47 protein-coding genes (2 of these 47 only partly in view) are annotated in these 57,671 nt (G+C 54.2%); 20 read left to right on the top strand and 27 right to left on the bottom strand.

Translation table 11 applies throughout. From position 1 onward, the window contains the following. Both KK078_RS14215 and KK078_RS14220 read right to left on the bottom strand, forming a co-directional pair. Positions 1-942, bottom strand: partial view of a virulence RhuM family protein gene (locus tag KK078_RS14215; RefSeq protein ID WP_254090948.1) — the 5' portion only. 63 nt of this gene lie to the left of the window's left edge; the window shows 942 of its 1,005 coding nt (coding positions 1-942); the start codon lies at positions 940-942; the stop codon falls past the left edge of the window. Between the two features lie 240 nt (positions 943-1,182). Further along, a complete protein-coding gene (locus tag KK078_RS14220) occupies positions 1,183-2,196 on the bottom strand; it encodes a hypothetical protein (protein ID WP_254090949.1) in 1,014 nt (337 codons plus the stop codon). Between the two features lie 754 nt (positions 2,197-2,950). On the opposite strand from KK078_RS14220, the gene KK078_RS14225 reads away from it, so the two are divergent. Continuing rightward, positions 2,951-4,840, top strand: coding sequence for an isocitrate lyase/PEP mutase family protein (locus KK078_RS14225; RefSeq protein ID WP_254090950.1), 1,890 nt, complete (start codon positions 2,951-2,953; stop codon positions 4,838-4,840). Positions 4,841-4,846: 6 nt separating this feature from the next. Here the strand turns inward: KK078_RS14225 and KK078_RS14230 are convergent, their stop codons facing one another. From KK078_RS14230 to icd, 4 genes are all read right to left on the bottom strand, one after another. Beyond that, positions 4,847-5,368: a hypothetical protein gene (locus KK078_RS14230; protein WP_254090951.1), complete on the bottom strand. Its 522-nt coding sequence runs from the start codon at positions 5,366-5,368 to the stop codon at positions 4,847-4,849. A 21-nt stretch (positions 5,369-5,389) separates the two neighbouring features. Beyond that, positions 5,390-6,205, bottom strand: coding sequence for a hypothetical protein (locus tag KK078_RS14235; RefSeq protein WP_254090952.1), 816 nt, complete (start codon positions 6,203-6,205; stop codon positions 5,390-5,392). Between the two features lie 396 nt (positions 6,206-6,601). Then, on the bottom strand, positions 6,602-7,051 hold the full coding sequence (locus KK078_RS14240; protein WP_254090953.1) for a hypothetical protein: 450 nt from the start codon (positions 7,049-7,051) through the stop codon (positions 6,602-6,604). 105 nt (positions 7,052-7,156) lie between these two features. Further along, entirely contained in the window at positions 7,157-8,383 is a 1,227-nt protein-coding gene (gene icd / locus KK078_RS14245; protein WP_254090954.1) for an NADP-dependent isocitrate dehydrogenase, read from the bottom strand. 160 nt (positions 8,384-8,543) lie between these two features. Between icd and KK078_RS14250 the strand changes: the two genes are divergently transcribed. Beyond that, positions 8,544-9,125: a CAP domain-containing protein gene (locus KK078_RS14250; RefSeq protein ID WP_254090955.1), complete on the top strand. Its 582-nt coding sequence runs from the start codon at positions 8,544-8,546 to the stop codon at positions 9,123-9,125. A 135-nt stretch (positions 9,126-9,260) separates the two neighbouring features. Continuing rightward, positions 9,261-11,873, top strand: coding sequence for an ATP-dependent chaperone ClpB (gene clpB, locus KK078_RS14255; RefSeq protein WP_254090956.1), 2,613 nt, complete (start codon positions 9,261-9,263; stop codon positions 11,871-11,873). Positions 11,874-12,117: 244 nt separating this feature from the next. Here clpB and KK078_RS14260 read toward each other — a convergent pair whose 3' ends face one another. From KK078_RS14260 to murI, 10 genes are all read right to left on the bottom strand, one after another. Beyond that, a complete protein-coding gene (locus tag KK078_RS14260) occupies positions 12,118-14,001 on the bottom strand; it encodes an amidophosphoribosyltransferase (RefSeq protein WP_254090957.1) in 1,884 nt (627 codons plus the stop codon). 104 nt (positions 14,002-14,105) lie between these two features. After that, positions 14,106-15,584: an NADH-quinone oxidoreductase subunit N gene (locus KK078_RS14265; protein WP_254090958.1), complete on the bottom strand. Its 1,479-nt coding sequence runs from the start codon at positions 15,582-15,584 to the stop codon at positions 14,106-14,108. Positions 15,585-15,588: 4 nt separating this feature from the next. Further along, positions 15,589-17,199 carry a complex I subunit 4 family protein gene (locus KK078_RS14270; RefSeq protein WP_254090959.1) on the bottom strand — a complete coding sequence of 537 codons (1,611 nt, stop codon included), beginning with the start codon at positions 17,197-17,199 and terminating at the stop codon, positions 15,589-15,591. Position 17,200: 1 nt separating this feature from the next. Further along, positions 17,201-19,195 carry an NADH-quinone oxidoreductase subunit 5 family protein gene (locus KK078_RS14275; RefSeq protein ID WP_254090960.1) on the bottom strand — a complete coding sequence of 665 codons (1,995 nt, stop codon included), beginning with the start codon at positions 19,193-19,195 and terminating at the stop codon, positions 17,201-17,203. A gap of 9 nt (positions 19,196-19,204) precedes the next feature. After that, on the bottom strand, positions 19,205-19,519 hold the full coding sequence (gene nuoK, locus KK078_RS14280) for an NADH-quinone oxidoreductase subunit NuoK (RefSeq protein WP_317195912.1): 315 nt from the start codon (positions 19,517-19,519) through the stop codon (positions 19,205-19,207). Beyond that, the gene (locus tag KK078_RS14285) at positions 19,516-20,013 is read right to left on the bottom strand and encodes an NADH-quinone oxidoreductase subunit J family protein (protein WP_254090961.1); all 498 of its coding nucleotides are present in this window, start codon (positions 20,011-20,013) and stop codon (positions 19,516-19,518) included. The genes nuoK and KK078_RS14285 overlap by 4 nt, the downstream gene beginning before the upstream one ends. Positions 20,014-20,030: 17 nt before the next feature. Further along, the gene (locus KK078_RS14290; RefSeq protein ID WP_254090962.1) at positions 20,031-20,714 is read right to left on the bottom strand and encodes a 4Fe-4S binding protein; all 684 of its coding nucleotides are present in this window, start codon (positions 20,712-20,714) and stop codon (positions 20,031-20,033) included. Positions 20,715-20,824: 110 nt separating this feature from the next. Further along, entirely contained in the window at positions 20,825-22,864 is a 2,040-nt protein-coding gene (locus KK078_RS14295) for an ATP-binding protein (protein WP_254090963.1), read from the bottom strand. Next, positions 22,861-23,943, bottom strand: a complete 1,083-nt coding sequence (gene nuoH, locus KK078_RS14300; RefSeq protein ID WP_254090964.1) for an NADH-quinone oxidoreductase subunit NuoH — start codon at positions 23,941-23,943, stop codon at positions 22,861-22,863. Before nuoH ends, KK078_RS14295 begins: the two co-directional genes overlap by 4 nt. 92 nt (positions 23,944-24,035) lie before the next feature. After that, complete coding sequence (murI, locus tag KK078_RS14305; RefSeq protein WP_254090965.1) at positions 24,036-24,851, bottom strand: glutamate racemase; 816 nt, start codon at positions 24,849-24,851, stop codon at positions 24,036-24,038. 53 nt (positions 24,852-24,904) lie between these two features. Between murI and KK078_RS14310 the strand changes: the two genes are divergently transcribed. Beyond that, the gene (locus KK078_RS14310; RefSeq protein WP_254090966.1) at positions 24,905-27,070 is read left to right on the top strand and encodes an ATP-binding protein; all 2,166 of its coding nucleotides are present in this window, start codon (positions 24,905-24,907) and stop codon (positions 27,068-27,070) included. Between the two features lie 123 nt (positions 27,071-27,193). Here the strand turns inward: KK078_RS14310 and floA are convergent, their stop codons facing one another. Genes floA through proS form a run of 3 tightly spaced genes read right to left on the bottom strand, consistent with a single transcriptional unit; the run spans position 27,194 to position 30,174 of the window. Then, positions 27,194-28,186 (bottom strand): flotillin-like protein FloA, encoded by a 993-nt coding sequence (gene floA / locus KK078_RS14315; protein ID WP_254090967.1) that lies wholly within the window; start codon positions 28,184-28,186, stop codon positions 27,194-27,196. A gap of 9 nt (positions 28,187-28,195) precedes the next feature. Next, positions 28,196-28,672, bottom strand: a complete 477-nt coding sequence (locus KK078_RS14320; RefSeq protein WP_254090968.1) for an NfeD family protein — start codon at positions 28,670-28,672, stop codon at positions 28,196-28,198. Positions 28,673-28,695: 23 nt separating this feature from the next. Further along, entirely contained in the window at positions 28,696-30,174 is a 1,479-nt protein-coding gene (gene proS, locus KK078_RS14325) for a proline--tRNA ligase (RefSeq protein WP_254090969.1), read from the bottom strand. A 161-nt stretch (positions 30,175-30,335) separates the two neighbouring features. On the opposite strand from proS, the gene KK078_RS14330 reads away from it, so the two are divergent. Continuing rightward, positions 30,336-31,568, top strand: coding sequence for a hypothetical protein (locus tag KK078_RS14330; protein WP_254090970.1), 1,233 nt, complete (start codon positions 30,336-30,338; stop codon positions 31,566-31,568). Between the two features lie 27 nt (positions 31,569-31,595). Further along, positions 31,596-33,209, top strand: coding sequence for an OmpP1/FadL family transporter (locus KK078_RS14335; RefSeq protein WP_254090971.1), 1,614 nt, complete (start codon positions 31,596-31,598; stop codon positions 33,207-33,209). Here KK078_RS14335 and KK078_RS14340 read toward each other — a convergent pair. From KK078_RS14340 to KK078_RS14350, 3 genes are all read right to left on the bottom strand, one after another. Continuing rightward, entirely contained in the window at positions 33,199-33,717 is a 519-nt protein-coding gene (locus KK078_RS14340) for a shikimate kinase (RefSeq protein ID WP_254090972.1), read from the bottom strand. The two genes, KK078_RS14335 and KK078_RS14340, sit on opposite strands and share 11 nt — an antisense overlap. Continuing rightward, on the bottom strand, positions 33,714-34,829 hold the full coding sequence (locus KK078_RS14345; RefSeq protein WP_254090973.1) for a BT_3928 family protein: 1,116 nt from the start codon (positions 34,827-34,829) through the stop codon (positions 33,714-33,716). Before KK078_RS14345 ends, KK078_RS14340 begins: the two co-directional genes overlap by 4 nt. Positions 34,830-34,963: 134 nt before the next feature. Beyond that, entirely contained in the window at positions 34,964-35,509 is a 546-nt protein-coding gene (locus KK078_RS14350; RefSeq protein WP_254090974.1) for a DUF1599 domain-containing protein, read from the bottom strand. A 58-nt stretch (positions 35,510-35,567) separates the two neighbouring features. On the opposite strand from KK078_RS14350, the gene folP reads away from it, so the two are divergent. The 5 genes from folP (at position 35,568) to KK078_RS14375 (ending at position 42,193) form a co-directional block, all read left to right on the top strand. Further along, a complete protein-coding gene (gene folP, locus KK078_RS14355) occupies positions 35,568-36,455 on the top strand; it encodes a dihydropteroate synthase (protein WP_254090975.1) in 888 nt (295 codons plus the stop codon). A gap of 38 nt (positions 36,456-36,493) precedes the next feature. Then, positions 36,494-37,360: a diadenylate cyclase CdaA gene (cdaA, locus tag KK078_RS14360; RefSeq protein WP_254091003.1), complete on the top strand. Its 867-nt coding sequence runs from the start codon at positions 36,494-36,496 to the stop codon at positions 37,358-37,360. Between the two features lie 39 nt (positions 37,361-37,399). Then, on the top strand, positions 37,400-40,630 hold the full coding sequence (locus KK078_RS14365; protein WP_254090976.1) for a caspase family protein: 3,231 nt from the start codon (positions 37,400-37,402) through the stop codon (positions 40,628-40,630). Between the two features lie 84 nt (positions 40,631-40,714). Then, positions 40,715-41,167, top strand: a complete 453-nt coding sequence (locus KK078_RS14370; RefSeq protein ID WP_254090977.1) for a hypothetical protein — start codon at positions 40,715-40,717, stop codon at positions 41,165-41,167. Positions 41,168-41,272: 105 nt separating this feature from the next. Then, a complete protein-coding gene (locus KK078_RS14375; RefSeq protein ID WP_254090978.1) occupies positions 41,273-42,193 on the top strand; it encodes an aldo/keto reductase in 921 nt (306 codons plus the stop codon). Here the strand turns inward: KK078_RS14375 and KK078_RS14380 are convergent. The 4 genes from KK078_RS14380 to KK078_RS14395 form a co-directional block, all read right to left on the bottom strand. Then, positions 42,188-43,102: an NAD(P)/FAD-dependent oxidoreductase gene (locus KK078_RS14380; RefSeq protein ID WP_254090979.1), complete on the bottom strand. Its 915-nt coding sequence runs from the start codon at positions 43,100-43,102 to the stop codon at positions 42,188-42,190. The two genes, KK078_RS14375 and KK078_RS14380, sit on opposite strands and share 6 nt — an antisense overlap. Before the next feature lie 130 nt (positions 43,103-43,232). Further along, a complete protein-coding gene (gene yiaA / locus KK078_RS14385) occupies positions 43,233-43,634 on the bottom strand; it encodes an inner membrane protein YiaA (protein ID WP_254090980.1) in 402 nt (133 codons plus the stop codon). 153 nt (positions 43,635-43,787) lie between these two features. Next, positions 43,788-44,999: a glycine C-acetyltransferase gene (kbl, locus tag KK078_RS14390; protein WP_254090981.1), complete on the bottom strand. Its 1,212-nt coding sequence runs from the start codon at positions 44,997-44,999 to the stop codon at positions 43,788-43,790. A 5-nt stretch (positions 45,000-45,004) separates the two neighbouring features. After that, positions 45,005-45,748, bottom strand: coding sequence for a hypothetical protein (locus KK078_RS14395; RefSeq protein ID WP_254091005.1), 744 nt, complete (start codon positions 45,746-45,748; stop codon positions 45,005-45,007). A gap of 134 nt (positions 45,749-45,882) precedes the next feature. Between KK078_RS14395 and KK078_RS14400 the strand changes: the two genes are divergently transcribed. Beyond that, the gene (locus tag KK078_RS14400; RefSeq protein WP_254090982.1) at positions 45,883-46,848 is read left to right on the top strand and encodes an NAD-dependent epimerase/dehydratase family protein; all 966 of its coding nucleotides are present in this window, start codon (positions 45,883-45,885) and stop codon (positions 46,846-46,848) included. Positions 46,849-46,946: 98 nt separating this feature from the next. On the opposite strand, the gene KK078_RS14405 is transcribed toward KK078_RS14400, so the two are convergent. Beyond that, on the bottom strand, positions 46,947-49,211 hold the full coding sequence (locus KK078_RS14405) for a T9SS type A sorting domain-containing protein (RefSeq protein WP_254090983.1): 2,265 nt from the start codon (positions 49,209-49,211) through the stop codon (positions 46,947-46,949). A gap of 60 nt (positions 49,212-49,271) precedes the next feature. On the opposite strand from KK078_RS14405, the gene KK078_RS14410 reads away from it, so the two are divergent. The 8 genes from KK078_RS14410 to gatA all read left to right on the top strand — a co-directional run. Beyond that, a complete protein-coding gene (locus KK078_RS14410) occupies positions 49,272-50,048 on the top strand; it encodes an enoyl-CoA hydratase-related protein (RefSeq protein WP_254090984.1) in 777 nt (258 codons plus the stop codon). A 50-nt stretch (positions 50,049-50,098) separates the two neighbouring features. Further along, complete coding sequence (locus tag KK078_RS14415) at positions 50,099-51,544, top strand: lipopolysaccharide biosynthesis protein (protein ID WP_254090985.1); 1,446 nt, start codon at positions 50,099-50,101, stop codon at positions 51,542-51,544. A gap of 74 nt (positions 51,545-51,618) precedes the next feature. Continuing rightward, entirely contained in the window at positions 51,619-52,623 is a 1,005-nt protein-coding gene (locus KK078_RS14420) for a sugar nucleotidyltransferase (RefSeq protein ID WP_254090986.1), read from the top strand. 29 nt (positions 52,624-52,652) lie between these two features. Continuing rightward, the gene (locus KK078_RS14425; protein ID WP_254090987.1) at positions 52,653-54,392 is read left to right on the top strand and encodes a tetratricopeptide repeat protein; all 1,740 of its coding nucleotides are present in this window, start codon (positions 52,653-52,655) and stop codon (positions 54,390-54,392) included. Then, positions 54,385-55,140, top strand: coding sequence for a DUF4292 domain-containing protein (locus KK078_RS14430; protein WP_254090988.1), 756 nt, complete (start codon positions 54,385-54,387; stop codon positions 55,138-55,140). Before KK078_RS14425 ends, KK078_RS14430 begins: the two co-directional genes overlap by 8 nt. Next, entirely contained in the window at positions 55,127-56,314 is a 1,188-nt protein-coding gene (locus KK078_RS14435; RefSeq protein WP_254090989.1) for a murein hydrolase activator EnvC family protein, read from the top strand. Before KK078_RS14430 ends, KK078_RS14435 begins: the two co-directional genes overlap by 14 nt. A gap of 116 nt (positions 56,315-56,430) precedes the next feature. Further along, entirely contained in the window at positions 56,431-56,634 is a 204-nt protein-coding gene (locus KK078_RS14440) for a Sec-independent protein translocase subunit TatA/TatB (RefSeq protein ID WP_254090990.1), read from the top strand. Positions 56,635-56,636: 2 nt separating this feature from the next. After that, on the top strand, positions 56,637-57,671 hold the 5' portion of the coding sequence (gene gatA, locus KK078_RS14445; RefSeq protein ID WP_254090991.1) for an Asp-tRNA(Asn)/Glu-tRNA(Gln) amidotransferase subunit GatA. It continues 396 nt past the right edge of the window; 1,035 of the gene's 1,431 nt are visible here — the first part of the coding sequence; its start codon is at positions 56,637-56,639; the stop codon falls past the right edge of the window.

Consider the following 57,671-nt stretch of genomic DNA (forward strand, 5'->3'; position numbering starts at 1 on the left):
CTGGATCACCCGGTACTCATCAAAGGCTTTGACAGCCAGTTCCTGCGCTATCGCATGGGATATACGTCCGCCATCCTTTAACAATTCATATTCATTGAACTGCAGGAAGGCATCCAGTTTAGTGATCCAATCGGTCATCTTCATCGGTATCTGCCGGGCCGCCTGATTTTCCGCATAGTCCAGATACATTGTTACGACACGGTTCAGCTCGCGGATTTCCCGTTCGTCCAGGTAGTTTTTCGCTACGGTAACATCCGTCTTCTGGATCTTACCATCCGGTGCATTTTTCCAGGTGGTCAACCCCATATTCGGTTTGGAAGTATTGGCACGCTGCGCAATCAGCTCCGCTGCCGTTTGCCCGGTAATGGCCCAGTGTAATTTATTCTGTACCGCCTTGTAAAAGCGGCGTGTTGTATCGGCTTTCGCATCGTAGTCAATGCTGCATTGCGCGTAGATGTCGGTTATCTTCTGATAAAAGCGCCGCTCACTGGCCCGGATCTCGCGGATGCGCTCCAGTAATTCGTCAAAGTAATCTTTGCCAAACCGCTGCCCTTGCTTCAGTCGCTCATCGTCCAGTACAAAGCCTTTGATGATATATTCCCGCAGCGTCTTGGTTGCCCAAATACGGAATTGCGTCGCTTGGAGGCTGTTTACCCGGTAACCCACGGCTATTACTGCATCCAGGTTGTAAAAGTCGACTTCCCGCGAAACCTGCCTGTTCCCCTCCGTTTGAACTATTCGAATTTTTCGAATAGTTGGCTCTTCTTCCAGCTCGCCGGTTTTGAAAATTTCCTTGAGATGGTAGTTAATTGTCTGGATTTCAACATCAAACAATTCCGCCAATCGCTTTTGCGACAGCCAAAAAGTCTCGTCTTCGTAATAAACCTCTACCCGCACATGACCTTTCGGGTCGGTATAAAATATGATGTCTGATGCGTTCATAACTAAATCCCAATTTGTTTAAATAGCCTCCATCCAGGAAATAGCCTCCGTCGGGCTCAAATATCCACGACGTCTCCTTCTCAAAAATATTGAAAGTTGTTAATCTACAATATTCAAATCGTAAAAACACATCGCAACAAGGTTCCGTCATCCTTGCCCTCACCATCAGAACGCTGAGCTCTCTAAAACAAAAAAGCCCCGGATCCGGGGCCTTTTTCTATATCCTTATCACGTCATTTTTTACTCCACAAACAATGCCATGGCCATAGAACCGTTGCCGCCGTCTATCTCCATCGGTACGCCGTTCTTCCAGCACCGCGCCACGGGTTTCGAATTCACCACTTCATAGCCGGCCACATATACATCGCCGTCTACCACGACCACCTTCTGCGCAGCCGACGACACGGTACGAGGGGCAAGCTCCGTCGCCACACCGTTTTTCCACAGCGTAGCGGTATACTTTGCCTCCGGCGTGGTATAGCCTACCACATACACGTCGTTGCCCGATACGCAGATACCTTTCGCGCTGGCATCTTTCTTGCCGTCGGTCAGCATCACCGCCGTGCCGTTCTTCCAGTACTTGGCCGCGTCGATCGCCGGGCTGCGCTCCGTACCGGCGACATAAACATCATTTCCGGATACAAATACATCGTATCCCACGGCGTCCGTTTCACCACTCGACACCGAGGTAGGAACACCATTCTTCCAATACGTAATAACGGTAGTGTAATAGTTATACTTGTTTTTCTCCGATGCCTTCTCCGTTCCGATGATATACACATCGCTGCCGGCTACGGTCAGTCCGTAGATCTCACCGGTCTTCTTCTTGTTTAACGTAGACGGCTGGCCGTTCTTCCAATACTGTGCAAAGCGATTGCCCTTTTTATCGTACTCCTTACCGACGATGTATACATCACTGCCCGCCACGGCTACATCTTCCAGAAAGGCACCGTTTGATGTGATCGATGCCGGGATCGCGTTCTTCCAATAACGCACCGTTGGTTCGCTGCCGTTACTTTGAAATCCTACAATGTGCACGTCACCGCCGTTGACACAAATGCCATGCGCTTTGGACTTGGAGAAACCAGCGTCGACCGGAAGTGCCGTCAGGACACCATCCTTCCAATATACCGCGGCATCGTTTTTTTCATTGGTAAATCCCACCAGGTGTACCGTACGCTTCTGCTGTGCCAGAGCATGATTTAAAAACGATACGCATACCCATGCGATCGCGGTTAGTAATCCTTTTTTCATATTTGTAAGGGTTATAATTTGTACGCGGGATCTATATCTTTCGTCACGAGAATGACGTACGGCGCAAGCACAATATTAATATGTAGGTACATCAGCGAATAGCCGCCTACCTTTTAGATATCTTTAAATATAAATAATTGGAAGCTTTCCGGACTATACAAATCATTGAACATTCGGAGAAGATAATTGTATGAATCGGCCCGCTTCGCCCTTTGTAAGACGCACCTCACACTTATTATCGATGATCGTTTACGCAAACAGCCTCGATTTGGCCGAGAAGCTTCCACGCACATATTTCCAAGGGCGAGGAGTTGAAAAAAGTCCCGGTAACTTTTTTAAAGTGTGTCGGTGATTCGGCTTTAAGTTCCTCGGCGTCGGGCCGGCCGATTTCGACCGATCATTCTCTTTCTACCGCCGCCTTACGCGCGAGCGCATGACATTCCCAACGCCCAGTCCGCCACACGATGCCCTAGCCAATGTGTTCCCCTTCCACCCGAACCAGAAAACTCTGGTATAAGCTCTAGTATAAGCCAGAATATTGAATAGATATTCAATAGTTCAGTAAGTTTATATCAATAGATATCCAATACTATATAAGGTATTGAATATCTGCTGGTAATAAATTTTTCCTTAAAATTTAAACTATCCATATTATAGGCTGTTAGCTCCACCTTTGTATATTCGTTTTATACATCCGTTATGACCCGGCGGCTGTTGTAGGTTAAATCATTCGTTTCACACAATTTACATTGTTATGCCCTTTCTCGAAGGAATCACTTTCACCGGTAAACTGGCCGACCTGAGTGCGTATCGCATGCGTGGTTTTGATAAGATCATTGTGCGCCGCAAGGGCGGTCCCCGACCGGAACACATCCACAAAAGCGAAAATTTCGCCAACGTTCGCCGTACGATGTCTGAATTTGGCGGCTGCTCACGCATGGGCCGCCACGTACGCCTGGCGTTGCACCAGCTGCGCAACCTCTCGGACTATAACTTCGGCAGCGACATCAACAGCCTGATGCGCCAGGTACAATTACAAGACGGTACCGGCGAGTGGGGAAAACGCAACATTATACTCTCCGAACATGCGCGCATCCTCGAGGGGTTTCCACTGAATGAAATCAATCCCACATTCGATTCGGTCATACGCAACCCTTTATACTACACGATCGATCGCGCCACACGCACCGCGCAGGTGGATATCCCCGCGCTGCAGCGAAGCATCAACTATTTTCCGCAAAACAGTCATGCCATGTTCCGCGTCGTGGTAACATTGGGCATTGTGCCGGACATGATATTCAATATACAGAAAAAAGAATATTTACCGCCAGCCTGGTACTCTCCGAAATTTTACTCGCGGGAAGTATCCACGGAGTGGTTCCCTTCGCTGGAGGGTATGCCGGCGAGTACGCTGACGATAGCAACAGATGCTTTGCCGCCGGACGAACGATGGACGCTGATGTTATCGGTCGGCATCGAGTACGGCGCCTTTCGGGAGAACGGAAAAATCCAGGAAGTGAAGCGTTACGGCGCCGCCAAGATCCTGGCATTACGCGGGAGGGACGGTTTGACAGAAGATATCTTGCCCGGTAAAGAGACGTCCAACGTGAATGATCTTCCCGGAGCCGAACCCGTAGAACGCAACGCACCGGAAGAACCCACCGCTGCTGCGAACACCCAAACATCTCATCAGACACCGAAGGTCACATATGTTTATACCCCCGCGAAAAGGGATGCGGACAAGGTCGACGTTCAGACCTATACGTATGCGATGGACGACGATAAAAAATCAGTTTGTTCGCATTTTTACAATACAAATGCAACGTTTACTTTTTCCTTTGCGTGTATACTGATTTACGAAACAAAAACAATCCATCCTATGAGCGCTTTTGAATCCTTCCGCCAGCTACACCAAAACGAAAAACCTCTTATACTGGGCAATACCTGGGACGTACACAGCGCCCGGCTATTCGAACAAAGCGGTTATGCGGCGGTGGGTACGTCCAGCCACGCCGTAGCGCAGGTGTTGGGATACGATGATGGCGAGAACGTTTCATTCGATGACCTGCTGCGGCTGGCACGACGCACCGCGGAAGTCGTCAAGATCCCGGTAACGGTCGACCTGGAGGCCGGCTATGCCCGGACGGCAGACGGCATCGTCGAGAATATCAAGAAGCTCCACGACGCCGGCGTGGCCGGCATCAACATCGAGGATACCCTGCCGAACACCGCGACACTCCGACCCGCCGAAGAGTTTCAGAAACAGCTGTCGGCCATCACCAATAAAATGGCGCAGCAAAATATCAAGCTCTTCATCAATACTCGCACAGATGGTTTTATCCTCGGCCTGGAAACAGCATTGGAAGAAACCACGACCCGGGCCAGGCTCTACGAACAGACCGGTGTGCATGGCTTGTTTGTCCCTTGTATGACCGAGGAAAAAGATATTCGCACCGTGACGAGCACGACGAAGTTGCCGGTCAGCGTGATGTGTATGCCCGGGCTGCCGGCTTTTGATGTGCTGGCGTCCTGGGGGTTGAAGCGGGTCAGCATGGGGCCTTTTGCTTACCGCTATGTAAACAAGCAGGCGGAAGCGGCAATGAAGGAGGTATTGAACGTGAATAGCTTCACGCCTTTCTTTTAAGCATGCTTAGGGCGTTGATACTTTCTTCGCCCAGAGCTTTTTTCCCTCCACTATCAGGAACACCAGGAATGTGATCCAGAAGATTATCGTATGGAGTAAATCCAACGTATACCGGGTTTCGCCTGACACCAGGTGCAACATTCTCAGCGGAGTCGATGCAAAAGAGATCACCGTCAGCATTTTCAGATAGTCCAGTACGTTCTTGGGGCGCTTGGCAACGAAGTGGATGGAATACAAAACGATTAACAAGGCGAACGAGGTGATCAGGATCTGGTCTGCTCCTAACAGGTGCATGATTTTAAATACAATGCCCAGCATGTATGCCGCAATAGCTGCCCGGGCTATTGTAGAATAGCGCCGGGTCACAAATGTCCCATTGATCAGCATTATCAGAAGACCTGTATACAGCGCCAGGCTGGGGAACAGGACGTTGTCGAATGTGAATTCAATAGGGGATGATAACAGCCGGTCTATGAGCGCACAGACCAGGAAGATTATAACGATCGTCAGGAGAATTTTATTGGTCATACTTTCCGTGTTAGGTGTTCTTTACTCAACGCGCCGGTACATGCCGTCGGCGAAACGGTAGCGTGTGTATTGGCCGGTGGATACTTCGTCTTCGATGTCGGGCACCTGGATGTCGCGGGGGTTGGCGGCAAAGATAACGTCGGCGATGTCATCGTTGTCATCAAACTTCGACAGATCGTAGCTGAAGCTGTTCTCGCGGTCGTCGAAGGTGGGCAGGGTATCGTCGAGATCCTCACCGACCCGGAACGCCTGCAGGGTGCGCCATGGTAGTAGCGTCGAAGCCTGCCCCACGCCATAGGCGTAATAGGTCGTAACGCTATCGATGTCCGTCAGGGCATAGAGCTTCGTAAAATAAGTCTGTGAACTGGTATGCCCGGATGTTTCCGGATCGACCTCGCCCAGATACCGGATCTTGGTACCGGCGGCCGTCTTATAAATGGCTACGGTCTCAAAGTCGATCATGGTCCCGCCCAGGCGGGTGTCCCACGAAACCAGGCAGAGCCTTTGGTCGTCGGATAGCAGGTACGATATGCCGTCCTTCTCTCCCAACGATGCATGCTGATAGGCGTCATCCTTTGTCAATCCTTCCAGTGCCCGGTAGATATTCTTGTTGACACTGTCGAGCATATCACCTTGTCGATCGAAATAGCCGGCCAGGCTGACGCTGTCCAGCAGGTCTATCTGGCGCTTGAAGTAAGACCGGCTATCGGGGGCGCTGGCGGGCGCAACGGAGTCGGCGGCAGGCGTGGACGGAACCTCCTGGGAAACCGGTGCACGGGTGCAGGCAGTCAGTAGCGCTACAGCGAACAGGACGGACGCAGTTATTTTTAGTCTCATACAGCAAAAATACAAATCATTACAACAACGAAGCCGATGACGTGAATGCTGTAGCGGATTTTATACATATCTACTTTTTGCGTAAAATTGCAATTGCGTTCCAGTTATAATCAAATAAAAGATATGGTACAATGGTATCCCATTATTGTTAATCTCATTATAGGGTCGCTCATGACACTCATCGGATTCAAAATCTACGTTCCACCATTTGCCTCTGATGCTGCCCGTGATCGCTTTTATACCAAGTGGACGACCCTCTTCCAGGTGGGTGGCTTGATTATGACAGCATGGGCGATCTACAGACTAATTTCCATGCTCAGCTAGAATAAAATCCTCGCAATTCCTAGCTTTCCTCCATTCCTTAAAGGCAAGAGGATATACTCTGCACCCGAAATATTATTTGTCTACGTATTCAATCTTATCATACCGGAATACACGCGCGTGTTCTGGCTTTTCCGGTGTCTTTAATTCGTAGGATCGCGAGATGCCGAGGTCGGTATAGAAGCGGCCCGTCAGCCGGATGTATTGGTTAAAGTAGCCTGAGTCGTAGAATGCTTCACGTACTCCTAAGGATGGATCGGAGGGTTCGATAAAGAAGAAGTCGGCATCGGGGATTGTGTCGGCATCTGCCGGGGGTGTTCTGTGAAAGGTGAAGTCGGCGCAGTCGCAGGCCCAGTTAGTGTGGTGGACGTCTATGGTGTCCATCTTGTAGGATAGGAACCATGCCCGGTCGTAGGGCATGATATGAAACTTGCTGTACAAAAATGCACTGCCTCCCAGCAATACGGTGCCCGCCGTGCATCCCAAAACAAGGATCATTTTTTTGATGATTCGACGTTGAAGCATACTATAAAGATGATTGGTACTGTTAAGGCGGCCTGTCGATGCTATATACTATAAAAATAAAAAAGCCGGTCACAAACCGGCTTTTTACTTATCGTGTTTCTATTCCTAGAAGTTCTTCACCACTTCCTGGCCGAACTCCGAGCATTTCAGCAGCGTGGCGCCTTCCATCAGACGGTGGAAGTCGTACGTTACTTTTTTGCTGTTGATCGCGCCTTCGAGACCTTTGATGATCAGGTCGGCAGCTTCCTGCCAGCCCATGTATTCGAGCATCATAACGCCCGACAGGATGACGGAACCGGGGTTCACTTTGTCCTGGCCGGCGTACTTGGGTGCTGTGCCGTGGGTCGCTTCGAAGATGGCGTGGCCGGTTTTGTAGTTTACGTTACCGCCCGGGGCGATACCGATACCGCCTACGATGGCTGCGAGGGCGTCGGAGATATAGTCGCCGTTGAGGTTCAACGTGGCTACTACTGAATATTCGTCGGGACGCAGCAGGATCTGTTGCAGGAAGGCGTCGGCGATGGCGTCTTTGATGACGATCTTGTGGCCGTCTTTTTCAATGACCTGCCAGGGGCCGCCGTCGAGGTCTTTTGCACCGAACTCGCTTTTCGCCAGGGCATATCCCCAGTCGCGGAAACCACCTTCGGTGAATTTCATGATGTTACCTTTGTGCACCAGGGTTACGCTAGGCTTCTTCTGGGCGATGGCATACTCAATGGCCGAACGTACCAAACGCTCTGTGCCTTCTTTCGATACGGGCTTGATGCCGATACCCGATGTTTGCGGGAAGCGGATCTTCTTATACAGCTTCGAATAGTTGTCTTCGAAGAGCTTCAGGAATTTCTTCGCGTCTTCAGAACCTTCCTGGAACTCGATGCCGGCATAGATATCCTCCGTGTTTTCCCGGAAGATCACCATGTCGGTTTTGTGGGGTTCTTTTACCGGTGAGGGTACACCTTTGAACCACCGTACGGGCCGTACGCAGGCGTAGAGGTCGAGCTCCTGGCGCAGGGCCACGTTCAGGGAGCGGATGCCGCCGCCTACGGGCGTTGTCAGGGGGCCTTTGATGCCCACCAGGTATTCGCGGAAAATCGTCAGCGTTTCGTCCGGCAGCCAGTTGCCGGTTTGGTTGAAGGCTTTCTCACCGGCCAGGGTCTCCTTCCAGTTGATTTTACGTTTGCCGTTGTAAGCTTTCTCAACTGCTTTATCGAATACGTACTTGGATGCCGGCCAGATGTCTACCCCGGTACCGTCACCTTCGATAAAAGGAATCGTCGGATTATCGGGCACATTGAGTTTGCCGTTGCTGATGCTGATTTTCTGATCGCTCATTTTACTATATTGTTTATTGGTTACGCGTGTTTGTGATTGAGGTGTGTACGTGTGCACGTCCTCACGTATGACCTGCCTTTGATTTGGGCGCGGAAAATTAAAAAATTAAGTACAGAAATGAAGATATTTTGTGTTCATTCGTTTCTCTAGAAAGTAAACTATGAAAGCCTTTTTTTGCATTCTGCCACTGTTTTTTCTCTTTCAGGCACACACCCCCGCGGAACGTCCGTCCACACCCGAAATCTGCCTTTCGGGCGAGGAAAAAAAGTTGTACGACCTGATCATGGCCTACCGGAAAACGAAGGGCCTTCCCCCGATCCCGCTCTCGGCCAAGCTGACGCGGGTTGCCCAGACCCACGCCCGCGACCTGGCGGACAACTACACCTTCGACCCCACCAATAAATGTAACCCGCACAGCTGGTCGGAAAAGGGCAAGTGGTCGTCGTGCTGCTACACCAGCGACCACGCCCAGGCGCAGTGCATGTGGGACAAGCCCAAGGAGATTGCCGGCTACGAGTCCGAGGGGTACGAGATCGCCTACTACGGCTCCGCCGGCGCCAAAGCCGACGAGGCCCTGGAAGGCTGGAAAAAAAGCCCCGGCCACAACCCGCTGATCATCAACAGCGACACATGGAGCCAGCTGACCTGGAAAGCCATCGGCATCGGTACCTATAAGGAGTACGGCCTGGTGTGGTTCGGTACGCTGGAAGATGCCACACCCATTAAAGTATGTGTGAAATAAAGAATGGCTGCACATCGGTCATTCTGTCCTTTTTATTCCCCTTTACCTCCAATTTTCTGCCATAAGTGCATGAAATCCGTTCAAATTTGAAATGGAGTGTGATTTGATTATCCATGCCCGAGGAAAAACAGTATTATGAACTTTGACAAATTCACGATAAAATCTCAAGAGGCGCTGCAGAAGTCGGCCGAGATTGCGATGGGCAACCAGCAGCAAGCGATCGAGCCGGGGCACGTGCTGAAGGCGATCCTGGAGACGGACGAGAATGTTTCGGGCTATTTGTTTAAGAAGCTCAACATTAACGGTACTATCCTGGAAAACCGGCTGGATGAGATCATCCAGGGTTACCCGCGTGTGTCGGGTCAGCAACCTTACCTGTCGTCGGCCACCAACACGGTGTTGCAGAATGCACAGAAGGAGCTGCGCGAATTTAAAGACGAATATGTAGCCGTCGAGCACTTGCTGCTGGCCTTGCTGGACACCAAAGACAAGGTGGCATCGCTTATGAAAGATACGGGCTTTGACCGGAGCGGCCTGATCAAGGCCATTAAAGAGCTGCGCGGTGGCAATACCGTAACGGATCAAAACGCCGAAGCAAAATATAAATCACTGGAGCGCTACTCCAAGAACCTGAACGACCTGGCCAAGCAAGGGAAGATCGACCCGGTCATCGGCCGCGACGAAGAGATCCGCCGCGTATTGCAGATCCTGTCGCGTCGTACGAAGAACAACCCGATCTTACTGGGCGAGCCCGGTGTCGGTAAAACGGCGATCGTCGAAGGCATGGCGCAACGCATTGTAGACGGTGACGTGCCGGAGAACCTGCGCGACAAGATCCTCGTGTCGTTGGACATGGGCTTGCTCGTGGCGGGTGCAAAGTATAAAGGCGAATTTGAGGAACGCCTCAAGGCCGTCATTAAAGAGGTGACCGATTCAAACGGTCAGATCATTCTCTTTATTGACGAGATCCACACCCTGATCGGTGCGGGCGGTGGTGGCGAAGGCGCCATGGATGCCGCCAACTTGCTGAAGCCTGCATTGGCCCGCGGCGAGCTGCATGCGATCGGTGCGACGACACTGAAAGAGTATCAAAAATATATCGAGAAGGACAAAGCGCTGGAACGTCGCTTCCAGTCTGTGATGGTGGACGAACCTTCGGTAGAAGATTCGATCTCGATCCTGCGCGGTATAAAAGATAAATATGAGCTACATCACGGCGTGCGGATCAAAGACGACGCGGTGATCGCTTCGGTTGAATTGTCGAGCCGCTATATCAGCGACCGCTTTCTGCCCGACAAGGCCATCGACCTGATGGACGAGGCGGCGGCGAAGCTGCGCCTGGAAATGGACTCGCTGCCGGAAGAGCTGGACGAGCTGAACCGTAAGATCATGCAGCTCGAGATCGAGCGCGAGGCGATCCGTCGGGAGAAGGACAAAGACAAGGAAGCGATTCTGAGCAAAGACATCGCTGAGCTTTCAGAGCAACGCAATTCGCTCAAGGCGAAATGGGAAAGTGAGAAGGAAGTCGTGCATGGCATTCAGAAAGCAAAAGAAGATATCGACAAGCTGAAGTTCGAAGCCGAGCAGGCCGAGAAGGCCGGTGATTACGGCAAGGTGGCGGAGATCCGCTACGGTAAAATTACCGAGTCGGAGAAACGCCTGAATGAATACCAGCAGAAGATGAAAGAGATGCAGGGCGAGAAGTCGCTGTTGAAGGAAGAAGTAGACAGCGAAGATATTGCCGAGGTCGTAGCGAAGTGGACGGGTATACCAGTGTCGAAGATGTTGCAGAGCGACCGCGAGAAGCTGCTGCAACTGGAAGAAGAGCTGAGCCGGCGTGTAGCCGGGCAGGAAGAAGCGATCCGCGCCCTGAGCGACGCGGTGCGCAGAAGCCGTGCCGGTCTGCAAGATCCGAAGCGCCCCATCGGTTCGTTCATCTTTATGGGTACGACCGGTGTCGGTAAGACGGAGCTTTCAAAGGCGCTGGCCGACTATCTCTTCAACGACGAGAACGCCATGGTGCGCATCGACATGAGCGAGTACCAGGAGCGTCACAGCGTAAGCCGTCTGATCGGCGCGCCTCCCGGCTATGTAGGATACGATGAGGGCGGCCAGTTAACGGAGGCCGTGCGCAGAAAGCCATACTCGGTCATCCTGCTGGACGAGATCGAGAAGGCACATCCGGATGTATTTAACATTCTGCTGCAGGTGCTGGACGATGGTCGCCTGACGGACAACAAGGGGCGTGTGGCGAACTTTAAGAACACGATCATTATCATGACGACCAACATCGGCTCGCAGATCATCCAGGAGAACTTCGAGAAGATCAACGACACGAACTTCTTCGATGTGCTGGAAGAGACGAAGGAAGAGGTGTTGAGCCTGTTGAAGAAGTCTGTGCGACCGGAGTTTGTGAACCGTATCGACGAGATCATCATGTTCCGTCCGCTGGGACAACAAGACATCCGCAAGATCGTAGATATACAGGTGGACCTGGTGCGCAAGCGCCTGGAAGAAGCCGGTGTTCGCATCGAGATCTCGGATGCCGCGCGCGACCGCCTGGCGCACCTGGGCTTCGACCCGCAGTACGGTGCTCGTCCGCTGAAGCGCGTGTTACAGCGTGAGCTATTGAACGAGCTGTCGAAGCAGATTCTTGCCGGCAAAGTTCACAAGGACTCGGTGATCTTCATCGACCTGAAGAACGGCGTTGAGTTTGTATTCGAGAACGGCGAGCTGATGCCTGTATAAATTCGTACAGGCTGGGAACTAAAAGATGTATCCACATCGTTATATAGACAGGTTTAAGGATTGGTGATCCCGACTACGGTCGGGATGTGAAGTTGGTTAGAGGGGTTTGGTTTAGCCCCCGGGGTGGTTCCCGGGGGCTTTTTATTTTGCGTTATCTGCACACACCGGTATATAATTCTGCCTTGCAAAAGAAAAGCCACACATGCGATGCATGCGTGGCTTTTTGTTATATGCGTGTGTCCGCTTAGTAGGCGCGCACGAGCTTGCCTTCCATGTAGTTTACGTACGAGCGGTTCACCACTTTCATACCGCCGGGGGTTGGATAATCGCCGGTAAAATACCAGTCGCCTTTGTGAAGCGGTATGGCCTTGTGTAAATTATCTACCGTCTGGAAGATGATCTCCAGCTCGGCATTCATATCCGCCGGGCGACAGATCTCTGTCACTTTTGCCGAGATCTCGTCGTCGGTAAATTGTTCGTACAGCTGCTTGACGTAGTTCTGCTGACGTTCGTGCCCGCGGGCACGGGTACATTTTTCATATACTTCGCCGAGCATGTAGTCTTTGCCCTGATCCTGCAGCAAGGCGCGCATGGCGCGGAATGCGACGAACTCGCCCATCTTGCTCATGTCGATGCCGTAGCAGTCGGGGAAACGGATCTGCGGGGCGGATGAGACCACCACGATCTTTTTCGGACCGATGCGGTCGAGCATTTTCAAAATGCTCTTCTCCAGCGTCGTGCCGCGTACGATCGAGTCGTCGATGACCACCACGGTGTCGATGCCTTTGCGGATCACCTCGTAGGTCGTGTCGTATACGTGCGACACCATTTCGTCGCGGTGCTCGTCGTCGGTAATGAACGTGCGCAGCTTTACATCTTTCAGCACAAGCTTTTCGACGCGGGGGCGCAGCGTGAGTATATCTTCCAGTGAATCGACGGAGGGTTTGCCGTCGATCACGACTTCTTTCTGTTTCTTGATGAGGTATTCTTCAATGCCTTCCATCATACCGAAGAACGCCGTCTCGGCGGTGTTGGGTATGTAGGAGAATACGGTGTTGCGCAGGTCGAAGTTGATCGCCTTCAGCACCTGCGGTACGAGCAGGCGGCCGAGCTGCTTGCGCTCGCGATAGATGTCGGGGTCGTTGCCGCGTGAGAAGTAGATGCGTTCGAAGCTGCACGATGTTTTTTCGCCGGGCTGCGTGATCTGATACTGGCCGTACTCGCCACTCTTGTTGATGATGAGGGCGTGTCCCGGTTTTACTTCTTCGATCTGGCTGTAGTCAATGTTGAAGGCCGTTTTGATGGCCGGCTTTTCCGAGGCTACTACCACTACTTCGTCGTCGGCATAGTAGTATGCCGGGCGGATGCCGTTGGGGTCGCGTGTGACGAATGCCGAGCCGGAGCCGGTCATGCCGGCCATGGTATACCCGCCGTCGAAGTCTTTGCAGGCGCGTTTCAGGACGCGGTGCAGGTCGAGCTCGGTCTCGATGATATCGGATACCTCGCGATTGGAGAATTTGTCTTTGTATTTTTCGAAAAGCGCCTGTACCTCTTCGTCCAGGAAGTGGCCGATCTTTTCCATCACCGTAACGGTGTCTACTTTTTCTTTCGGGTGTTGCCCCAGGGCGACCAGCAGATCAAAGAGCTCTTCTACGTTGGTCATGTTGAAGTTGCCTGCCATGACCAGGTTCCGGCTGCGCCAGTTGTTCTGACGCAGGAAGGGGTGCACGTTTTCAATGCTGTTGACGCCGTGCGTACCGTAGCGCAAGTGGCCCAGCCACAGCTCGCCGGTAAAGGCAACATTTTCCTTGAGCCATTGCTCGTCGCGGAAACGTGCTTTGCCTTCTTTCTGGGCGCGTTTGTATTTTTTGCTGATCTTTTTGAAGAGGTGGGCTACGGGTTGGGCTTTGATGGAACGATAGCGGCTAATGTAACGGTGTCCGGGTTCGATGTCTAACTTGATGTTGGCGATCCCTGCGCCATCCTGTCCGCGGTTGTGCTGCTTCTCCATCAGGATATACATCTTGTTCATCGCGTAAGTGGGTCCGTACTTCTCGATGTAGTACGAAAGGGGCTTACGCAGGCGGATCATTGCAATGCCGCACTCGTGCAGGATCTGGTCACTCATGTTGGTCCGTTAGTCTCGTTAGACGACCCGTCGTCAGCCGTTCGTTGTAACCGTTTTCGCACACCCGGCAATTCGCCTGCAAGCACACGGACAACGAATAACCGTTAACGGATCACAAAGGTAATTTTATTAATCCATCCCATCAACAGTCCCGGGCTGAAGAAGAGGACGAGTAGCAGTAAAACCAACAACAGGCCAAAAAGATTTTCGAATGTGAGGTTATTTGTGGAAGTGGGCGATTCGCCATTTTTTATAAAGGCGAAATAGGGTATGCGCAGATAATAAAAGAGCGAAACCACCGTATTCAGCAAACCTATGACGAGCAGCCACAGCAGCACTGGCTTGCCCGAAAGGGCGTATGCTTCCCACAATGCAGAAAAAATAAAAAGTTTGCCGGTAAAACCGGCCGTGGGCGGCAATCCGGTCAGTGCCACCAGGCCCACCAGCAGGAACACCATGGGCCACACCCTTTGGCGGCCAAGGCCCTGGTACGATGCAATCGTTTCCAATCCTATATTTTCAAAACCCTGTAGGTATATAAAGACCAGGAAATTCATGACGACATACACGGTGGCGTAGAACAGCATAAACTGCATGCCTTGCGGCAGAAAGGCGACGACGCCCACCAATAAAAAACCCGATTGTGCGATGGAAGAATACGCCATGAGGCGTTTGGGATTTTTTTGCCACAGTGCCGAGAAATTTCCGACCGTCAGGGTGATGATCGCTACGACGGCCAGGACGGCCTGCCAGTCGAAGGTGGACTGTCCGAACGCGTTCAGCACGAGCACAAATTTCAGCAACGCGCCGATCGCCGCCAGTTTGGGCACGACGGAAAAGAACGCGACCACCGGCATGGGGGCTCCTTCATACACATCGGGTGCCCAGGGGTGCGCGGGGGCGGCCGCCAGTTTGTATAAAAAACCGGCCAGGACCATGAGGCCGGCAACAAAGACGAGGGGCGTTTGCTGCTGTTGCAGCGCGGCCGAGAATGTTCCGGAAGAAAAATCGAGCGTGCCGGTAAACCCGTACAGCAGCGACAGGCCGTACAGCATGACCGCCGATGCTACCGCCCCAAACAGAAAATATTTCAGGCTTCCCTCCGCGCCCTGGCGGGTAAACGAAAACCCCGCGAGCACATACGAGCAGAGGGACATGATTTCCAGCGACAGGAACACCATGAGCAGATTCTGGCTCATGACCAGCAGGTGTGCTCCGAGAATGACGGCGAGCAGGAGCGAATAATATTCTGAAAGGCGTTCGGTGGTGCGGGTGTCGCGCCAGGCCATGACGAGTGTCAGCACCCCCCCTACATCGATCAGCGCGCGCAGGTAGGCGGAGAAGTTGTCGCTGCGGACCATACCGCCGAATAATGTGTGGCCAAAGGGCGCCGCATGGTGCGGCAGGGTTACCAGGCTGAGCACGATCGTGCCGAAGACCATGAGAGTCAATCTGCCGCGGCGGCGGTTGAGCAGGCCTGCCAGCAACACCAGCAGGATGCCCAGCGACAGGATGAGCTCGGGCACGAATGCGTGCAGGCTACTCCGAACCAGTGCGATCGTTTCTGACAGGTCGCGTTCCACTGGCTTACGGTTTAAAGGTTACGCTTTTGCCGACGGTGAGCACGTGCTCACAAAATTGCTGTGCAAAGGGATCGATGATGTCCAGCACGGGCTGCGGCCACACCCCGAATGCCAGCGCGGCTAGCGCGAGGGGCACCAGCTGTATATATTCCCGCACGGTGAGGTCGGTGATCTGGGTCGGCTGGATCCCGCCTTTCAGGTCGAACGGACCAAAGAACATGCGTTGCAGCGTCCACAGGTAATAGGCCGCACCGAACACCAGGCCGGACGTGGCAATGATGGCCAGGCTTTCGTGGAGCAGTCCGTTGGTGCTGGCCGACTTGAAGGCACCCAGGAATACCAGGATCTCGGCGATAAACCCGGAGAAGCCCGGCAAGCCCAGGGAGGCGAAGAACGCTACCAGCACCATGGCGGTATATGCCGGCATGCGCGACGACAAGCCGGAGTAGTGTGCGATGGTGCGGTCGTGGGTGCGGTCATATACCACACCGGCCACGAGGAAGAGCATGGCGGAGATGATGCCATGGCTGAACATCTGGTACACGGCGCCGTTCACACCTTCGGGCGTAACGGCGGCCAGGCCCAGCAGTACAAAGCCCATGTGTGCCACAGATGAGTAGGCAATGAGCCGCTTGAGGTCTTTGCTGGCCATGGCATTGAAGCTGCCATAGACGATCGAGATCACGCCCATGATGGCCACAAAGCTGCTGAAGTATAGCGCTGCGTCGGGAAAGATGGGCATGGCAATGCGTGCCAGGCCGTAGCCTCCGATCTTGAGCAGCAACGCGGCCAGCAGTACGGACATGGGTGTGGGTGCTTCTACGTGGGCATCGGGCAGCCAGGTGTGGAGTGGCACCATGGGCAGCTTGATGGCAAACCCGAGAAAGAGCAGCAGGAAGGCCCACTGCCGGGCGTCGAGCGGCCCGAGCCTCCACACGTTGTGGGGATCGAGTATGGCGTGCGATACGATGTTGGATGGATCGGCCATGTGCAGCAGGTTAAAGGTGTGCACCAGGCCGCCGGGCGATGACGGGTCGTGTACACTGATGTACAGGCCGATCATAACGATCAGGATCAGGATGGACCCAAGCAGTGTGTATAAGAAAAATTTGATAGACGCATATTCTCTTCTCGGTCCGCCCCAGATGGCGATGAGAAAGAACATCGGCAACAGCATAAACTCGAAGAAGAGATAGAACAGCAGGAAGTCGAGCGCGACAAAGCTGCCGATGATGGCGGCGTTGAGTATGAGCAACAGGATGTAATACCCTTTTGCCTGGCGGGTGGTCTGCCACGAGGCGATGGTGGCGATCAGCAATACAAACACCGAGAGGGCTACCAGGGGCATGCTGAGCCCGTCGACGCCGACAAAATACTCGGCGCGGAAGACGCCCCACGAGCCCAGGCTCAGCACGATCCAGGGTTGTTGCTCGACGTGTTGCAGGCCGCCGGCGTGATAGGTTGCCAGCAGTTGTACCAGCACAAACACTTGCAGCACACTGACCGCCAACGCCAGCCACCGGAACGTCTTGACGGCCCCGGCCGGGATGAACACCGCGGCCAGCGCGGCGGCGAGCGGGGTGAAGATCAGGAATGAAAGGAGGTATGGCTGCATTCTAAAATAGTGTCCAAATTAGAAAAATAATGATTGCCAGAACGGACCAAAAGATATAAAGCTGGATTTTGCCTCCCTGGAATGAGCGTGTAAAACTGCCGACCGTACGGACCAGCGCGGCCAGGGCATTAACGGTGCCGTCGATGATGACGCGGTCGAACCAGCCCGTGAGGTGCGCCAGCGTTACCTGTCCATAGGCGACGTAATGCAGGAAGCCGTCGATCCAGCGGCGGTCGATTTTTTCGGTGAGCAACGCCAGGGCGTATGTGCGGGTTGCAACGGTCTGTGTATAGAGCTTGTCGATGTAAAAGCTGTTGAGCAGCAACGGTACGTGTGCCGTGCGGGGCTGCCGGAAGATATAGTAGGCCACGGCGCCGGCGATCAATACCCACGCCCCGGAAATAAAGACCAGCAGTGCTGAGTGGAAGTTCTCATCGGCCTTCGCCGGTTGGTACAGCCATCCGTGGTAGTTGAGCGGATTCCAGGAGACAAAGAACCAAAACGAACCCAGCGCCAGCAGCGCGATGGGCCCGCGCATGTGCCAGGACGGCTCGTGCACGGTAAGGCTAGTGGTCTCACGTTCCTCGCCGAGGAAGACTTTTGCGATCAGGCGGAAGGTATAGAGCGCGGTTAAGAACGACACCAGGAATGCGCCGCCAAATACGAGCCAGCGCCAGGAAAATGTTTCGCCTTTCCAGTATAACAAGGCTGTGAGGATAGCATCTTTTGAGAGGAAGCCCGAGAAGAACGGAAGCCCCGCCAGGGCGGCGCCGCTGACGACGAACGCGGCGAAGGTAAAGGGCAGCTTATGCCGCAGGCCGCCAAGGTTGCGAACATCCTGTACGTCGAAGTGGGCGTGGGTGCCGTGCTGCGCTTCATGCAGGGCATGTATGACGGAGCCGGCACAGAGGAACAGGCAGGCTTTGAAGAATGCATGGGTAAAGAGGTGCAGATAAGCAGCGTCGGGTGCGCCCGCTCCTACTGCCATAACCATAAAGCCTAGTTGTGAAATCGTGGAGTATGCGAGTATTTTCTTGAGATCGGTCTGCGCGAGGGCGGCCAGGGCGGCGAGCAATGCGGTGACCACGCCCGTCAGTGCTACGACGTCGAGTGATGCGGGCGTGAACAATGCGTGCAGGCGTACCAGCATGAACACTCCGGCGGCGACCATGGTGGCGGCGTGAATCAGTGCCGAGACCGGCGTGGGTCCTTCCATGGCATCGGGCAACCAGGTGAACAGCGGAAACTGCGCCGATTTGCCTATCACACCGCAGAAAAGGCACAATGCACCTGCCGTTTGCAAGCCCTGCGAATAATCCGATATGAACTCCGGGTTGTTCCCATCAATAAACGTCAGCAAATAAATATCAAATGATCCGGATTGTACCCAGTAGATCATGAGACCGACGATAAAGCCGACATCGCCGATGCGGTTCATGACAAACGCTTTTCTGGCAGCCGTCGCCGCGGATGGCAGGTGCTGCCAATGGCCGATGAGCATATAGGAAGAAAAGCCGACCAGCTCCCAGAACACAAACATGGTGAGCAGGTCGATGGTCAGCACGATGCCCAGCATGGAGAATGTAAAAAAACCCAGCATGGCATAGTAGCGTGACAAGGCCCCATCGTCTTTCATGTAACGCGTGGAGTATATATGCACCAGGAAGGAGACGAACAGCACCAGCACCGCCATGAGTGCAGAAGTCCTGTCGACGAAAAAGCCCGTGGAGAACGAAAGGTCACCCAGATGAAACCAGGGGAACTTCAGTACCACGTGCGTGTCATACACCATCCGTAACATATTCGCCGCGGCTGCCAGGCCGGTGAGCAGCAGCAGCGACGACAACGTCGTGATAACATTCTGACGGCGCGCGGGAAATAACCTGCAAAGCAATGCGGAAAGCAACGGTAGACCTACTACCAGCAGCAGACAGCCTAAAAAATATTCGGAGTCGGCTAACGTGTCCGGATTGTTTATGATCACTTCTTTGCTCATACCATCGGGTCAGGGTTTGTCGCTGAGTTCGGCTACCGCATCCGGCACGGACGTCTGGTAGAAATGATAGGTACGCAAGATGATGGCCAGGCCCACGGCGGTCTCGCACACGGCTACGATGATCACGAACAGTGCAAACATCTGCCCATCGCGGTGCGTGGGATATAATTGATTAAACGCAACGAGGTTGAGGTTCGCGGCATTCAGCATCAGCTCGATGCCGATCAGCATCATGATGGCGTGGCGTTTGACAACGACCAGCATCAGCCCGATTGAAAACAGGATGGCGGCGAGTATGAGAAAGTGCTGCAACGGAAACATCATGAGGCTCGTTTATCTTTTGTACGGGCTGCGATCACGGCGGCTCCGATCAATGCCATTAACAGTAACATACCGGCCAGCTCGAAGGGCAATACGAAGTCGCGCATCATGACCAGCCCGGTATCCTGCACGGCATCCTTCGCCCGTGGGACGGCCGATGCTTCCGGAGTAAAGTCATGTTCTGCCAATCCATACAGCAACAGCGCCAATAACGATGCGGCCGCCAGTGCGCCGCCAAATACATTACCGTGTTGTACGACCAGCGGTTTCTCTCCGATCTTTGCGGTCAGCATGACCCCGAACAGGATCACGACGACAATCCCTCCCGCATAGACCAATATTTGCGTGACGGCTACAAACTCCGCGAAGGCCAGTATATACAGCGCTGCCAGTGACAGCAGGCAGACGATCAGCAGTAATGCGCCATAAAAAACCTGACGGATGAAGATCAGCGAAACGGCCGACAGGGCTGCGGCTGCTTCAAAGAAGGTGAACATGATTGCCGCCGGTTCCATCAGCTTGCAGACGGAGGTCCCGCCGGTTTAATCTTCGGTTTGAATACGGGCTTGGCGCCAGCCGCGGGCGGTGGTGCTACGGCGGGTGTACCCGGTGCCGCGGGGGCCTTGGGTTGTGTCGCTTTGCTCTGCTGGTATACTTCGTACGCTTGCTTTTTCTCGGTGATCTCGGCTTCGGTCATTTCGCCGAAGACAAAGTTGTGGTCGCGTATGTCCAGCACGCTGAAGTCGTATACTTTGGTCATGGTCAGGCACTCGGTGGGGCACACGGTGGTGCAAAGCCCGCAGAAGCAGCACTTGGCCATGTCGATATCGAACTTGGCGGCATAGATGCGTTTGGAGGTACCGTCGGAGGTCTTGCCGATCTCTTCAATCGCTTTGATGGGCTCGATGGTGATGCAGTCGACGGGGCAGACCTTGGCGCACTTGTCGCAGACGATGCAGTCGTCGATCTCGTTGTGCAGGCGATAGCGGCCGTTGTCCGGCACGGGCTGCATGGCGTGGGGGTACGCAATGGTGTTGATGCCCTCGGTGTCGTTAAAATAGGTCTTGTCGCTGATGATGACGGGGCGACGGCTATGGCGTGCCTTCAGCAAATGGGAGAACGTGATCTTCAGCCCCGTCCACAGGGAACGTACCGTGCTGCCGATCGCGCCGAAATATGTAAGCGGGGTTCCTTCCATTTCTGTGGAACAAAAATAGAAGGTAAAAAGATGTTAAAAAGAAATTTAAAAGATGAATTTAGGGGTACTACCCGTTACCGGGTACCCCCTTTTGTCTGGAATAGCGTTCGTTAGTCTGCCTTCGGGAGGGTAAAGAAAAACGTACTGCCTTGTCCTTCTTCACTTTCAACCCAGATGCGTCCGCCGTTCTTTTCAATGAACTCTTTGCAGAGGATCAGGCCCAGGCCGGTGCCCTTTTCGTTGGCGGTACCGCGGGTGGTATACGGGGCGGTCTTGTCGAAGAGCATGTTGAGCACTTCGGGCTTCATGCCGACACCGTTGTCTTTCACGGAAAACAACCATTCCGATGCCTGCGCCTTGGCGTCGATGATCACTTTGCCGCCGTCGTTGGTGAACTTGATAGCGTTCATCATCAGGTTCCGGATCACCAGGTTGATGGTGTTGGAGTCGGCATAGCCGATGGCCTCTGTGGGCACCTGATTCACCAGGTTGATCTGTTTGTTTTGTACGGAGGTGAGCAGCTGGATGTTTTCGTCTACGATCTTGCGCAGGTTGATCCGGCCGGCTTGCAGGCTCAGCTTATCCATTTGCAACAGTGTCCAGTCGAGCAGGTTGTTCAGCAACGTGCGGGTATGGTTGAACCGTACTTTGAGCTCCTGTGTATGCTTGTGCATCTCGGCGGGCTCGATGGCGCCTTTGTCGATGAGGTCTAACAGACCCGCCAGGGCGTTGATCGGCGACCGCAGGTCGTGCGAGATGATGGAGAAGAACTTGTCTTTTACCTGGTTGAGGCGCTCGAGCTCTTCGCTGCGTTTTTCCATATCGTCCTGGTGCTGCAACAGCAGGGTGTTGATCTTGCGGCGGCGTTGCCCGCTGCGGTATACCGTCACGAGCAGGATCGCGCTGAGGGCCATGACCACGACCAGGATATTGCGTACGAACTCCTGCTTCTTCAGCTCGCCGCGCTGCATCACCTGCAGTTGGCTGAGGGCCGCGATCTGTGTATCGCGTGATTCTGTCTCGAAGCGGATCTGGTCGCGCAGCAGCTTGCCTTGTGTCTCCTGGCTGAAGAGGGTATCTTCCAGTTGCTTGTATTGCTTGTAGTAGAACAGCGCCTTTTTGAAGTCGCCTTTCTGTTCCCACAGTCCCGACAGCTGATTGAAGGCTTTGATCTCCAATACGCGGGCGTTGAGCGTGCGCGCTACGGAGAGGCTGGCTTCAAATTTCTCCAGGGCCTTTTCAAAGTTCCCTTCTTTCGTCAGCACAATGCCCCGGCCCAGGTTGGCTTCAGCCATGCCGTAGCGGTTGGTGGTCTTCTGGTGCAGGGCATAGGCCGAGTCGTAAAAGGCCAGTGCATTTTTATAGTCGTTCTGTTGCAGGTAGGCCGTGGCCATGGTCGACAGTACCTTGGGTTCGATGATGTCGACGTGCAGCTTGCGTACCAATGCGAGGGCCTGACGCAGGGTGGCCAGCGCCGAGTCGTATTCATGCTTGCGCAGCAACACATCTCCGATCTCGTAGAGGCCGTAGGGAATGCCTTCCTGGTCGTTCTGTGTTTCGCTCAGCTTTTTAGAAAGCTGCAGGTGGTCGAGGGCCTGGTCGAACTGTCCCAGTTCTTTGAATACGCGGCCGACGTTGTGCAGGGCGATCAGCATGCGCAGGGTGTCGCGGGCGGCACTGGCCATGCGGTGTGACTGCGTGAAGTAGAAGTACGCGTCGTCGTATTCGCCCAGGTCGTAGTAGTCGTTGCCGATGGCGTTATATTCCTGTGCGATGCCGGCGCTGTCTTTCACGACCATGTCGAGCTCGAGGGCCAGGTTGTCATAGCGCAGGGCAGAGCTGTAGTCGCCGCTGATGGTGTAGAGCAGCGCGGCATTGCGATAGGCTTTGATCTTGTGCAGGGGCAGGTCGGTGTTGGCGGCCAGGGCGATGGCGTCTTCGCTATACTTCACACTGCGGGCGAAGTTTACGAACTGGTACATCCCCGACAGACGGGTGAGCGCGTCGAGGCGCACGCTGTCGGGCAGGTCCGACGACTTGACTACGTTCTCGAGGCTGTCAACGCCTGTGGGTGCCTGGGCTTGCGCCAGGCCGCACGAGGCCAGCAGTATAACCGTTAAAATTACACGTAATGACAGCATCCTGCTCATATAGATAGTACTTTCCAAAATCCGCATAGAATAACCAATGCTAGTGCTATTGGTGTTAAATATTTCCACGATAAATTCATTAATTGATCAACCCTGAGCCGAGGGTAGGTCCAGCGGACCCACATTTGAATCGCGACGAACAGCAACGCTTTGCTCAGCAACCAAAAAATTCCCCAAAGGGTCGAAGCCACAGTGCCCGGTGTACCGCTTGTCCATTCCGCTAACCGCATCGATGCGATATTAGGCAGGGGCGTACTCCAGCTTCCAAAAAATAACACCGACCCTAATATACTCACTAAAAGCATCATTCCATATTCGCCCAGCATGATTACCGCCCAGCGGAAACCCGAGTATTCGGTCTGAAAGCCTGCTACGAGCTCGGACTCCGCCTCGGGCAGGTCGAACGGCGCGCGGTTGCTTTCGGCCAGGGAGGCTATAAAAAAGATCACCCACGCCAAAAAGAGCAGCGGCATGCGGAAGACGTTCCACGCCAGAAAGCCGCCGATGGCCGTTACATCTATACCCCACGACCGGATGCCGAACAGGTATTGATGCTCGGCGCTGAGCGCGCTTTGCTGATACGAGATGGCTTGCAGGTCGAGCGTTTCGCTGACCATGCAGACACATAACACCGAGAGGCCAAGGGGCACTTCGTAGGAAATGATCTGGGCCGCCGAGCGCATGGTACCCAGCACACTGTACTTGTTATTCGAGCTCCAGCCCGCGATCAGGATGCCGAGCACGTCCAGCGACGTGATCGCCAGCAGGAAAAAGACGGCCGAAGAAATGGGTGCGCCGGTCCACGCGGGTGTTAGCGGCAGTACCGAAAAGCCAACAAATACTGCTGTAAAAATGACGATGGGCGCTATCCGGAAGAGGAATTTGTCTGCGCCGGTGGGGATGATATCTTCTTTCTGAATGAGCTTGACCAGGTCGGCAACGCTCTGCAGCAAGCCGTACGAACCGGTTTCCATGGGCCCCAGCCTGTCCTGGATAAACGCCGAGATCTTCCGTTCTGCGTAAATAGCCATGATGGTATACAGCAGGAGGAAGGGCAGTATGAACAGGAGCGTGCTCAAAATGGGTTAAATGGCGTCAAAGATGCGGAATTTATTACGGTGGTTTTCTATCATTTCTGAAAAAACAGTACACCGACGACCGTTGGGACGTCCTATTCCCATAAGGCATGACGGTCGAGGTGGACTGTTTCGCGGAAAAACAGCCGTGCCGATGCCTCAAACGATTCGGTGTAGTCGGATACGAGGAAATGATAATAGGGATCGGCACCTGTGTCATTGAGGAGCCCCTCCTGCTGCAGGTGGCGTTGCAGGGCCTGGGCCACGACCTCGGATGAATCCAGGATGGCGAGCCGTCCTTTATAATAGTCGCCGATCTCTTTTTTGATCAGCGGGTAGTGTGTACAGCCCAGGATGAGGGCTTCGATATTTTGCAGCGACGGATCGGACAGGTATTGGGCGATGATCTCGTGGCTGATCTGATTATTAAAGAATCCCTCTTCGATCATGGGCACCAGCAACGGTGCGGCCAGGGAATGCACCGTGGTGCCTTTGCCGGCTTCTTCGATCTTTTGATGATAGACGCCCGACTGCACGGTGCGCTTGGTCCCGATCAATCCCACCTGTGCGCCGGGGAATTTATCCAACACCAGCGAGACCATGGGGTCGATCACGTTGATGATGTGTATGTCCTTGCGCACGTATTCTTTCAGCAGGTCGTAGGCGGCGGAAGAAGCAGAGTTACAGGCGATCACGATCACTTTGCAGCCTTTTTTCACCAGCACGTCGGCAATGCGGACGGAATAGGCCTGTATGGCGGCTTCGGACTTTTCGCCATAGGGCAAGTGCGCGGTATCGCCGAAATAGATCATGCTTTCGTTCGGCAACAATTTCTTAATGGCGTGTGCAACGGTCAGTCCACCGATGCCGCTGTCGAATACGCCGATGGGCTGCTGCTTTTCTACCTTCATTGGCTGCTGTAAATCGCTGCGAATTTTACTATTTTTAATGTCATCTTAACTGCATGAGCCATAAAAATCCGTGCTTTTTTTTCCTCCTGGTAACCACGCTGCTCTTGTTACCAGGTAGTACCCGCGCACAGGATACTACCAACCTCGATAGCCTTTACCGTCGTGTACGATCGAGCTCGCCCCGTGATATGGTGGAGGTCTTCGATGCGTTACAAGGCCGCTACCTGATGCTGGACCAGGAGCGGGCCATCCGTTTTGCGCGACAAGGTTTGAAGCAGACCGAGAAGAGCTCACCCCTCAGCCGCGTGCTGGCCAACCGGAACATGGCATTCGTCTACGGAAAATTCGGGTTTAAAGAAGAAGCCCTTCGTCACTTTCAGCGGGCCCTGGCCACCGCGAAAGAGAAGCCCGGCGAGGAGCTGGGGCTGGGCCTTGCTTATTTTTACCTGGGCCAGTTCCTGTCACAACAAGGCCTGCTGGCAGAAGGACTCCAGCACATTCTCGACGCCTCGAAGCTCTTCGAATCCTTACAACTCTATCACTATGTGATCTTGTGCCACTACGAGAGCTGCATGATCAACTACTCGGCACACAACTACCAGCAATGCATTGACGAAGGATATCGCGTGCTGCAGTACCACGATCGCCTCACCGAAACGGAAAACCGTCATGCTGCCGACTTTCAGAAGATGAGCACGTGCAACACCATTGCCCTGGCGCACCGCCAGATGAAGCAATATGCCGCGGCGCTACGTTACTACGACCAGGCAGAGGCCCTGGCGCGCAAGATCAACGACGAGTTCTGGATCGGCCTTATCAATGGTAACAAAGCGGTGGTGCTGCGCGACCTGGGCCGCGTGGAGGATGCCAAGGCGGGCGTACTGGAGGACTACAAGGTAAGCCAGAAGTTCAGCATGTGGAGCAGCGCCGGCATGGCCTGCCTGACCATGAGCGACATTTATTTAAAACAAGGCAATTACCCCCTGGCCACCACCTACCTCGACTCTGCGCGTGTGATGTTCAGCCGCGAGCACGATGTGGTGGGCTCCCGAAAAAATATGGCATCGTACTGGCTGTCGTGGTCGCGCCTCAAGTCGGTGCAGGGCGCGTACGGGCCGGCATACGATGGTCTTCTGAAACACGTCCAGCTGCGCGACTCGTTGTACCACGAGCAGGAGGCGTTGAACCTGGCCAAGGTAAAGGTGGCCTTTGACCTGGACCGCAAGCAAACCGAGATCGCCCTGCTCACCAAGAATAACGAGAATCAGGAAGAGCGCATCCGGGCGCAGAACGTTCTCTTTATCGTCACGCTCATGGGCCTGATCCTGCTGGTGGTGCTGGTGATCCTCCTCATCCACAACTTCCGCCGGCAGCGGAATATCTCCCGGCTTATACGCCAGCAGCGCGACGAGATCGAGATCAAGAACTCGGAGTTGGAAACGCAGAGTACCATGCTGCAAGAAAATAACCAGTATATCCAGACGCTCAACACACAGCTGGAAATGAAGGTGGCCGAGCGCACGCGACAGCTGGCGCTCTCCAACCAGGAGCTGGATACGTTCTTATACCGGTCGTCGCACGATATCCGACGTCCCATTACCACCCTGCTGGGCCTGGACCAGGTGGCCCGCCACATTGTAAACGACCCGCAGGCGAACATGCTGTTTGACAAAGTGACGGAGACGGCGCGGAACATGGACAGCATGTTGTTCAAAATGCAGATGATGTATGAGCTCAACAAACCCGACCTCACGCTGGAGCCGATCCATCTCAACCCGCTGGTGGAAGAAGCGGTGAAGTATTTCCAGAACGACTTCGTGCGGTTCGGCATTACCAGCCACCTCAGCGTACATGCCGACATTACCATCTTGTCCAACGTGGGGCTGTTGCGCATCATCTTCCGCAACCTGATCGAAAACGCCGTGCTCTTCCGCAAGACCCAACCCGGCGTGACTCCTTTTATCGATGTGAACATCATGCAGGTGAACGACCATGTCGAGATCCACGTGGCCGACAACGGCATTGGTGTGGAAGAGAAATACCAGGCGCGGCTGTTTGACCTGTACTTCCGGGCTTCACAGGCTTCTAAGGGGAACGGGCTGGGATTATACCTCGTCAATAAGGCTATTCATAAATTGAAGGGGACGATTACGTTGATCAGCGACTATGGTGTGGGGACGACATTTACCATACACTTGCCATTGGTGGAGCCGGTGTAGGCCGCCAGTTACCTTTTGCGCACTGCGCGCCTGCTTTTGCTTACGCTGTCATCGCACAGAAAAATAAAAAGGGTGCTGTCGATTATGACAACACCCTTTTCTATTCTTTGTCGCTCTAAGCTGTTATGGCTTCGGCGCGTTTGATTGTCCTTTGCTGGCTCCTGAGCCGGAGATGGCCTGACGCATGTCGGTGTCGGCCTGTACGTTTTGCATTTTGTAGTAGTCCATTACGCCCAGGTTGCCGTTTACGAAGGCGGAGGCGATCGCTTTCGGGATCTCGGCTTCGGCCTCGATCACTTTCGCGCGGGCTTCCTGTGCTTTTGCTTTCATTTCCTGATCCAATGCTACGGCCATGGCGCGACGCTCTTCGGCTTTTGCTTCGGCTACTTTCAAGTCGGCGGTAGCCTGGTCGATCTGCAGCTTGGCACCGATGTTGGCGCCTACGTCTACGTCGGCAATATCGATCGAGAGGATCTCGAAGGCCGTGCCGGCGTCGAGGCCTCGCGACAGTACGAGCTTGGAGATTTTATCGGGACTTTCCAGCACTTCTTTGTGTGACTTGGCTGAACCGATAGACGATACGATACCTTCACCCACGCGGGCCAGGATGGTATCTTCACCGGCACCCCCTACCAGCTGGGCGATGCTGGCGCGCACGGTTACGCGGGCCACGGCGATCAGCTGAATGCCGTCGGCCGCTACGGCGGCTACCTTGGGCGTTGTGATCACTTTGGGATTAACCGAGATCTGTACAGCCTGGAATACATCACGGCCGGCGAGGTCGATGGCGGTGGCTTGCTTGAAGCTCAGGTTGATGTTGGCTTTGTCGGCAGAGATGAGGGCGCGAATAACATTCGGTACGTTGCCTCCGGCCAGGTAGTGAGTTTCCAGCTCGTTCGAGGAGATCTGCAAACCGGCTTTCGTCGCGGTGATCAGCGAGTCTACCACCACGCGCGGCGGCACCTTCCGGATGCGCATGAACACGAGGTCGAACAGCCCCACCTTCACGTTGGAGAAGATAGCGGTGATCCACAGGTTGATGGGTACAAAGTATAAGAAGAGCAGGAACAGGACGATCCCACCCAGCACGATAACAAGATAGTAAACAGGATCCATAATGGTTTTCTAAGGTTGGTTAAATGGTTCTACGACAATATCATTAAGGTGTATCTGGATAATGCGGACGCGCTGGCCCGGCTCCACATATTGTCCCAACGTTTTTACTTCAAACGTTCTGTTGTGGAATTCGGCTTTGCCGATCGGGCGGAGCGTCGAAAGCGTGATACCTTCGTCGCCCACGCTCAGGCCGCCGGTGATGCCCTCGTTCACTTTGCCGTCGATAGACGATTTATTGGAGAACCGCGACCACGCGCCGGACCGGAAGCTATAGAAGAGTGCGCCCAATGTAGCCACCAGGGTGCCCGTTAATATATAGAAGCCCGTGTCGCTGCCGAAGTGCTGGTAGCCGATCACCACGCCGGCGCCGGCGAAGATCAGTCCCAGCAAGCCCACTACGGTGGTGCCGGGGATAAACACCAGCTCGATCACGATCAGCGCCAGGCCGATGAGCAGTAACGAAAAAATGATTATCCACATGACCATGGCTGACCAAAATTATTAAGCGATTAGTATGCCCGGGCAAACAGCACCCGGCGGGTTGACGGCTTGCCGGAATAGATGCAAACGCCGGCTTCTTCCTTCGCATCCAGGGGGATGCAGCGAATGGTGGCCTTCGTCTCCTCTTTTATGGCTGCTTCTGTTTCGGGGGTTCCGTCCCAGTGCGCGGCCAGGAAGCCACCTTTCTCGTCCAGTACCTTCCTGAACTCTTCATACGAGTTAACCTCTGTGGTAACCTCGCTGCGGAAGGTCTTGGCACGGGCGTAGATCGTTGCCTGGATGTCGTCGAGCAGGGCGGGGATCTTTTCGGCCACTTCGTCCAGTTTCATGACCTGCTTTTCTTTGGTGTCGCGACGCGCCACTTCTACGGTGCCGGCCTCCATGTCGCGCGGACCGATGGCCAGGCGCACCGGTACTCCTTTCAACTCCCACTCGGCAAACTTAAAGCCCGGCTTGTGGGTATCGCGGTTATCGAACTTCACCGCAAATCCCTGCTTGCGCAGGGCGGCAGAGATTTCCTGTGCTTTGTCTGATATCTTCGCCAGCTCTTCGTCCGTGCGGAAGATCGGAACGATCACCACGTGGATAGGCGCCAGTTTGGGCGGCAGCACCAGGCCGTCGTCGTCGGAATGGGCCATGATCAGTGCCCCCATCAGGCGCGTGCTCACGCCCCACGAAGTACCCCACACATACCCCAGCTTACCCTCCTTATTGGTGAACTGTACATCGAACGCTTTCGCAAAGTTCTGCCCCAGGAAGTGCGAAGTACCGGCTTGCAGCGCCTTGCCGTCTTGCATCATGGCCTCGATGCAATAGGTGTCTACGGCGCCCGGAAAGCGTTCGCCTTCTGACTTTCTACCTTTTACGACCGGCAGCGCCATGAAGTTTTCGGCGAAGTCGGCGTAGACGTCGAGCATCTGCACGGTCTCCCGTACGGCTTCGTCGGCCGTGGTGTGGGCGGTATGGCCTTCCTGCCATAAGAATTCTGCCGTCCGTAAAAAAAGGCGTGTACGCATTTCCCAGCGTACCACGTTGGCCCATTGGTTCACGAGGATGGGCAGGTCGCGGTAAGACTGGATCCATTTTTTGTAGGTGCTCCAGATGATGGCCTCGCTGGTAGGCCGTACCACCAGCTCTTCTTCGAGCTCGGCTTCCGGATCAACGATCAGCTTGCCTTTATTCTGAGGATCGGTTTTCAGGCGGTAGTGCGTCACGATGGCGCACTCTTTGGCAAAACCTTCGGCGTTCTTTTCTTCGGCTTCAAACAGGCTTTTGGGTACAAAAAGCGGGAAATAGGCGTTCATATGGCCGGTATCCTTAAACATTTTGTCCAGTGCCTGCTGCATTTTTTCCCAAATGGAGTACCCGTAGGGTTTGATGACCATACATCCCCGCACGTCTGAATGTTCAGCAAGATCTGCTTTCTTCACTAATTCGTTGTACCACAGAGAATAATCTTCTTTGCGGGTGGGTAATTCTTTGGCCATACTGGTATAATTATTGTTATAGGTGATCTATGTCGAAAAGGCAAATATAAATTCAGCGGGACAAATACTGGCTAAATTTCGTAGCTTTATCGACACTTTTACGGCTTTACATGCGTTAGGTTGTGTAGAGCCAGCACGAAAGATTTTAAACACCCTACGCTATGAAAACCAAGGCATTGTTGCTGTTACTGGCAGCTTTTATCATAAACATCGGCGCCTTCGCCCAGGAGGACGATGACATGTATTTCAACGCCTCCGATCGCGCCAAGCTGAAATCAAAAGCACGGGAGGACCAAACGGCCTATGAGGCCAGCGTGAAGAAAGCCAAGAAAATGCGCGAGGAAGAGCCTGTAGCGGAGGAGGAAAGCGTAGAGGCGCTCAATCCCACCGACAGCTACTCGGCCCGCAACGTCAACCCGGAGTACGAAGCCCGCGAGAACGCGAAGCTTGCCGAGTCGGACGAGCAGGATTATTTCGTGAACAACTACCAGTATTCTACTTCCAGCAACCTGAACAACTGGAATAACAATTTTAATTCGTGGTACGGCAGCTCGTGGTACAGCCCCAACTATTACAACGCACCCATCAACTCGTGGAACAGCCCGTATTATGGTTACGCCGACCCGTACTACAGCCCCTGGTACAACCCGTACTGGAATAACAGCGGCTGGTCAGCGTCTTTCAGCTACTACTGGGGTAACTCGTGGAACTATGGCTACGGCTGGGGCGGCAACTACAATTACTGGAACCGCCCGTACTGTGGCTATGCTTCTTCATGGGGATTTGGCTACGGTTACAACTATGGTTATCCGGGTTGGTATGGCTACCCGGGCAGTGTGATCATCATCAACAACGGCGAAGGCGCTTATGGCCCTCGTTATGCCAAACGCGGCAGCCGTGGCAACGACATGGTGAACAATACACGCCCCAACACCAATACCCGCACGCAGGTGTCGGACGCTTTTGGCAATAACAACCGCTCGCAGCGACAAGCCGCCACCGGCCGGACTTCCGCGCCGACCACGAAACTGAACGACAACGCCGTAACACCCGCGAACCGTACCTCTCGTCAGAACACCGAGTACTATAACCGCACATGGCGTCGTGTAACGCAGGAGCCTTCAAACTCGAGCAGCGGAAATTCGAACTCGAACTCCGGCAACCGCTCCTACGGACGTACGTCTAGCGGCAATTCCAACTCAGGCTGGAACAACAGCAACAGTAACAGCGACCGCACGTATACACCGTCGAGAAGCAGCAACAGCGACCGTTCGAACTCATCGTTCGGCAACAGTAACAGCGGCGGTGGTGGACGCAGCAGCGGTAGCTTCTCGGGCGGTAGTTCGGGTAGCAGTTCCGGCGGCGGTCGCTCGCGCGGCGGCAGAGGCAATTAATTCTTACTTTTTCGTACAGTACACACTATGAAGGTGATGAAGGTAGTGAGGATAGCCCTCACGGTAGCTATCCTATTGTTTATTATTTCCCCGGCCCTTCCGGTCCTGGGGCAAAGCTTCACGGGCAACGCGCTGCTGTTCAGCCGTACGAAGCCTGCCGGCAGCGCGCGTATCCAGGCACTGGGTGGTACGCAGACATCACTGGGAGGTGATTTCAGCTCGGCGGCGTCCAATCCTGCCGGACTTGGTTTCTACACCAAGTCTGAATTTACCCTGGGCCTTGGCGTAGCCGGAGAAGACATCAGCACGAACTACTACGGAACAACGTCCAGCAATCAGAATTCAAAATTTAATATCCCTTCACTTAGCCTGGTGTTGCACTATGGCAACAACCGCGAAACGGGATTCCTGGGTGGTAGCTTTGCCATTACCTTCACGCGTATCAACGACCTCAACAACTCGTATCGTTACAGGGGCACGAATAACGAGACATCCATCATCGACTTCTTTGTGGACGATGCTTACTTTCAGGCACCCGACGATCCGGCGTACCTGGAGGCGGGCAATGACGGATATTATACACTGTCGGGACTGGCATACAACAACTACCTCGTGGACGCGATCTACGATGACAACGGCAGATTTACAGGGCGCTATGGATCCGTGCTTGATACGGATATTCCCATCGAGGGCCAGCCGGACGAAGTACGCACGATCGACCAGGTAGAGTCCTTCCGGCGCTCCGGGCGTCAGTATCAATGGTCTTTTGCCTACGGGGCTAATTTCTCTGATAAGTTCTACCTCGGCGCCAGCCTGGGCCTGACAACGCTGCGCTATTCCCTGGAGTTGAACTTCCGGGAATCAAATTTCCGGTATACCCGCGGCGACCAGACCGTCGATTACAATCCACTGGATTACCACTCCACGACGGAGAACATCGACATTGAAGGAAGCGGCGCCAACTTCACCATCGGCGCGATTTACAAGCCTGTGAACTTTGTGCAATTAGGCGTTTCACTGGCAACTCCTACCTGGTATAGCTTAACCGATAACTATACGGCGTCACAAGAAGCAAATTGGAACAACTTCGACTACTATGACACTCCCGACGACGACTCGGATGATCTGAGGAATATCGTCTCCCGGTTTGACTCTCCCACCCTGTCGGAATACACCCTCCGCACGCCGATGAAAGTCAGCGCCGGCGCTACGTTCATCGCCAAGTTCGGCTTTATCACCGCCGATGTAGAGTTTGTAAACTATGGTAATTCCAAATACAAAGACAATACGGGTAATTCCGATTGGTATGATTCCGACAACAAGAATATCAAGTCGACCTATACGTCCGTGGTGAATTATCGCGTGGGGGCGGAATATCGCTATAATATCTTCCGCGCTCGTCTTGGCTATAACCTGATGGCCGATCCGTATCGTGCCAGCAGCGGGGTGGATCGCAAGATTCAGTCTGTTTCCGGCGGTGTGGGCGTGCGTGTGAAAAAATTCTATACCGACCTTGCGGTTGTTTCCAGCAAAACGGAAAACGTACGGGTACCGTACTCGGTCGACGACATCCCCGAGCCGCGTGCTATACAAGATGTAAAGAATATGAACTACCTGCTAACGCTGGGCTTTACTTTTTAAGCCTGGCGTCGAGGGCTTGTTGCAGCTCGGGCAATACGGGTTCTTTCAGGCAGATCTGTGCTTGTGTATAACAGGCGTACCGCCGATCGTACAATGCCGTCAACTTTGCTTTCTTTTCTGCCAGGTCTTCGGCCTGGAGCAGCGGCCGTCCTTTATCCGTAGCGGTTCGGTTGAGCAGCTCCTCCACCGGCACGTCCAGGAACACACTGAGGCCCGCCGCGTTGATCACGGTCATGCCGTCGTGAAAGCAGGGCGCTCCGCCACCGGTGGCCATGACAAAGGCCATGTCGGCTGCGGCCCAGTGCTTTAATACTTCCGATTCTATCAGCCGAAAATGTGCCTCGCCGTCCTCGGCAAAGATGGCCTGCACCGTCTTGCCGGCGTGACGTTCGATCTCTTTGTCCTGGTCTACGAACGGCAGCAGCAACGCCTCCGCCAGGGGCCGCCCGAGGGTGCTTTTGCCGGAACCGGGCATGCCGACCAGGAATATCTTGAGGTGCCCGCTCACTCGCCCAGTTTGTTCAGGACCGTTGCCGCATCGGGCGTATCGTTGTGATGCCACATGCCTTTTACCGTGCCGTCCTTCCACAGCGTAATGCCCGGGTTGGAGCGAATGATAGTCTTTAAAACCGTGGCATCGACGAAGTAATAGGCCACCGGCAGCTGATACTCATGGCGAAAGGCTTCAAACTCGCCGGCGCTCGAGGCCGTCAGCGCCATTACCTCTACTTTGCTGCCCTCCAATGCTTTTACAAGCGCACGCACCTTATCGATGTTTTTAACCGATGCTTTCGAGACATCGTAAAAGATCAGCAACAGCTTGTTGCCTTCAAATGTGCTTTGTGTCATATCTTCGCCCTGGTCGGTAAAGACAGAGTAGTCGGTGATCTTGGCTTTGGTCTTATCTTCGTTTGTCTGGCGTACACTGATGTATTGATATACCGTCGTGTCGCCCAGGTATTTTTCCGATGCGATCTCTTCGCCGCTGTCTTTCTTTTTAAATACATACTCAAAGCGCGGTTGCTCTTCGGGCTGCATCTGCTGCGGTATATTGTTGCCGACCTTATAGGCACGGAAGTCGATAAAGGGCAAGTGCAGCAATGCATAAATGCCCAGCGCAAAGCAGATAACGGTGGAGGCGGCAACGATGATGTTACCGGTACGATCGGGCAACGCCGGCTTATAACGCTTGCGGTACCAGAACAGGTGCAGGATAAATACCACCAGGATCACGTCTTTCGTAAACGACTCCCAGGGCGTGAGCTTGATGGCGTCGCCAAAGCAGCCGCAGTCCGTCACCTTGTTGAAGTACGCGGAGTAGAACGTGAGAAAGGTAAAAAAGATGATCAATCCCAGCAGCACCTTCGTGGTCAGGTTCATGCGGTAGAAAAGCAGTACGGCAATGCCGAGCACCACTTCCAGCACGATCAGGATCAGGCCGATTTCCAGCGCCCAATCTTTGAACACCAGAAAGAAGGAGCCAAAGTCGTTGGCAAAGACTTCGAAGTATTCTTCCATTTTGATCTCGGTGCCGATCGGATCGTTGAGCTTGATCAGCCCGGAGAAAATGAATAAGGCGCCTACAAAGAAGCGTGAGAATTGGTCGATTATCTTGATCATCGTTCTTGATATTATCGGTTCACATCCTGGTGCGCACGGGGCGGCTACCGCCTCAAACTTCCCACTTCCGCCTCTCAAATGCCATTGCACAACCTATTTTAACTATTAAATAACAACTTTCCGCGTAGGCGGTCTTACCGGGCTTCGCCACTCATGATCATGGCAAACACCGCATAGTTGATCATATCCTGGTAGTTGGCTTTTACGCCTTCGCTTACCAGTGTCTTGCCTTGATTGTCTTCGATCTGCTTTACGCGCAGCAGCTTCATGAGAATGATATCGGTAATGGACGAGACGCGCATCGCACGCCAGGCTTCGCCATAGTCGTGGTTCTTTTGTTGTAACAGCGTGAAGGTCTCGTTGGCGGCGTTGTCGTATAGCGGCGCCAGCTCTTCAAACGACAGGTCGAGGCTGGCCTGCTCGTCGAGCTGCAGCTGGATCAGGGCGATGATGCTGTAGTTGATGATGCCGATAAACTCGTCGCGGATCGGGTCGTCCACCAGCTGAGTACCCTTGTCCTGAATGCTGCGAATGCGCTGGGCCTTGATAAAGATCTGGTCGGTGATGGAAGGCAGTCGCAGAATGCGCCAGGCGGTGCCGTAATCGCGTGTTTTTTTTTCGAACAGCGAGCGGCACTGGGCGATCACCGCCTTGTACTCCTGAGATGTTTTTTCAACCAAGGGAATAAACTTTAGCCCGCAAACTTCTTAATTTGAATGAGAATTCCAGCGCCTGGCCATGAAATCCGTGTTCGAAAATGAGTTTTTTTCTTCCAACCGTACCCTGCATTGCGGTGGCCGGCTGGTCGACTTGCAGACGCCCCGCGTCATGGGCATCCTGAACGTCACGCCCGACAGTTTCTTTGCCGGCAGCCGCTACTCGTCCCTGGACCAGCTCCAGGCCGAGGCGGGCCGCATGCTGGAAGCCGGCGCGACCTTTCTCGACATCGGCGGCTACTCTACCCGGCCGGGGGCGGCCGACATTACGGTAGCCGAAGAGGTACAACGCGTCGTGCCCGCGATACGGGCCATTCTCACGGCCTTTCCCGGCGCCCTGATCTCCATCGACACCTTCCGCAGCGAGGTGGCGGCCGAAGCCGTCGCCGCGGGTGCCCATCTCGTAAACGATGTATCGGGCGGCACGCTTGACGCCGCGATGTTTGACACCGTGGCCCGGCTGCAGGTGCCGTACGTGCTCATGCACATGCGCGGCACCCCGCAGACGATGACAACGCAAACCCACTATGCCGACCTGTTGAAAGAAGTCCTCGACTTTCTGCACCAGGCGTTGTCTGCCTTGCGCCAACGCGGGGTGAAAGATGTGATCATCGATCCGGGCTTTGGCTTTGCCAAGACACCCACGCAAAACTTTGAGCTGCTGCAGCACTTCGGGCACTTCCGTGTATTGGGTTGTCCCGTGCTGGCGGGCCTGTCGCGCAAGTCGATGATCTGGCGCACGCTGGAGCAACGCCCCGAAGATGCGCTGAACGGCACGACGGTGTTAAATACCATCGCCCTGATGAAAGGCGCCGGCATCCTGCGGGTACACGATGTGCACGAGGCCGTCGAGGCTGTCAAGCTGGTCATGCTCACGGACCGTTCTTCTGCACAGAAGTCCGTTGTTTAAATTGGGCTTCTATGCCTGATCGGTTACATTTGTACGACATGATCTTCCTGTTCAAAATCGGATTCCTGGAAGTTAGCTGGGTCGATATCATCGACATTGCCCTGGTCAGTATCTTACTATACCAGGTATACAAGCTTATTCGCGGCAGTATTGCCGTCAATATCTTTTTGGGCATCCTGGCCTTGTACCTGGTATACCTCATCGTGCGTGCCGCCCAGATGGAGCTGCTCACGATGATCCTGGGGCAGTTCATGGGCGTGGGCGTGCTGGCCATGATCATCCTCTTTCAACCCGAGATCCGGAAGTTCCTGCTCGTCATCGGCCGGGGCACCGAGTTCCGCGAGAATATCTTCAAGACCATTTCCAACTGGCGCCACCAATACCACGACGATTTCGACGTAGGCCAGGTGGTGGAAGCCGTGAAGACACTCAAGGCTTCCAAGACCGGTGCGCTGGTCGTCTTCTCGCGCGATACCGAGCTCAAGTTCTATGCCCAGACCGGCGACGCCATCGACGCCGAGGTAAACAAGCGCCTGCTGCTCTCGATCTTCAACAAAAACTCGCCGCTGCACGACGGGGCGGTGATTATATACAAAGGCCGCATTCGGGCGGCGCGCTGCGTGTTGCCTGTCAGTGAGAACGACCACCTTCCCCCCAACTTCGGACTACGCCATCGGGCTGCCGTGGGCATGTCAGAAAGCACGGACACGCTCGTGCTGGCCGTATCAGAAGAAACAGGGCGCCTGGTGCTGGCCCGGAACGGCAAGTATCTCCGCAGCCTGAAGCTAAAACAGATCGAACAAAAGATCCTGGACTACCTGCACAACAACGAACCCGGTAATTGGGAGGAATTACAGGAGCATGAGGCCGAGTCACCCGCCGAAACGCCGCCGGTAAAAGCGTAAAACTTACTATTTTTGTCCGGCACCTAATCTACCGCCGGCATGAGACTGACCTTCCTCTTTGTGCTGCTCACCTGCAGCGCTTTCGCGCAATCCATCGAAACCATTATTCAAAAGGGCCACGAGCTGGCGGTAATGACCGTCGCCGTCAGCCCCGACAGCAACTATATCGCCACGGGCAGCAAAGACAAAACCGCCAAGCTGTGGGAGATCAGCACGGGCCGTGAGGTACGCAGCTTCCTGGGCCACGAGGCCACCGTTACCAGCCTGGCGTTTACGCCGGATGGCCAACACCTCCTCAGCGGCAGCTACGATAAGACGATCCGCCTGTGGGAGGTCAAGACCGGCCGTGAAATAGCGGCGATCACGACCCTTGACTTTGTCGGCGACGTTGCCATCGACCCGCAGATGCGCTTCTTTGTGCACACGGGCACAAACAATACCGGCTACGACTCGGCCGTGGTATACGACTTTAAGACCCGCCGCGTGCTGGCGCGCCTGCCCGTCGATCCTGACAAGGGTTTGGGTACGGGCACGGATATCGCCATCAGCCCAGACGGCCGCTGGATCGCCTTCGGCCAGGACGACCGCCGCACCAGCCTGTACGATGCGCAGCAGTGGAAGCTTGTCAAAGACTTTACCGCATTGGAAAACGAGGGCACGTGCGGCGGTTGTGGCACCCGTGTAGAGTTCAGCCCCGACAGCAAATTCCTCTATGCCCTGCCGCACAAAGGCGTTGCAAGGAAATATAACCTCGCCACGCTGGCCCTGGTGCATACTTACGACAAGAATGAAGAGGATATCGCCGGCTCGGCGCTTAGTCCTGACGGTAAAAGGCTGGCGCTGGCGACGGAAGAGGATGTTACCGTATGGGACGAGGCCTCGGGCAAAGTGATCGCCCGGCTGGTAGCCGGAGAGAAAGGCCAGTTTCACCGGGTGGCATTCAACAACCGAGGCGACGAACTACTGGTCACTTCCGACAACAACACGGCGTTTGCCTGGAACCCGGCATCACAAAAGAAGACCCACGTCTTTACCGGCTTTCTCAACCAACGCGATAAGGGCGGCCTGGATTACGATCCTAACTTTTACTGGCAGTCGTCCATTGCCAAATATGTACGCCTCAAGAACAATCTGCGCATCACCCCCGACGGCAAGACGCTGATCAAGGGTAAATTCGGCACGAAGGTGAAACGCTGGGACATTGCCAGCGGCAAGACCGTGATGGAGTATGTCAGCCACAAGAAAGGTGTACTTTGCTACGACCTGTCGAAGGACGGCAGCAAGCTGCTGACGGGCGGTGGCGACGGTAAGATCGTGCTGTGGGACCTCGCCACGGGCGACTCGCTCAAGGTCATTCAATCGTACCGCGAGCCGATCTTCGATATACACTTCAACGTTGCCGAGACGGGCGTGATCTCCTGCAGCTGGGACGCTACCATGAAGGTTCACGATCTGACCACCGGCACGCTGCAGACCTACTTCGACTTTCAGAGCTACTCGGTATATAATTTACTCTACCCCGATGACCTCTACGTCATCACGGCGCGCCTGGACAACGCCATCCAGATGTGGGAGATCGACACGAAGAAGGAAGTCCGCAACTTTGTAGGCCACACCGACATCGTCGGCTCGATCCAGATCAGCGCCGACCGCAAGACGCTGCTCAGCGCCAGCTGGGACGGCACGGTGCGCCTGTGGGACGTTGGCACCGGCCTGATGACCCGCAAGCTGAAAGACCACCGCGGCGCGGTACACACGGCGATCTTTAGCGCCGGCGAAAAAGAGATCTATACGGCCGGCGCCGACCGCACGATCCGCGTGTGGGATCCTGCCACCGGTAAGATCATCCGCACATTCCAGGGCCACAACGCCGAAGTGACCTCGTTGCTGTTCAGCCCCGACGGCAAGATGCTGATCAGCCACAGCCTGGACGGTGTGACCAAGTTCTGGGACCTCGCCACCGGCAAGGAGTTCTTTGAACACATCCACCTGGGCGAACGCGACTGGATGGTAAAAAGTCCCGAAGGATATTTCAACGGTACCGACGACGCCCGCCAGTATATACACTTCGTGAGCGGCCTGAAGACGTACTCGGTAGACCAGTTCTTCCACGAGTTTTATCGCCCCGATCTGCTTCCCAAAATATTTCAAAACCGTGGTGGCCGTGACGACCGCAAGGGCGGCATCCAGGGCAAGTTGAACAGCGCCCCCCCGCCTACTGTAAAAGTGGCCGTCCTGCCCCACGCCACCGAGGGCAAGGCAGAGCTATATATCCGCATTACCGACAATGGCGCCGGTGTGGAGAACCTGCGCGTTATGCACAATGGCAAAAGCATTTCGCTGGACCGTGGCGCGATGAAGCTGCCCTCGGGCAAGGGACAAACGACGACCCACAAAGAAATAGTCGACTTGGTCAGCGGCCCCAACAGCTTTACCGCCGTGGCCAGCAACCGCGACAATGTGGAGTCCGATCCACAAACGGCCGAGATCGTATCCAACCACGTTTCAAAAAACGCCACGTGCTACGTGTTGTCGGTCGGCATTAACCAATACAAAAACAGCAAGCTGAGCCTGAACTACGCCCGGCCTGATGCGGAGTCGTTCAGCAAGGTCGTCAACGACAAGAGCACGAAGCTCTTCAAAGACATTGAGCTGGTCACGCTGTACGACGGCGAGGCCACGCGTGAGCACATCCTGAAAAAGCTGGACGAGCTCAGCGGCAAGATCCGTCAGGAGGACGTCTTCATTTTGTACTATGCGGGGCACGGCAGCATGGTGGACAACAAGTTCTATTTTGTGCCCACAGAGGGCGCGCGCCTGTACGACCAGGCTGCACTGCAGAAAGAGGCCATCGAAGCCAGCATGTTGCAAGAGAAGCTGAAGCATATCAAGGCGCTGAAGCAGCTCATCATCATGGACGCCTGCCAGTCGGGGGGCTCGGTAGAGCTGCTGGCTACGCGCGGTGCGGGCGAAGAGAAGGCCATTGCCCAACTGTCGCGCAGCGCGGGCATACACGTTATGGCCTCCGCGGGCAGCGAGCAATTCGCCACGGAATTTACCGAGCTGGGCCACGGCCTCTTTACTTACGTGCTGATCAAGGCCCTGCAGGGCGAAGCCGACGGCGCACCGCACGACGGCAAGGTTACAATTTATGAGCTGAAGTCATACATTGACGACCAGGTGCCCGAGATGACGCGTCAGCTGAAAGGCAAGCCACAGTACCCGTATACCTTCAGCCGTGGACAAGATTTCCCAGTGGTGATCGAGTGACAAGAAAATCCCGGTAACTGGAACAAAATTGACAGACAAATCGTACATTAGATTTACACATAACCCCTGATATGCTATAAGAAAATGGTAGAAGCTAACCCCGTTAAATTTTATTTCGCCAAATACTTTTTCCTGGTCTTCGCACTGATCCAGTGGACCGTGGGAGGTATCGTGATCATTGGCCGCGACTTCAATGCCAAAAGCTTTTTCATTGCGCTTATATTTTTCACATTGGGGCTTATCTCGCTGTTTATCTTCTCCGTCGTCAGCGACAAGATCCGCCGGGTAGCGGTCGGCAAGAACAAGATCGTCGTGCTGGAAGGACACCGCAATATCCGCCTGGAGTGGCCCGAGGTCAAATCCCTCCGGATCGTGCCTTACCTGAACATCTACAAGCTCAAGATCCGTGGCAAGAAAGGCTGCATCTACTTTTTCCCTTCTGACAACATCGACCCCGCCTTTGGCTTTATCTCCAAGGACACATCGCGGATGGGCGAGATCGTAGCCAAGCGCAAGAAGGAATTCCGTATCAAGTAGTCCACAATAGCAACACCAAACCGGTCGTTGGTCCTGCTGCCGTCTCAGGATAGGTTTGTCGGGGTATAATCGTACCTTGGACCTACAACGTTAACGACAACGACGATGGCAGAACGAATCACACGCCGCGAAGCGCTGCTGGGGCTGGCCGGTGCCGGTCTGCTCCTGTCATCGTACGCGTGGAAAGACATGCAAAAAGGTATGAACACCCGCCCCATACCCTCCTCGGGCGAGCAGCTCCCCCTCGTAGGCTTGGGCACCTGGATACAATTTGACGTCGGCAACGACAGTACCGAGCGCCAGCCCCTTACCGAAGTATTAAACCTGATGGTACAGCAAGGCGGCAAGCTGATCGACACGTCGCCGATGTACGGCCGCGCCGAAGAAGTGATCGGCGACCTGACCTCCGCCAGCGCTGTGCGCGAGAAGCTGTTCTATGCTACAAAGGTGTGGACCACCGGCGAAGCCGCTGGCATCCGGCAGATGGACGAATCGATGCGAAAGATGCAACGCAAAACGATGGACCTGATCCAGGTCCACAACCTTACCGACTGGAAGACACATCTGCGCACGTTGCAGCGCTGGAAGGCCGAAGGGAAAGTACGCTATACCGGCATCACGCATTATACCGAGTCTGCGCATGCCCAGTTGGAACAGATCCTTAAAACCGAAGCGATCGACTTTGTACAGTTCAATTATTCCATCCGCGTACGCAACGCCGAACGCAGCCTGCTGCGCGCCGCTCAAGACAAGGGCGTAGCGGTTATCATCAACGAACCCTTTGAAAAAGGCTCGCTCTTTTCGCTCACAAAAGGCAAAGCCTTGCCGGCGTGGGCGGCCGACTACGACATTCAAAGCTGGGCGCAGCTCTTCCTGAAATATATACTTTCTCATCCGGCAGTAACGTGTGCCATACCGGGCACGTCCAGTCCCAGGCATGTGGTAGACAATATGCTCGCCGGGCACGGCGCCCTGCCGGATGAAAAAGGTCGTGAAAAAATGGTAGCGCTGATCGGATCCTTATAGCGCCTTCAGATCTTCGTCGATCAACAGGCGATTTAGGAACGCCGCGGCCTTGGTGCCCATGGCCACCGCATTGCTTACACTGCGCATCGGCGAGCTGTTATCACCCGCCGCAAAAATGCCGTCGACGCTGGTCTTACCAAACTCATCGATGCGGATGAAGTTCATCTCCGTGAAATCGACTCCCAGCTGTTGCACAATGGCCGGCTGCTCAAAGGGAGCGCGGGTAAAGATAGCATCCAACGCCACACGCGATCCATCGTTCAATACCACCTCACGGATATAGCCGTCGTTCCCGTCCAGCATCGTAAGCTCCTGCTCGACTACGGGTACGCCCCACTTCTTTATATCGGCTTGCTGCTGTGCCGACAGGGTGGAAGCACCATTGGTAAACAAGGTCAACGTTTTGCTCCAGTGGCCGATCAACTTAGCCAGCTCATAGCCCGTGTCGCCGTTGGCCAATACGCCCAGACGGCGTCCGGCCACTTCATAGCCATGGCAATAGGGACAGTGCAGCACGGAAATACCCCAGGATTCTTTTAATCCGGCAATGGACGGCAGCCTGTCGCGGATGCCTGTCGCCAATAATATCTTTCGCCCATCAAAGGTCCGGCCGCTCGTTGTCGTAACCTGGAACAGTGCACCCGTGTTTATTATTTGCGTGGCTTCGCCGTCCAGAAAGGTGACGGTGGGGTAACGCAGCACCTGGCTTTTGGCCAGCGTAGCGATTTCCCTGGGCGTGCTGCCGTCTTGTGTCAAAAAGTTGTGCGAGTGCGGTGTCTGCGCATTACACGGCTTGCCGCCGTCTATGATGAGCACCCGCCGCAGTGAGCGGCCGAAGGTCATGCCGGCAGACAACCCGGCGTAGCTGCCGCCAATGATAATGACGTCAAAAGTAGAGGTAGATGACATGGTTGTTTTAAGGTTTACTAGTTGCAACAACATTGCACCTAATAAGAAGGTTCGAAGTAGGTCTGAAAAAAGAAAAATAAAAAAGGCTGTCCGGGCAGGGCAGCCTCTCGATACTAAAACCGAACCGAGGTTATTGGCCCTCGCTTTCGGCCCTCTTTAAGTCGCGGGTATTTTTCTGTACGGCAATGGCGGCAAACAACGCCAGGAGGAACGACATGGCATAAAAGCCTTTTTCGCTTAGGGTTAGCGTGGCATTCCACAGCCCTACCGTTAGCAGTACCAGGGCCAGCAATGTCGAGAACCAGCATAGACCGTAGTAGATCTGCGTCACGGCAATTCCTTCCAACTGATCGCGTACACTTTTTTGCAACGAGATGGCGGCGAACAGGCCGAACATCAACACCGTAAAATAATAACCTTTTTCATTCAACAGCATGTCGGCGTTCCAGAGCCCGATCATGAACGATATCATACCGGCCAGGAGAGCAATCCAGGAAGCAGCAACAAATGCATTTGATGGTTTCTGATTCATATTTTATGTTTTAGATGAAACAAGTACCGTTTCATAGAAAGCCGGTACTTAGGCCGTGTAAACGGCGGGGTATAAAAAAAGGTTAGGTTTCGTTTTTGGACAAAAAAAAGGCCACCCCGAAAGATGGCCTATGGTATACTATAAGTGTCGTTTTTATTTTGCGACAGCCTCTTTTAACACCCCTAATTCTTTTCCAACCTCGGTAAATGCACGAATGGCCTTGTCCAGGTGGTGCCGGTCGTGGCCAGCCGAAATCTGCACGCGGATGCGCGCCTGGCCCTTCGCCACTACCGGGAAGAAGAAACCAATGACATAAATGCCTTTCTCCAGCAGGCGGTCGGCAAACTGCTGCGCCAGCGGGGCGTCGTATAGCATGATCGGTACAATGGGGTGCTCGCCCGGCTTAATGTCAAACCCTGCTTTCGTCATCTCGCCGCGGAAGTAGCGTGTGTTCTCTTCGAGCTTATCGCGCAGACTTGTTGTCTCCGACAACATATCGAATACTTCGATCGAAGCCCCCACGATCGACGGTGCCAGTGTATTGGAGAACAGATATGGACGTGAGCGCTGACGCAACATCTCGATGATCTCTTTGCGGCCGGAAGTAAAACCACCCGAGGCGCCGCCCAACGCCTTGCCCAGGGTACCCGTGATGATGTCTACGCGGCCTGTTACACCCCTGTATTCCGGAACGCCACGACCGGTCTTACCGATAAAGCCCGTCGAGTGACACTCATCGGTCATGACCAATGCTTCATATTTATCGGCGAGGTCGCAGATCTTGTCCATTTGTGCGATGGTACCATCCATGGAAAACGCGCCGTCTGTTACAACAATGATCTGTTTCGCACCGGCGGTGCGTGCATCCTGCAGTTGCTTTTCCAGATCAGCCATATCGTTGTGTTTATAGCGGTAACGCATGGCCTTGCATAAACGCACGCCGTCAATGATCGACGCGTGGTTCAGCTCGTCTGAGATGATGGCATCTTCTGCGCCCAGCAGGGGTTCGAATACACCGCCGTTGGCGTCGAAGGCCGCCGCGTATAGGATCGTGTCTTCCGTACCCAGAAATTCGGAGATCTTTTTCTCCAGTGTTTTATGAATATCCTGTGTGCCACAAATAAACCGCACGGAAGACATGCCAAAGCCGTGTGTGTCGATCGCGCGTTTAGCGGCTTCGATCACGCGCGGGTGGGATGACAGGCCCAGGTAATTATTTGCACAGAAGTTGATAACCTCTTTGCCTTCGCTGGTCTTTATGTCGGCCCCCTGCGGGGTGGTAATGATCCTTTCTTTTTTGAAAAGGCCTGCCTTTTGGATGGTTTCGAGTTCCTGTTGTAAAAACGGTTGTAGCTTCTTATACATAGGGTTTAATCTGTTTTAGGTTTGGGGGGTTTGATCACCGGCCGGGGCATGCCGGGCTTTGCAGGTTTTGCAGCCGGCGGCGTTTCAGGCGCGGCCGGTGGCGTAGCCTCTGCCGCAGGTTGTGCGGTAGCGGGTGCGGGCGTTGCTTCCTGCGAGGATATACCGGTCGTTGCATCCGTCGCTTCTGGTGCAGGCGATGCCGGTTTTACAACCGGGCGCGGTATAAGGGGCTTGACAACAGGCTTTGCTTTGGGCACCGGCGTTTCCGTTGCTTGCGTTTGCGTCGTATCGTCGGTCGTGTCTTTGGCGACCGCAGCCTTTGCTTCCGGTGATGCAGGCTGCTCTGTCGGCGGTTTCGGTTTCATTACCGGCCGCGGAATAACAGGTTTGGCGGCGGTAGGGGTTGCGGGCGGTGCTGTGTCTGTGGCTTCGCTGCTGGTGCCCGGTTCTATCGGCTTCGGCTTGATCATCGGCTTCGCGATGGCAGGCTTGGCCACGACCGGTTTTGTAATCGTTTCAGTAGCTGTCGTTGTAACCGGTTGCGGCGAAGTTGTTTTGCCTGGTACAACCTCTATCTGTAAAGTATACTTTCTCCGGACCGGGTTGATGAGATAGAGCTTCTGTGCGGTAAAACTGTTAGGGTGCATCTCCGCAAATTCGGCGTCCCACGCAGCCCACAGCGCAGGCTCCGCCTGCCGGAATGCCTCCGCATCAATTTTTTTCGATGTCAGGTAATCCCTGAAGTTCATGGCCGCTAAGTTAATGCAAAACCATTCCTAACGTAGGGTAGGCGAACGGTAAATTTTGGTAATTTCGCCCCGCCTTCCTACAAGTAAGGAGAACGAGACCAACCCCTTAAAAGGCAAACCAGAAAAATATACACATGAAGAAACAGAAAATTCTTGTTATCGGTGCAGGCGGACAATTGGGTTCTGAACTGACGCAAGGCCTTTGGAAGCTACACGGAAAGGAGAACGTGATCGCGACCGACATCAAAGATCCGGAAGGTGTGCTGGCCACCGGCAACTTCGAGATCCTGGATGTCATGAAAGAAAACGAGTTTCTCGAATTCGTAAAAAAGAATGGCTTTACGCAACTATACCACCTGGCCGCTGTGCTGTCGGCCACGGGTGAAAAAAATCCCAAGTTTGCATGGCAGTTAAACATGGACGGCCTCATCCGCGTGTTGGACGCCGCCGTAAACTATAAAATAGAGAAAGTATATTGGCCCAGTTCCATTGCGGCCTTTGGCCCCACAACTCCCAAAATAAAAACGCCGCAAGATACCATCATGGACCCCACCACCATCTACGGCATCAGCAAACAGGCCGGTGAGCTGTGGTGTAACTGGTATCATAAAAACCGCGGCCTCGACGTGCGCAGCCTGCGTTATCCCGGCCTGATCGGCTACAAAACCAAGCCCGGCGGCGGCACCACAGACTATGCGGTCGACATTTTCTTCAAGGCCCTGACCGACAAAAAGTTCGAGTGTTTCCTGAGTGCCGACACCTATTTGCCCATGATGTATATGGATGATGCCGTCAAAGCTACACTTGACCTGATGGAAGCCCCTGCCGAAAAAATAAACGAGCGCGGCAGCTACAACATCTCGGCCATGAGCTTTTGCCCCGCCGAGATCGCCGCCGAGATCAAGAAGCACATCCCCGAGTTTGAGATCACGTACAAGCCCGACTTCCGTCAGGCCATTGCCGACTCGTGGCCCCGTTCGATCAACGACTCCACTGCACGCATCGACTGGGGCTGGGAACCGCAGTTCGACCTGGCGGCCATGACCGAGGATATTCTGAAGAACCTGCCGGTGCTGATGCATGAGCAGGCCATGATCTAAAAACAGCGCGAGTGTGAGGGCGGGAGCAAACATACTCGCGCTGTTTATTTCTCCGCTCTCACACCCGATCGCTATCGGGTCACGCTCTCACCCATCCGTTACTGTATCACCAACCGGAAAAGCTTCTGCCCCGAGGCGGATGCCAACCGCACGGCATATATACCAGCCGTCACATGGGTGGGCAGGGGGATCGCCGTCACAGACGCGTCTACCGACACTTCCAGTAACACACGTCCTGCACCGTCGATGAAGGTTAGCGAAGCCGGCGTTGTAACATAGTCCTGCAACGACAACGTTACGATCTGCTGCTCTTTTGCAGGATTTGGATACAACGATACGCCCGACGATGCCGTCACCGTCTCGTGTGTACGGATCACATCTGAATACACGACCGTGCCATCAAGATCCACTTGCTTAAGTCGGTAATAGTTCCACCCCGCCTGTGGCGAATCATCAACAAATGTATAGGCCGCGCCTTGCTGCTCATTGCCTTCGTTCGCGACTGTGGCGATGACGGAAAAATTGAATGTTTCACCCGCGCGCTCGATCTCAAAGTGATCGAAATTCTTCTCCAATGTCGTAGCCCACTGCAGCGGTATCTGTCCCGTTGCGATGGCGCCAAAACGGAAGTACGATAACACAACCGGCAGCGGACCGTTGGGTACACTGGCCACCCAATCAAAGAACGGCTTGTTCGTAGACTCCATGAAGTCTTTGTCGCCGTAGTTCGTGGTGCTCTGTGCACCACCGCCTGTATTTGAGATCTCGCCGTCGATGTACAAACCATACTTAGTAGGCGTTGACGGATTATTGTTGATGATCCTGTCACCACCGCCGGAGAAGGATATACTCTTATCGATATATACTTCGCCTCCCGGATTGATCGTGAACCGGGTGTTGCCCGAGCCTTCACCCGTCACGTCGCCAAAGATGGCAAAGCGGGCATTGCGCTCGACCAACACGTCGCCACCGTTCGTCGAATTGAGATTTCCGCGGATCACCATATCTGCATACGGCGGGGGATTCACGTTCGTTCCGATCACCAGGTTTTGCGTGGCGTTTACGGTAAAATTGGTATCGACAAAAGTGGTAGCACCCGGGTTCACCTGAAACCGTGCCGAAGAGATCATCGACACACTGTTTACGTTCAGGCTGCCGTTGTTGGTAAAGATCGCATTGCCCGTGCTACCACTGTTAAGGCTTCCGGTAATGTGCATGTTGCCGTTGTTGTTGATCTTTCCTCCTATGGCCACATTGCCATTCACCGTAAACGTACCGCCGTTGTTCAGGATAGCGTTGGAATTATCGTCTACTGTCAGGCTGCTCGCCGTACTGGTGGTACCTGCCGAAGTATTGATGGTAGATTTCGATTGGATGTCCACACTATTGGTCACGGCCATCGAGCCTGCCGTGAGGTTCAGATTTTTATTGTTGCCAGAGCTGGTCAGCGATACACTGGCCGCACTCAGCACGCCGGACGAGCTGAAGTTTACGGTAGCATTATTGCCTTGCAGCGTCAGAGCATTTGTCACCGCCAGGTTGCCGCCCGTCACCGTTACAGTACCGGCGTCGACCGTGAGGCTCTGGGGCTTAAACGTACCGCTGGTAATGGTCAGTTTGGCGTTGCTACCGACGGTCAGCGGGTTGCTATAATTCAGCGTGCCCCCCGAATATACCAGTTCCGATCCGTCCCCGATGCTGATCCCCGAAGGAGCGAGTGTCGCCGAGGGGGTCGTCGTCAACGACAGCTTCGACGAATTTGTCAGGGTGATGGCACCACCTACGGTAGACGCCGCCAGCGTAGTGCCCGTACCCAGCGTAAGGCTGCCCGGAATGGCCAGTGTGTTGGGGTAGGTAAACGTCGTGCCGCCCAGTGCCGACAGGCTGCCGCCCAGGGTCAGCGTACCGCTGGTATTGACGTATTGTGCCGAGTTGCTCAGTGTCACGTTGCCGGCTTTCACCACGCCGCCGTTCTGTACGGTTATGCGCGACTGGCCGTCGATCGACAAAGTGCCCGTTACTTCCAGTGTACCGCCGTTTACCACAACGCGCGCGTTGCTTCCGGCCAGGTTCAGGTCTCCGGTGATCTTCAGCGAGCCGCCGCTGTTGATGGTGATCAGTTGGGTGACCCAGGTAGCCGACATCGTGCCGGTATAGTAAATCGGGTGGTTAATGGTGATGTTATCCGGACCGGGCCAACCCGTCGTCGGCACACGTCCGCAGCTCCACGTCGCCGTGCTGTTGAAGTTTGCCGGGGCAGCGACGGTGCCCGCCTGCGTTTGACATTCCGCTGCTAACGCCGCAGTAATACTTACGTAGAGCAGCAGGATAAGTGTAAAAAGGGTCTTTGAATTCTTGCTCATATTATTTTGTGCCTTTCTAAAAGCTCAATAAGTTGCAATGCATTAAAAATGACACTGCCTATGCCCGTGAAAAAAACGCACAACAGTTCTGGAACACTGGTCGTAACGATCTCACGGCCAGATGCTTTGAACGCCTTAAATGTTGAAACAATGGATGGGCTGCTGGGGGTGATACAAGAAGCCTACCAGAACGACACTTATCGTGGAATTATTCTGACCGGCGATGGCGAAAAAGCTTTCGTGGCCGGCGCCGATATCAAAGAATTTACATCGCTGACAAAAGAGCAAGCGTTTGAATTGGCCCAAAAAGGCCAAAACCTGTTTAAACTCATAGAAGATTGCCCCAAACCCGTCATTGCCGCCGTAAACGGTTTCGCTTTGGGGGGTGGATGTGAGCTCGCCATGGCATGCCACCTACGTATTGCTACTGAGAATGCCAAATTTGGACAACCCGAAGTCAATTTGGGATTGATTCCAGGTTATGGAGGGACCCAACGCCTGGCCCAATTAGTGGGTCGCGGCAAGGCCCTGGAGCTGATTCTTACCGGCGATATGATCACGGCCCAGGAAGCAAAAGCGCTGGGTTTGGTAAACCACGTAGTCGGCACCCGGACCGAGCTCGACGCGCTGGCGCAAAACATCATGGATAAGATCCTCGCCAAAGGGCCCATTGCGGTTGCCCTCAGCATCAAAGCGGTGAATGCCGGCTTTGGATTTGAAACAGACGGCTACCGGGCCGAAGCGGAGAACTTTGCCGCTGCAACAGTCACCGCCGACTTCCGCGAGGGCACAACCGCTTTCATTGAAAAACGTAAACCTGTCTTTACCGGCAAGTAATTCCGCGCAGCACACCCGGCGGCACGGCATAGCCATCAGCAAATCAACTCATGAGTAAGATCAGGCGCCTGGCAGGCGAGACAGTATTATACGGACTAGGCAGCATCCTTCCCCGTTTTCTCAACTTCCTCCTTATCCGCCCGCACACCGACAAATTTCCGCCGGAGGCCTACAGCGTCATCACCAAGCTGTTTGTCTACACTGCTGTGATCAATGTGCTCTTTACGTTCGGCATGGAAACCGCCTACTTCCGGTTTGCCAATAAAAATGACCTGAACGAGCAGAAGGTATTTAACCTGACGCAGACCGTAGTCGTTTCGATCAGCCTGTTCTTTAGCCTGGTGCTGGTGTTGCTGGCAGATCCGGCGGCCAGCTTTTTAAGCATACCCGGTCATGCCAACCTGGTCGTATGGCTGGCCGCGATCCTCTTTATCGACGCCGTGGTGGCGATCCCTTTTGCCCGGCTGCGCCTGCAGAAGAAAGCGCTGCAGTTCACCATCGGCAAGCTGGTGAACATTGGCATCATCATCGGCCTGAACTACTATTTTCTGTACGTGGTGTTCGACCCGGCGCGTGGCGTCGGCTTTGTCGTATTGGCAAACCTCGTGGCCAATGCTTTTTACCTGCTCTTCTTTGCCGGCATGCTGCGTCAGTGGAAGCCTTCGTACGATCGCACCCTGTCGCCCGACATGTTCCGGTATGCCTATCCAATCATGCTCATGGGCCTGGCGGGCATGACCAACGAAATGTTTTCGCGTGCCACGCTGGAGTGGTGGCTGCCCGAAGGGTTTTACCCCGGGCATTCGGCCGACTACGCGCTGGGCGTATTCGGCGCCTGCTACAAATTTGCCATTCTCATGAACCTGGCCATACAGGCATTCCGTTATGCCGCCGAGCCGTTCTTCTTTGCCAACGCCGCAGATAAGAACTCGCCGGGGCTGTTTGCCACCGTCAATCACTACTTTATCATTGTCTGCTGCCTGTTGTTCCTGGCCGTGAGCACAAACCTCGACATCATCGGGTTCCTGTTCCTGAAAAACAAAGCTTACTGGGAAGGGCTTGTCATCGTGCCGGTGCTACTGTTGGGCTACCTGTTCCTAGGCGTCTACTACAACCTGTCGGCGTGGTTTAAGCTGAGCGACCGGACGTATTTCGGCACCTTTCTGACGGTCGGTGGGGCCATTATTACGATCGTGGCCAACTATATACTCATCCCGCTGTATGGCTATATGGGCAGTAGCTGGGCGACATTGATATGTTATGCTTCGATGGCCATCGCGTGCTACCTGCTCGGACAAAAATATTATCCCATCCCCTACCGGGTCGCCGCCGGAATGGGGTATATACTCGGCACGGTCGCGCTCGCCTGGGGAATCAACAAAATACCATTTGATAATTTGTGGATCGGCACGGGAGTGCGGGGAATAATAATCATAGTTTACATCGGCACGATTTTTTTCCTGGAAAGGAAATCATTAACACGAGCTGTCCGATGAATTTTAATTATTTTGCCAGTAGTTTATGCAGCGGCACATTTTGCTGCATAACATTTTAACCAATCACCTCTCTTATGAACATGATAATCCCCATGGCGGGCCTGGGAAAACGTTTACGCCCGCACACGCTCTCCGTTCCGAAGCCACTGTTGCCTATTGCCGGAAAGCCCATCGTACACCGCCTGGTGGAAGACATCGCCAAAGTCACTCCGGAAAAGATCGACAAGATCGGCTTCATTATCCACCCCAGCTTCGGTAAAGAAGTAGAAGAAAGCCTCATTGCCATTGCACGCGAGGTAGGTGCAGAGGGCAAGATTTACTATCAGGAAACTGCCCTGGGTATATCGCACGCACTGCTCTTTGCCAAGGAACTGTTTACCGGCAAGGTGATCGTGGCCTTCGCCGACACCCTCTTCAAAGCAGAGTTCAAGCTGGACACCAACAAAGACGGGATCATTTGGGTACAGCGCGTAGACGACCCCTCGCAGTTTGGCGTGGTCCGTCTCAACGACGCCGGCGAGATCGTGGAGATGGTAGAGAAACCTTCACAGCCTGTATCCGACCTGGCCATCATCGGCATCTACTTCTTTAAGGACGGTGCAGCCCTCGCCCGCGAGATGCAGTACCTCATCGACAACGACATCAAGGACAAAGGCGAGTACCAGTTTACTTCCGCCCTGCAGCGGCTCAGCAACGCCGGTGCCAAGCTTATGACCGGCCAGGTGACCGAGTGGCTCGACTGCGGCAATAAGAACGTGACCGTGCAAACCAACCAGCGGTACCTGGAATTCATTAAAGACCAGAAGCTGGTCTCCGATAAAGCCAAGGTCATAAACTCCGTCATTATCCCCCCGTGCTACGTCGGCGCCGGCGCAGTTATCGAAAATTCTGTCATCGGCCCCTACGTATCGGTAGGCGAAAATACCCGCATTTCCGACAGCCGTATCCAAAATTCGATCCTCCAAAAGGAAGGCCGCGTATCAAAGGCACTCCTGGAAAACAGCATGTTTGGGAATTTCGCTATTTTTGAAGGTTCATCGCTCGATTTGAGCGTTGGTGACTTCAATACCATAGCGTGACGGGACAAAAACTGCATATTACCTGCGCCATGATCCTCTTTGTGGCACTCTTCGCCTCGGGCGACATCATGGCGCAGCGTAAAAAAAAGAACGGTGGGGACGAACAGGCTTCCGGCATCAAGCTTCGCGAAGCAGAATTTTACTTTACCGAAGGTGAAAAGTTCTTCATTCTCGAAGACTACGCCAAAGCACTCCTCTACTACCAGCGAACGCTCGAAATCACGCCCGACAATGCCACGGTGCACTATAAAGTGGCCGAAGTACTCGCCCAAAGCAACCGGCAGGAAGATCTTCTCCGCGCCTCCCTCAGCATCGAAAGCGCACTGAAGCTCGAAAAGAAGAATAAATATTTTTACCTGCTCGCGGCCAACATCTATAGCAGCCTGACCCGCTTTGACAAAGCCGCCGAAGCCTACGAAAGCCTGATCAAAGAAGTACCCGATACCGAAGAATACTTCTACGACCTGGCCGCCGTCTATCAATATGCCAACCGTTTTGAAGACGCCATCAAGACCTACAACCGCGCCGAAGCAGTACTGGGCGTAAACGAAATATCGTCCGTACAGAAACAGCGCCTGTACCTGCAACAGGGCAAGATCAAGGAAGCCCTGGCCGAAGGCGAGAAGCTGATCACCGCCTTCCCCGGCGAAGAGCGCTACAGCATGGGCTTTGCCGAGCTGCTGGCTCAGAAAAATCTGCGCGACGAAGCCATTCAGCACCTCGAAAAATTTATCGCCCAGAACCCCGACGCCGGCAATGCCAAGATGCTCCTGGCAGGCTTCTACCGCGATGCCCAGCAGGAAGCAAAGGCCCGCCCGCTGCTGCTCAACCTGTTTGACGACCCCAACGTAGAGATCGGCAGCAAGCTGATCGTCATGGGCACCTACAATGCCGAGATCAACCAGCGCAAATCACGCACAGGGGATACCGACAACGAGCTGGTATCGTATGTCTTTTCCCTCTTCGGGAAGCTCGAAAAGAACTACCCCACCGAGTCGGGTGTCCACATCGTGGGCGGCGACCTGAACCTGGCCGTGGGCAAAGCCCGCGATGCACAAAAAGAATACCTCAAGGCCATCGAGCTGGGCGACGTGAACTTCGAAGTGTGGGAGAACCTGCTGTACCTCGAGACGCAGCTCGACCAGTGGGACGCCGTCATCCGTCACGCCGACCAGGCCCTGGAGATGTTCCCCAACCAGGCCATGATCCACTACTTCAGCGGCAATGCACACCTGCGCAAGCGTCATTACCCCGAGGCCATTGCCGCGCTGCAGCAGTCCAAGCGGCTGTCGGCCTCCAACCCTTCGGTGCTGTCAGACATCAACGGACTGCTGGGCGACGCCTATCATGCCGCCCGGGAGTACGACAAGTCCGACAAGGCCTACGAAGAAGCGCTGCTGCTGACGCCCGAGAACAGCACCGTGCTGAACAATTACAGCTACTACCTTTCCCTGCGAAAGGTGAACCTGGAGAAGGCCGAAAAAATGGCATCCCTGCTCATAAAGAATAACCCGGAAAATGCCACCTTCTTGGATACGTACGCCTGGGTGTTGTATGTTCGTGGCAAATTTAAAGATGCCCGCAAGGCCATCGAGCGTGCCATTGAAACCGGTAAGGCAACGGCGACACACTTCGAGCACTACGGCGACATCCTCTTCCAACTGGGCGATGTGAATGGCGCCGTGCAGCAGTGGGAGAAGGCCCGGGGCATGAATGCGAACAGTGAAATATTAAATAAGAAAATTGCGAATAGAAAGATCTATGAATAGACACCTTAGGTTTTGGCTTTTCGGCCTGGCAGTCCTCGCCGTGGCCTGTAGCAAGAAAGCCGTCAGCACGCTCCCTACCGGCCTCGCCAAACCCGACCTGAATATTGAAGAGATACACTTTGAATACATGCAGGGCAAGGCACGCATGGTGCTGCGCGATGCAAACAAAGAACGCGAAGTAAAGACCAACATCCGCATTCACAAAGACAGCGTCATCTGGATGACCTTCTCTGTCATCGGCGTGCAGGGAGGCAAGGCGCTGATCAACAAAGACTCGATCACGATCGTCTCCAACCTCGACAAAGAATACTTTGTGTTTGAATATGCCGAGCTTTCCAAACGGTATAATTTCGATATCAACTACAACGTTATACAGGAGGCCATGCTCGGTAACCTCATCCTGCCGCGCAACGAGTCGGATGACATCAGCCAGGAGTCGTCATTTTTTATGTTAAAACAGCAGACCGGCAACATCACCGTCAGCAACTATGTGAACGCGGCCAGCATGAAGATCGAGAAGGTGGACATGAAGGAAAGCACGAACAACAATTCACTTACGCTCAACTACTCCAACTTCCAGCCGGTGGGCGGCAAGCTCTTCCCGTACAACGGTACGATCAACCTCTTTTACAAAACGCTGAGTGGCGTTCTGAACACCACGATCATCTTCGAGTATAACAAGGCCGAGGTCAGTGATAAGCAACTGAAATTCCCGTTTAACATACCCAAGAAGTATGTCCGCAGGTAAGGCGTTATTACTTGTTGTTCTACTATCGGCCGGCTGCCTTCCCCTGCATGCGCAAAACAAAAAAGCGCAGCTACAGAAGGAGAAGCAGCAAAACCTGGAAAAAATTAAAGAAACCGAAAAGATTCTTTCGGAAACATCTGCCAAGAAGAAAAACTCCGTCGGCGAGCTGAACGCTGTCAATCAGCGCATCACCGAGCAAGAGGGCCTCGTCTCCTCCATCAAGGGCGAAGTACGCCTGCTCGACGGTGAGATCGGCGAAAACAATGATATCATCCGCGCGCTGGAAGACGACCTGACCAAGCTCAAAAAAGAATACGCCAAAATGCTGTATGCCGCCCAAAAGGCGCAGAACAGCACCTCCCGTTTAACATTCCTCTTCTCGGCAGAGTCGTTTGACCAGCTCATCATGCGCATGCGCTACATGGAGCAATACTCGGAAACACGCAAGCTGCAAGCCGCAGAGATCGCCAAGGTACAGGAAGCCCTCGGCGGCCAGGTGCGCGAGATCGAAGCCCGGCGCACGGAAAAGAACAAGCTGCTGCTGGAAGAAGAGCGCGAGAATGAAAACCTGGCCGACCTGCGCAAAAAGCAGAACTCCATTGTAAAGTCCCTCGAGAAAGAAGAAAAGAAACTGCGCAAGGACATCGCGGCTACCAAGAAGGCCAACGCCGAGCTGGAAAAACTTATCGAAAAAATCATTGCCGAAGAGCTTGCCCGTGAGTCGCGCGCGACCAAAAAGAGCAGCGAGGCGGTAGTCGCCCTCTCCTCGTCGTTCGAGCATAATAAGAACAAATTCCCCTGGCCCTGCTCGGGCTTTGTGTCGCAGAAGTTCGGCCGGCAGAACCACGCCGTCATCAAGGGCATCATCGTTCAGAACAACGGCGTGAACATTCAGACCAAAGAAGACGAGAAGGTAAAAAGCATTTTTGAAGGCGAAGTGACCCGTGTAGCTTTTATCCAGACCATGGGCAGCTCGGTCATTATTAAACACGGCGAGTACTTTACGGTGTATGCCGGTCTGAAGGAGGTTTTTGTGCGTACAGGCCAAAAAATAACCACCAACCAGGAAATCGGGCGGGTATTTTCAAATGCCGACGGGGTGTCGGAGTTGCGGTTCCAGATCTTTAAGGGCACGACGCCTCTCGACCCCCAAGGATGGCTACGCAACATGTAAGAAAAACCCGTTTTTAATACCTGCCGCCGGCCCCCACTGGCCGCCTCCCACATCCACATTCGTTTGACGGTAATCTTTTTTGGTCTACTTTTGTACTCTATTTAAAATTTTAAGCCATGAAAGCTATCATATTGTTTCTCAGTGGGGTTGGTTTCCAGGAAATTCTGCTTATCGGCCTTTTTGTACTGGTGTTCTTTGGCGCCAAAAAAATCCCCGAATTCATGAAGGGTCTTGGAAAGGGCGTAAAAGAATTTAAAAGTGCCGTAAACGATGTAAAGAAAGACGTCGAGGAAGCCGGCAAAATCGAAGAAGGTAAATAGTCTTGAAAACGTACGCTACATTTCGCGAGATACAGCACGATCTGCAGCGCGGCGCCACTACCAGCATCGAGCTGGTTCGTCATCACCTGGATAACATCCGGAAGAAAGCACACCTCAATGCATTTTTGAGCGTGTACGAAGAAGAAGCGCTTCTTCAGGCCGCGGCAGTCGACAAGAAAATCAAAGAAGGCAAAGCTGGTAAGCTGGCGGGCCTCGTCGTAGGTCTGAAAGATGTCCTTGCCTACAAAGACCACCCGCTCCAGGGCGCAAGCCGGGTGTTGGATGGTTTTATTTCTCAGTTTAACGGTACCGCCGTTCAACGCCTGCTGGACGAAGACGCCATCATCATCGGTCGCCAGAACTGCGACGAGTTTGCCATGGGCTCTTCCAATGAAAACTCTGCCTTTGGCCCCGTGCTGAACGATGCCGACAATACCCGCGTGCCGGGTGGATCGTCGGGAGGTTCGGCCGTTGCCGTACAGGCAGATATGTGCCAGGTGTCCATCGGCTCTGACACCGGCGGCTCCGTGCGTCAGCCCGCAGCCTTTTGCGGCCTGGTAGGCCTCAAGCCCACCTACTCCCGCATTTCCCGCTACGGCCTGGTGGCCTATGGCTCGTCGTTCGACTGTATTGGCATTTTTGGCAAATCGGTAGAAGACGTAGCCCTGGTGCTCGAAGTCATGGCCGGTGCCGACGACATGGACAGCACCGTGTCACAACAACCCGTACCGTCTTACTCCGCCGAGCTTACAGCATCCAACGGCAAGCCTTACAAGGTAGCCTATGTGCGTGAGATCGACGGCGGCGAAGGCCTGCAACCCGAGATCCGCGACGCCATCGTCGCCAAGCTCGACCAGATCCGCGCCGCAGGACACTCGGTAGAAGTGATCGACTTCCCTTTACAAGAGTACGTACTGCCTACGTACTACATCCTGGCGACGGCCGAAGCAAGCTCCAACCTGTCACGCTACGACGGCGTGCGGTATGGCTATCGCAGCGCCGACGCCACAGACCTTAGCTCACTGTATAAGAAGAGC

The organism is Dawidia soli (genome assembly GCF_018598185.1).
Classification (GTDB): Bacteria; Bacteroidota; Bacteroidia; order Cytophagales; family Cyclobacteriaceae; genus Ohtaekwangia; species Ohtaekwangia soli.

Coding starts and splice junctions, on each gene's coding strand:
- KK078_RS14420 (WP_254090986.1), top strand. CDS start 51,619: ATGAACATGATAATCCCCATGGCGGGCCTGGGAAAACGTTTACGCCCG.
- KK078_RS14375 (WP_254090978.1), top strand. CDS start 41,273: ATGGCAGAACGAATCACACGCCGCGAAGCGCTGCTGGGGCTGGCCGGT.
- yiaA (WP_254090980.1), bottom strand. CDS start 43,634: ATGAATCAGAAACCATCAAATGCATTTGTTGCTGCTTCCTGGATTGCT.
- KK078_RS14435 (WP_254090989.1), top strand. CDS start 55,127: ATGTCCGCAGGTAAGGCGTTATTACTTGTTGTTCTACTATCGGCCGGC.
- KK078_RS14270 (WP_254090959.1), bottom strand. CDS start 17,199: ATGCAGCCATACCTCCTTTCATTCCTGATCTTCACCCCGCTCGCCGCC.
- KK078_RS14395 (WP_254091005.1), bottom strand. CDS start 45,748: ATGAACTTCAGGGATTACCTGACATCGAAAAAAATTGATGCGGAGGCA.
- floA (WP_254090967.1), bottom strand. CDS start 28,186: ATGGATCCTGTTTACTATCTTGTTATCGTGCTGGGTGGGATCGTCCTG.
- KK078_RS14285 (WP_254090961.1), bottom strand. CDS start 20,013: ATGTTCACCTTCTTTGAAGCAGCCGCAGCCCTGTCGGCCGTTTCGCTG.
- KK078_RS14225 (WP_254090950.1), top strand. CDS start 2,951: ATGCCCTTTCTCGAAGGAATCACTTTCACCGGTAAACTGGCCGACCTG.
- KK078_RS14370 (WP_254090977.1), top strand. CDS start 40,715: ATGGTAGAAGCTAACCCCGTTAAATTTTATTTCGCCAAATACTTTTTC.
- nuoK (WP_317195912.1), bottom strand. CDS start 19,519: ATGATGTTTCCGTTGCAGCACTTTCTCATACTCGCCGCCATCCTGTTT.
- KK078_RS14380 (WP_254090979.1), bottom strand. CDS start 43,102: ATGTCATCTACCTCTACTTTTGACGTCATTATCATTGGCGGCAGCTAC.
- KK078_RS14310 (WP_254090966.1), top strand. CDS start 24,905: ATGAGCCATAAAAATCCGTGCTTTTTTTTCCTCCTGGTAACCACGCTG.
- KK078_RS14220 (WP_254090949.1), bottom strand. CDS start 2,196: ATGAAAAAAGGATTACTAACCGCGATCGCATGGGTATGCGTATCGTTT.
- KK078_RS14345 (WP_254090973.1), bottom strand. CDS start 34,829: ATGATCAAGATAATCGACCAATTCTCACGCTTCTTTGTAGGCGCCTTA.
- KK078_RS14320 (WP_254090968.1), bottom strand. CDS start 28,672: ATGGTCATGTGGATAATCATTTTTTCGTTACTGCTCATCGGCCTGGCG.
- KK078_RS14235 (WP_254090952.1), bottom strand. CDS start 6,205: ATGAGACTAAAAATAACTGCGTCCGTCCTGTTCGCTGTAGCGCTACTG.
- folP (WP_254090975.1), top strand. CDS start 35,568: ATGAAATCCGTGTTCGAAAATGAGTTTTTTTCTTCCAACCGTACCCTG.
- KK078_RS14230 (WP_254090951.1), bottom strand. CDS start 5,368: ATGACCAATAAAATTCTCCTGACGATCGTTATAATCTTCCTGGTCTGT.
- murI (WP_254090965.1), bottom strand. CDS start 24,851: ATGAAGGTAGAAAAGCAGCAGCCCATCGGCGTATTCGACAGCGGCATC.
- KK078_RS14295 (WP_254090963.1), bottom strand. CDS start 22,864: ATGAGCAGGATGCTGTCATTACGTGTAATTTTAACGGTTATACTGCTG.
- KK078_RS14410 (WP_254090984.1), top strand. CDS start 49,272: ATGCCCGTGAAAAAAACGCACAACAGTTCTGGAACACTGGTCGTAACG.
- KK078_RS14290 (WP_254090962.1), bottom strand. CDS start 20,714: ATGGAAGGAACCCCGCTTACATATTTCGGCGCGATCGGCAGCACGGTA.
- KK078_RS14275 (WP_254090960.1), bottom strand. CDS start 19,195: ATGAGCAAAGAAGTGATCATAAACAATCCGGACACGTTAGCCGACTCC.
- KK078_RS14400 (WP_254090982.1), top strand. CDS start 45,883: ATGAAGAAACAGAAAATTCTTGTTATCGGTGCAGGCGGACAATTGGGT.
- KK078_RS14440 (WP_254090990.1), top strand. CDS start 56,431: ATGAAAGCTATCATATTGTTTCTCAGTGGGGTTGGTTTCCAGGAAATT.
- KK078_RS14430 (WP_254090988.1), top strand. CDS start 54,385: ATGAATAGACACCTTAGGTTTTGGCTTTTCGGCCTGGCAGTCCTCGCC.
- KK078_RS14365 (WP_254090976.1), top strand. CDS start 37,400: ATGAGACTGACCTTCCTCTTTGTGCTGCTCACCTGCAGCGCTTTCGCG.
- KK078_RS14330 (WP_254090970.1), top strand. CDS start 30,336: ATGAAAACCAAGGCATTGTTGCTGTTACTGGCAGCTTTTATCATAAAC.
- cdaA (WP_254091003.1), top strand. CDS start 36,494: ATGATCTTCCTGTTCAAAATCGGATTCCTGGAAGTTAGCTGGGTCGAT.
- KK078_RS14250 (WP_254090955.1), top strand. CDS start 8,544: ATGAAAGCCTTTTTTTGCATTCTGCCACTGTTTTTTCTCTTTCAGGCA.
- KK078_RS14240 (WP_254090953.1), bottom strand. CDS start 7,051: ATGCTTCAACGTCGAATCATCAAAAAAATGATCCTTGTTTTGGGATGC.
- KK078_RS14425 (WP_254090987.1), top strand. CDS start 52,653: ATGATCCTCTTTGTGGCACTCTTCGCCTCGGGCGACATCATGGCGCAG.
- KK078_RS14405 (WP_254090983.1), bottom strand. CDS start 49,211: ATGAGCAAGAATTCAAAGACCCTTTTTACACTTATCCTGCTGCTCTAC.
- kbl (WP_254090981.1), bottom strand. CDS start 44,999: ATGTATAAGAAGCTACAACCGTTTTTACAACAGGAACTCGAAACCATC.
- proS (WP_254090969.1), bottom strand. CDS start 30,174: ATGGCCAAAGAATTACCCACCCGCAAAGAAGATTATTCTCTGTGGTAC.
- icd (WP_254090954.1), bottom strand. CDS start 8,383: ATGAGCGATCAGAAAATCAGCATCAGCAACGGCAAACTCAATGTGCCC.
- KK078_RS14335 (WP_254090971.1), top strand. CDS start 31,596: ATGAAGGTGATGAAGGTAGTGAGGATAGCCCTCACGGTAGCTATCCTA.
- clpB (WP_254090956.1), top strand. CDS start 9,261: ATGAACTTTGACAAATTCACGATAAAATCTCAAGAGGCGCTGCAGAAG.
- KK078_RS14260 (WP_254090957.1), bottom strand. CDS start 14,001: ATGAGTGACCAGATCCTGCACGAGTGCGGCATTGCAATGATCCGCCTG.
- KK078_RS14415 (WP_254090985.1), top strand. CDS start 50,099: ATGAGTAAGATCAGGCGCCTGGCAGGCGAGACAGTATTATACGGACTA.